The sequence below is a fragment of the Flavobacterium foetidum genome (assembly GCF_004634245.1).
Lineage (GTDB): Bacteria > Bacteroidota > Bacteroidia > Flavobacteriales > Flavobacteriaceae > Flavobacterium > Flavobacterium foetidum.
This window is the reverse complement of record NZ_SJTF01000005.1, coordinates 1-57671: the sequence shown is the minus strand read 5'-3', so window position 1 is coordinate 57671 and position 57671 is coordinate 1. Positions and strand designations below refer to the sequence as shown.

Genomic DNA, 57671 nt, shown 5'->3' with positions numbered 1-57671 from the left:
AAGCTCGTCTTCGTTCGGGAGCAGCTTTAAATCCTGTAGCATTGTATCGTTCTCTTCAGGTGAGACAAAATCTTATCGAAGAAAGAGGCTTGAAAACAATGGCCACAGGATTATAATTTGATATTAAGTTATTAGTTACGAGTTATTCGTTAGGAGTTTTAAGTATAGAATATTGAACTTTTTAGCATACCGAACGAATAACTCTCAACGAATAACCCATAACTCCTAACTTCTAACTAAAAAAATGAATGTAGTTGCGATTTTTGATATTGGTAAAACAAACAAAAAGGTTTTTTTATTTAATGAAAATTATAAAATTGTCTGGGAAAAATCAGTTAATCTGGAGGAGACAAAAGACGAAGACGGTTTTCCCTGCGAAGATATAGAGGTTCTTCAAAAATGGGTTTTAGACCGATTAGAAGAAATTAAAAAACTGACCGATTATGTTTTAAAAGCAATCAATTTCAGCACTTACGGAGCCAGTTTTGTTTATGTAGACGAAAACGGAAAAGTTTTAACTCCTTTGTATAATTATCTGAAAGATTATCCAGAGGAATTAAAATCTGATTTTTATAAAAAATATAAGGGAGAAGAAAAGTTTGCTGTAAAAACTGCTTCGCCTGTTTTAGGAAGTCTGAATTCTGGAATGCAGATTTACCGATTAAAAGAAGAAAAGCCTGAATTATTTCAAAAAGTAAAATACTGTCTGCATTTGCCACAGTTTTTGAGTTTTCTTTTGACTAATGAAGCTTACGCTGATATTACAAGTATTGGCTGTCATACCAATTTGTGGAATTTCAAAAAAATGAAATATCATAAATGGTTAAAAAGCGAGGGAATTGACACTAAATTGCCTCCGATTTATTATGGTAAAGATGTTATAAAAACAAAAGAAGGATTATCTATTGGTACGGGACTTCACGATAGTTCTTCGGCAATAATTCCGTATACCATAAACTTTACAGAACCTTTCGTATTATTATCGACTGGAACTTGGAGTATTTCTCTCAATCCTTTTAATAATAAGCCGTTGACTTTTGAAGAGTTACAGCACGATTGTTTGTGTTACATGCAATACACAAACAAACCCGTTAAAGCGGCACGTTTGTTTGCTGGAAACGAACATGAAGTACAAACCAAAAGATTAGCAGAACACTTTAAAGTGCCTGTTGATACTTACAAAGAGGTTTATTTTGATAAAAAAATCACCTCTAATCTTCGTTCACTTAATTATCAGATTTTTTATCCGAAGAAGTATGATTTTGATATTTTAAACGAGTGTCCGTTTCAGAAAAGAGACCTTTCGCAGTTTAAAGATTATGAAACAGCTTATCATCAATTGATGCTCGATTTGGTAGAGCAGCAAGTTTTCTCTACTAATCTGGTTATCCACAACAGTCCTGTAAAAAAGATTTTTGTAGATGGCGGATTCAGCAAAAATTCAATTTATATGAATTTATTAGCGGAGGCTTTTCCAGATGTGGAAGTTTACGCAGCTTCTATGGCTCAGGCGAGTGCTTTGGGAGCGGCGCTTGCGATTCATGAAAACTGGAATCCAAAACCAATTCAGAACGATTTAATTGACTTGAAATTCTATAAACATTAGGCTAAAACGGTTTGTATGTCGTAAATTTGCAGAAAACAAATTTTCACGATTTCCTATTATACGCCGAATGAACAACACACTAAATACTACAATATGAAAATTGGACTTTTTATACCTTGTTATGTCGACCAATTTTACCCAAAAGTAGGAATTGCAACCTACGAATTACTACAGAAATTAGGCTGTGAAGTGCATTTTCCGATGGGACAAACCTGCTGTGGACAACCAATGGCAAACAGTGGTTATGCTCATTTAACAAAAGGATGTGATGCCAATTTTATTGCTAATTTCTCAGGTTTTGATTATATCGTTTGCCCTTCTGGAAGCTGTGTTTTGCATGTAAAAGACCATCTACACGACGAAAAACAGGAAGAGAAAGCAACGGCAATTCGAAATACAGTTTACGAACTTACCGAGTTCATTACAGATGTTTTAAAAATTGACCATATCAACGGAAGATTTCCGTTTAGGGTAGGAATGCATGTGAGCTGTCACGGTCAGCGTGGATTGAAGCTTTCGCAGATGTCAGAGTTGAATGCACCATTTTTCTCTAAGCCTGAACAATTATTACACAGTATAAGAGATCTAGATCTAGTTGCTTTAACCAGAAAAGACGAATGCTGTGGTTTTGGAGGTACATTTTGTGTGACCGAAGAAGCCGTTTCTGTAAAAATGGGACAAGATCGTATCAAAGATCACGAAAGTCACGATGTGGATTATATTACAGGTGGAGATATGTCTTGCTTAATGCATTTGGACGGAATTCTGAAAAGACAGAAAAGTAGGATCAAAACCATCCATATTGCCGAAATATTAAATTCACTCGAAAACTAAGAACAGATGTTGAGTATAAAGTTTAACCGCAAAGTTCGCAAAGTTTTACGCAAGGTTCGCAAAGTTAATTTTCATCTTTGCGAACTTTGCGCTTTTTCCTTTGCGAACTTTGCGGTTAAATAAAGCATACCAATGATACACATTTCAAAATTGACTTTTAAATAGTAGAAAATGTCATCAGAAAAAATAATACAGCACAGCGAAGCGGCGGCAAAGTTTAATAAAGATGTAGAACGCGTCAACTGGCACGATGAAACGCTTTGGTTTGTTCGTGCCAAAAGAGATCGATCTGCTCACCAAATAGCAGACTGGGAATTGCTTCGCGAAACGGCTTCTCAAATAAAGTTTAATGTACTTTCTAATATTCACGATTATTTAGTTGAATTCGAAGCCAATGCGCAACGAAACGGAATAATTGTACACTGGGCAGCCGATGCCAAAGAACATAATGAAATTGTACATTCAATCATGGCGAAACATGATGTAAAGCAAATGGTAAAATCCAAATCGATGCTTACAGAAGAATGCCATTTGAATGATTATTTAGCCGAAAAAGGAATTGAAGTAATCGATTCTGATTTAGGAGAATATATTGTACAGCTTCGTAAAGAACCGCCTAGCCATATTGTGCTTCCAGCGATTCACCTTAAAAAAGAAGACGTAAGTGAAACTTTTCATGAACATTTAGGTACAGAAAAAGGAAATTTTAATCCGCAGTATTTAACCGAATCTGCGCGTCAGAGTTTGCGAAACACTTTTTTAACTAGAAAAGTAGCTTTAACAGGAGTCAATTTTGCTGTTGCAGAAACAGGAGAATTTGTGGTTTGCACCAATGAAGGAAATGCCGATATGGGTGCGCACTTAGCAGACGTTCACATTGCCTGTATGGGATTTGAGAAACTGATTCCGAAAAGAGAACATTTAGGTGTCTTTCTGAGATTATTGGCAAGAAGCGCAACAGGACAGCCGATTACCACTTTTTCAAGTCATTTCAAGAAACCAAGAGACGGTCAGGAAATGCACATTGTAGTTGTAGACAACGGAAGAAGTACACAATTAGGAAGAGAAGAGTTTAGAAATTCTTTGAAATGTATTCGTTGCGGTGCTTGTATGAACACTTGCCCAGTTTACAGACGAAGCGGTGGACACAGTTACCATAATGCGGTTGCAGGACCAATTGGTTCTATTTTAGCTCCCAATTTAGATATGAGCAAGAATGCCGATCTGCCTTTTGCCAGTACGCTTTGTGGTTCTTGTACCAATGTTTGTCCAGTAAAAATTGATATTCACGATCAGTTATACAAATGGCGTCAGGTTTTGGTAAAAGAAGGGCATACACCAACAGCAAAAACTGTTGCAATGAAAACCATGGCAACCGTTTTAGCTAATCCTACAGTTTTTAATATTGCTGGAAAATCAGGACGATTTGTAATGAAGAATATTCCGGGAATGGTCAATAATAAAATGAACAAATGGTACGACCAGCGTGAAATGCCAGATGTTCCGGAAGAATCATTTAGAGAATGGTACAAGAAAAAATCAAGGGAATCTAAAGAAAAAGGAAATGAGTAGTAAAGGCGAAATTTTAAAAAGAATAAAAGCAAATCAGCCTGATTTGGTTTCAGAATTACCTGATCTTAAAGTTTTAGGTTCAGAACAATTTGATGTTTTAGAAACCTACAAAACGGTTTTAAAAGGTATTGGAGGAGATCCTGTAGAAGTTGCCGATTATAATGAAATCATCAATTATATCAAATCGAATTACAATCAGGATAAAAGACTAATAACAACACTTCCTGAACTTTCTGAAATTGCTTCTTTAGACTGGAAAACAGTGGATCCGCATTCCCTTCAGGATGTTGAATTAACAGTTATAAAAGCACATTTTGGAGTCGCAGAAAATAGCGGACTTTGGGTTACCGATGATATTTTAGGGCAGCGTGTTGCGCCTTTTATTGCGCAATATCTAGCAATTGTTGTTCATAAAAAAGACCTTGTCCCAACAATGCAACAGGCGTATGAAAGAATTGGAAGTATGGAATATGGTTTTGGAACTTTTATCGCAGGTCCGTCGAAAACAGCTGATATTGAGCAGTCTTTGGTTTTGGGAGCACATGGCGCGAGAGGATTAATTGTTTTTATATTAGATTAGAAAATTTTAAGCGATAATAGAATAGGAGGATTTGAAAAAGTCCTCCTTTTTTTATATAATTAACCTGTTGGGAGAAATAGAATAAAATAGTTTCAGTCAACTCATGAAATCAAATTTGATCTGCTGAATCTTTTAATCCCGATAGCTATCGGGAGCGTGAAATACTCTTTACGCATTAATTTTCACGCAGATTTATGCAGATTAAAGCTAGTCTACAGAGATATTAATCTAAATGGTAAAAAAAAATAATTTCACCCAACGGGTTAACAGTATAAAAGAGCCGTTGGGCTCGGATTATTTTGTAGGACCGGATTTCAATCCGGTTAAAGAAATCACGTTCCAATTAGAGAGCCGTAGGTTCGATTCATGTTTCACAAAGAAATGCGCCGTTCCTATGGAACTCATTTGGTTGTGGTATTTTTTTCAACGGATTAAAATCCGTTTCTACAATATTTTTCATTCCTACGGAATTCATCTTATGTAAGATAATATAACTGTAGTTTTAGAGAAATGGAGATTTGAAATATAGAAAGGACTTTAATTATTGTTGAAATTATTGAAGATTTCATTTTACAAGAAATACTGTATTAAAAATAACTTTGGAGAATAAAATCTTATAACCAAAGGAGTTCAAGAGGTTTTTTGTGTGCTTAATTTTGTGTAAAATAACTAAAATTAGCTTATAATTGTAACTTGTTACACAACGCGAAAAACCAAATTACCTTGAAGCATTTTCTTCTACACTTCCTAGTTTTTCTAGGTTTCAACTCTATACTATTCGCACAGGATTATCCAGTAAAATTTCTTGATTTATCAGATGGTTTGTCTAACAATTCAATTATCTCTATTTATCAGGATAATGAAGGTTTTATGTGGTTTGGAACTTATGATGGCTTAAACCGATATGACGGTTATAATTTTAAAGTTTTCCGAAACCGAATCAATGATAAAAAATCACTTTCATTCAATACGATTTATAATATTGAAGGTGATTCTAAAAACAATATTTGGATTGGCGGTACAAACGGAATCTGTATTTACGACAAGAAGAAAGCTGTTTTTCATACCGTTAGATACAAATCCGGTAATGCTAAAACAGAAGTACTTCAGGATATTATTCATCAAATGCGCTGCGTTTCAGAAAAACTGGTTCTGGTAGCTTCACAAAAACAAGGATTATTAGCTTTTGAAAATGGTTCTTTTATAGGAAATCATATTCCGCTGATTTCTTTAGGAAACAGAATGAGCATCAATAATTATGATGCGGTGGCGATTCAAGAAAACAGAGAAAAAACAGGATGTTATGTTTATGTTCGCAATATAGGTGTCTGCACTTACGATTATAAAGCAAAAGATTTAAAATTGGTTTTTCCGCTTTCTATAGGAGTAAAAGCAATGAAGCTTACTGCTGATGGAAATCTTTTACTAGGAACCGATGAAGGATTATTTTCATTGAATACCAAAACAGGTTCTGTTTCTGATAATTATTTTACCAATAAATGCAGTGTTACAGATATTTTAATAGATAAAAAAGGGAAAACGTGGCTGACAACCGATGGATGCGGTATTTTTTATATCAATCAAAATAATAAGCCACTTCCTTACAACGAGCAATTAGCAAAGAGTAATTCGGTTTGGAGTTTATACGAAGACAAATCGGGTAACAAATGGTTTGGCTCGCTTCGTGGCGGAATCAGTATGTTGAGCGATACACCTAAGTATTTTAAAAGCATCCGATACCATGCTAAAGAGCCTGCAGATAACTTTATTTTATCTTTTTGCGAAGACGAAAAAAAGAATGTTTGGGTGGGTACAGATGGTGCAGGTTTGAAATATTGGGATCGAAAAAATAATACGTATACCAATTACGGAACGTCGCTTTCAAGCCCTTTTATAACTGGGATAATTCGAGATAATAACGATATATGGATTTCTACTTGGGCGGGTGGAATCAATAAGATAAGTAAAAAGACCAACAATGTAAAACATTATAACTGTTACAATACTTACACAAAACAAATAGAAAAAAATATCTGGTTTGTATTTAAAGATTCAAAAGCCAATATTTGGGCGAGTGCTACAAATGAGGGTTCGCTTTATCTTTTAGACCGAAGTACAGACAGCTTTGTTCTTTTCGATAAAAATATTGACAATCTGCAATGTATGACGGAAACTTCAGACGGAAAATTGTGGGCTGGAAATTATAGTACGCTTTTATCTATCGAAAAAGAAACCCGAAAAATTACTAAAAAAGTGATTGGAAATCCAATTCGATGTATTTATGAAGACAAAGACAAAAACCTCTGGATTGGAACACAAGAAGGTGGTTTGCTATTGTTTAATCGAAAAAAAAATACTTTTAAAAGATTGACCATTGATGATGGTTTGCCATCGAATACGGTGTTAAGACTGCTGGAAGATAAATATGGCAATTTGTGGATGAGTACTTATCACGGAATTTGCCGTTACGATAAAAAGAGCAAAACATTCCGTAATTTCTCTGTAAACGACGGACTTCAGAGTAATCAGTTTAGTTTTAATGCAGGAATCAAACTTTCTTCTGGAGAATTTCTTTTTGGCGGAATCAATGGCTTTAATATTTTTTATCCTGAAACTATAAAAGGATTTAGTCAAAAGAACAATGTCTTACTGACTGATTTTTACGTCAACAATCAATTGATAGAAGAAAGTAAAGCAGAAATTGATATTGATTCAGATAAAATAAAAGATGTTAGTTTAGAATACGATCAGACGACACTGTCTTTAGAATTTGTCGCATTGGATTACAACAATTCAGACAAAATAAATTATGCCTATTTTCTGGAAGGCTGGGACGAACAATGGAATTATGTCGGACAAACCCGTAAAGCAAATTATTCCAGACTTCCAGAAGGTAAGTATACTTTTAAGGTAAAAACAACCAATTTTCAGGGTGGATGGAACAAAGAAGTGAGTTTGGTTTCTATAACCGTCTTACCACCTTGGTATAGAACCTGGTGGGCTTATACGTTTTATTTGGCAGCAATTGTCGGAATTTTATTTCTGTATTTAAATTATAATAAAAATAAAGAAAAATTAAAGTACAAGGTAAAAATCGCCGAACTGGAAAGTAAAAAAGAAAAAGAGATAGCCGAAAAACAGGCGTCGATGTTTACTTATATTTCGCATGAATTCAGAACACCGCTTTCGCTGATTATTAATCCGTTGAAAAAAGCGGTTCAGAAAGAAAATGTCGAAAATGGTTCTTCTGGAAGCGATTTGGCTATTGCGCACCGAAATGCTAGAAGACTTTTAAGTTTGGTCGATCAGTTGCTTTTGTTGAGAAAAGCAGAAAACGATGCCGATTCCCTGCGCTTGTCTCCAATCGATGTTAATAATCTTTCTAACGAAGTGTATCAATGTTTTGTCAATCAGGCGAAAGAAAAACAGATTAGCTATAATCTCGTTATGCCGGAGCATGAAATTACCATTATCGGTGATTATGAAAAAATCGAGATTTCGTTGTTCAATCTAATGTCAAATGCTTTTAAATACACGCCATTTGGAGGCGAAATCAATTTGACTGTAACCGAAAACGATGACGAGGTTTTTCTCGAAATTACTGACAGCGGTGACGGAATCGACAAAAAAGATATCGATGTTATTTTCGAAAAATTCAAACAAATCAATTCGAAGGTTTCTGTTGGAACTGGTTTTGGTATCGGACTTTATATTGTGAAATATTTTGTGGACAAACACAAAGGATCTGTAACCTGCAGCAGCGAAACAGGCAAGGGAAGCACCTTTAAACTAACCTTCTTAAAAGGAAACAGTCATTTTGAAGCTGCTGAAATAACAAACGAAAAACCGCAAAGGAGTCAGTTGTTTGATGAATTAATTCCGGATGAAATTGAAGAACCTACTGTAATAAATTCAGTTTCTGAAAGTGATTTTAAAAAAATCATGTTAACCGAAAAACGTACTGTATTAGTTATTGATGATAATGCTGAAATTCGCGCCTATCTAATTAAATTATTTTCAGATAATTATATTGTGTATAGTGCCGAAAATGGAGAAGAAGGACTAAAACTGACCAAAAAACATATGCCGGATCTTGTAATCAGTGACATTACAATGGAAGAAATGGACGGTCTGGAATTATGCCGAAAAATTAAGGAAGATAATGCTTTATCTCATATACCAGTTATTTTATTGACAGCATCCAAAAATCCTGAAACTCATTTGCAGGGAATTAATGAAGGCGCCGATGATTATATTACAAAACCATTCGACGATGATATTCTCACAGCCAGAGTAGAATCGTTATTGCGAAACAGACATAATTTACGTGCTTATTTCCTAGACAGCATTACATTAAAAGAAAACACTCAGAAAGTTCCTGTCGAATATCAGCAAATGCTCAAAAAATGTATTGACATTGTAGAAGCTAATATTCATAAAAAAGACTTTACGATTCGAACTTTTGCGCTCGAAATGGGAATGAGCCACAGAACGCTTTACACTAAAATCAAGATTATTTCTGGACAGACTTTGAATGCTTTTATTCGTTCCTTGCGAATTCGTAGAGCTGCCATGTTGATGTTAACCGAAGAAATGAATATTGCACAAGCAAGTGCCGAGGTAGGTTTTGAAGACCCTAAATATTTCAGACAGCAATTTGTAAAACTTTTTGGAATGACTCCGTCAGAATATATCAAAAAGTATAAAAGTTCTTTTAATTCCGATTTAAATATTATTAATTAACTTTTAAATGAATACTGTTTTCTGCATAATTTTCTTGTTTTCTAAGGAAGATTTAAAAATGCTCTACAAAGCTTAAACGTTTTAGCTAAAAAAAAGCTCAATTTTTACCATTGCGAAATCATTAAAATTACAGCGTGGTTTTTTGATACTATGTAAAATTTATTTATAAATAATGTATTATTGCAATTTTACCCTCCTTTTTTTTCGAATTTACCCCTCATTGAAAGTGTGAAATAAACATTTCTTTGCACTTGTAGCATTCAATTAAATGAAAATTGGTGTTAGTTATAAATGTTAGTTTCAAGATAATTTTTTATCTGTTTTAAAGAGTCAGCACTCTTTAAATTTCTAAAAGTAATGGTTGGTTACATTACTTTTTAAATCCGCAGCTTAACAATAAGCTGCGGATTAATTTCATAACATTCTGGTAAATCGTCGACGAAAAAAATATAAAAATAACAACCCTTAACCAAATTCAGTTCAATATGAAAGTAACCACATAATACATTAAACTTTTTCCTTTTTCAGGAAAGAAAAACAAAAGCTCAAATAACCTACGAGTCAAAACAGCTTTCGCTTTCGAAAGACACCTTACTAACTAAACCTTAAATTTAAAGAAATGAAAAAAAATGTATTTTTATTTTTTCTTGCTCTTTTTGGCATTTTAATATCCGGATGTCAAAATGATGAATCAGGATTTCCTAGTTCTGATAACCCTACGGTGGTGGTTTCTACAAAAGAAATTTATGGAGCGCCAAGTAGAAAATTTGAAATCAAAGCGACTCTTGCCGATGATTTAGGATTAAAAAGCGTACAGATTCAAATTCCAGAATTATCATTGGATAAAGTAATCGATTTTAAAACAGATCCGCTTTTAGAAACCTATGATTTGAGTTACTTTTTTGAAGTTCCGGCAAACAGAGGAACATCAGAAGCCTTCAAAATAAAATTAATTGTAACAGACGTTTCGGGAAATGTAGTCAATGAAGAAATTAACCTTCGACTTGACGGAGAATTTGCAGCGCCAAGCATTTCTATGATAACGCCAAAAGAAGGAGCGGTAATTTTATTGTCAACCAGCAATAAAATGCCCGTAAACTTTGTTGTAAACGACGATTCAGGAATTGATTATATTCAGATAAAATGCGAAGAATTGGGTATTGATGAAACCGTACAATTAGATGGTGCTCCTCAATCTTATACTTTTACTAAAACCTATACTTTACCTGTCACGGCTGCGAATTATGTTTTAACGATTACGGCTAAAGATAAATTTACGATTCCAAATACAGGATCAATCAATATAAATATTGTGGCTACAAATGAGTATCCAGCAATCTATTTATGTGATCAGCCAAAAGGAACTAATTTAACAACAGATGCAGTTGGTGTTCCAATGTATTTCCATGAGAAAACGGGTCAGGATTTCGAATTCAAATATTACGCTGACAAAGACAATAAAGAAATTTACTTCTTAGGTCAGGAATCTGATTTTGCTCCACATTGTTTTGGTTTAAATGCATCAGGCGAATTGGTTGATGATGTTGCTTCTACAGCCATTATTTTACCAACAAAAGGATACTATAAAATTAAAGTGAATCCGAATACTTTAAAATACACAGCAGAAAAATACACGCCTTCAAGTAAAGTTTGGGCAGATGTAGCCAACGGCTTATGGCATGATGATGCTGCACAGAGAAAACCTTTCGTAAGTGTTTGCGGTGGAGGTATTCAAGGAGCCACTTGGGATACTTGGGATGCATGGATGCAAAAAGGTTTACACTTAGCTAATAATGCTTCAAATCCATATCAATTGGTTGGAGAATATACTTTAACCGGAACTATGGAAGCTACTTTCACAGGTCAATGGTGGGATCCGTCGTGGAGATTGATTAAAAACGGAATTGCAACAATGTCTCCGGGAGAAAATGGGAACGCTAAATACCCAGCGGCCCCAGGAGTTTACAAAGTAGTTTTAGATACCGAACTAGAAAGAGTATTTATAACCAAAAAATAATCGGTTATAACATTTAATTAATAAAACAACTTCATATGAAATTTAAATATATAGGTTTTTTTATGGCCCTTTTGTGTACTGCTGTATCCTTTGGGCAAATAAAAATAAAAGGTACTGTAAAGGATAAAGCCAATGTGCCGATTCCAGGAGTGAATGTAATGGTAAAAGGAACTTCATCATCTGCAGCAACAGATTTTGATGGAAATTATGTTCTTAATGTTCCAAATAAAAATGCACAGATTGAATTCACTTTTGTTGGTTTTACAACCAAAGTAGAAACGATTGGAGACAGAACAGAAATTAATGTCATTCTGGAAGAATCAAGTCAGGCATTAGACGAGATAGTCGTAGTAGGTTATGCCGCAGTTAAAAAAAGTGATGTAACGAGTTCTATTTCTTCTGTAAAAGGAAAAGAATTACAGACTATGACAGTTGGTAACGTAAGCGAATCGCTTCAGGGAAAAGTAGCAGGAGTTCAGGTTACGGGACAAGGTGGACCGGGTGCACAGCCAAGAGTTTTAATTCGTGGTATTTCGACTTTAAACTTAAATACAGATCCGCTTTATGTGGTTGATGGAATCCCGATGGGAACCAGCATCAATTTCTTAAGTAATAATGAAATTGAATCTATGGAAGTTTTAAAAGACGCCTCTGCAAGTGCGATTTACGGTTCACGTGCTTCAAACGGAGTTATCTTAATTACCACTAAAAAAGGCAAGGAAGGTAAAACCAGATTCACTTTTGATTTGAGTTCTGGTATGCAGATTATGAATAATCCCTACAATATGGCTGATGCCGAAGGTTACGCAACTATTATGAATAAGGCATATAACAATTCAGGTTATTCAGATTATCTTCCAAATCCTTCTCAATACAGAGGAAAAACAACAGACTGGTGGAAAGCTGGAATTAGAACAGGAACACCTGTTACCAATGCATCTTTAGGAATCTCAGGAGGCTCTGACAAACACACTTTTGGTATCAGTCTAAATTACTATAATTCTGAGTCTATGTACGGTATAGGTGGATGGGAGAGAGTAACAATGAGGATTTCGAATGATTTTAAATTTTCAGATAAATTTAAAGCAGGAATTACTTTAAACCCACGTTATGAAACTTGGGGAGCACCAGGTAACTGGGCAGATTTTGATAAAATTGATCCGATTACGCCAATTTATAAACCTGCAGATCAATTGAATGGAACAGAAAACGAATATAGCATTTATGCCAGATCTCCTTCGTATGTATGGAATCCGGTTGCAGCAGTAAAGAGATATGACGATTATACCGATAAATACAATTTAAACACCAATGGATATTTACAATACGAACCAATTAAAGGCTTAGTGATTCGTACACAGGCATCTGTTGAGGTAGGTGATGAAGTTAGAAATTCATTTACGCCTGATTTTGTAATCGATGCAGCGCACGAAAAACAAGAAATTAATAATGTTCAGAAATGGAATACTACAAACGTAGATTGGACCTGGCAAAATACCATTACTTACTCTAAAACATTTGCTGAGAAACATAATGCTTCTTTAATGGTGGGTAATACGATGGAAGAATACAATGGAAATAATCTTTGGGGGTATGGAGAAGGAGTGCCAAACAATTCTGATTCGATGAGAGAATTAAACGCTGCTACTAAAAACAAAGACAGTAAAGGAAATAGCTGGTCGAGTTCATTGATGTCTTATATTTCTCGTTTTTCTTATAACTACGACGGTAAATATTATTTCACTGGAACATTCAGACGTGATGGTTCTTCAAAATTTATGACCAATAACAAATGGGCGAATTTCCCTTCGGCATCGGTTTCCTGGAGAATTTTAAACGAAGGTTTTATGGAATCTGCTAAAGATGTAGTAAGCGATCTTAGATTAAGAGCAGGTTGGGGTAAAGTAGGTAATCAAGGTCTTCCGGATGCGGTTTACCAATCTAATATCGGACAAAATTATTATGTAATTGGTGGTGAAGTAGTAGATACTTCTTATCCTTCGTCAATGGCAAACAAAGATATTAAATGGGAAACGGTAGAAGATATGAGTTTTGGACTTGATTTTGGTTTTCTCAAAAATAGAATTTCGGGATCATTAGAATACTATAAAAAACAAACACACGATATGTTGTTCTTAAAACAGTTTCCAACTTACAGCGGATTCCCAGGTTATTCAACTATGTGGACAAATGTTGGTTCTATGCAGTCAAGCGGTATCGATTTGTTGCTTTCTTATAAAGACAAAAAAGGCGATTTCTCGTATGGTGTAGACTTGACTTTTACAACCGTGAATGTTGAAATGCTGACGCTTTCTGCTGATGGTGAGAAACTATACGGATCTGGAAACAGAACATTGACAGTTAAAGGAGATGAACCAGGTTATTTCTACGGATATGTTGCAGATGGATTATTCCAAAACCAAACCGAATTAAACTCACATACAGATGAACACGGAACCAAATTACAACCGTATGCACAAGTAGGAGACGTTCGCTTTAAAGATGTAAACGGCGACGGAAAAATTGATGAAAAAGATAGAACAAAAATTGGTTCTCCATGGGCTGATTACAACGTAGGTTTGAATTTAAACTTTGGTTATAAAAACTTTGATTTAATAGCGAATTTTTATTCAAGTATCGGAAATGATATCGTAAATCAGAATATTTCAGATTTATATAATGGAGCTAGTTTAACAAACAAAGTTAGCGGATTAGAGCAAATGGCTTGGCATGGCGAAGGTACTTCTAATTCCATTCCGCGTTTGTCTAAAGATGACAACAATGAAAACTTTACGAAATTCTCATCTCTGTATGTTGAGGATGGTTCTTTTGTCCGCATGAAAAACTTACAGTTAGGATATACTTTCAATAACAAATTCGGATTGGATAAATTAAGAGTTTCATTGTCAGGACAAAACTTATGGACATGGACAAAGTACACAGGAGTTGATCCAGAAGTAGCAGGAGGAGATCCTGATAAAGGAGACAGAGTAAAAGGATCAGGTTTTGGAGGATGGAACTATCCGGTACAGCCAACTATCCTGATGGGACTTAATGTTGCATTTTAATCAAAACGATCATGAAAAAAATTATAGTATCAATCATAGCTTTCTCTTTGTTTTCAGCTTCTTGCAGTGATTTCATTGAAAAAGAACAAAGAGGAACACAGACTTTAGAGAACTATTTTCAAACAGCACAAGAGTGCGAAAATTATACTAACGAATTAACAAAAAGGTTATTGCTTCCTAACGATTGGTGGACCTTAACAGCACCAAGAGTAACGAACGAAATGTCAACTGATGACGCCTGGATGGGAAACACAGGACAAGACAGTGGTGCACATAGACCTTGTTCTCAATATTTAATTACTCCTGATAATATGGGAGATATGAACAGTATTTATACCGCTCATTTTTACACCATTCAATCCGCTAATATTGGTTTAGAGAGAATGGTTTTATCACCCATTACAGAGGCTCAGAAAAACCAATATATGGGAGAATCCTTATTCGTGCGTGCTTATTGCTACTACGAATTAGTAAATCTTTTTGGGGGAGTTCCATTGTATACAAAATCATTAGGAACATCAGATTTAACTTTGGGAAGAAGTTCTGTAGCAGATGTCTATGCCCAGATTGAAGCTGATCTTAAAGATGCAGCAGCAAAATTAGAAAGTGCTCCGGTTGCAAGAGATGGTAGAATAAACAAATGGGCTGCTTACGCTTTATTAGCTCGTGTATCATTGTTTCAGGAAAAATGGGCAGAAGCTAAAACCTATTCTAATAAAGTTATCACAGAAGGTCCTTTTCAGTTAGAAGCTGATTTCTTAAACATCTGGAATGTGAATAATCATAACGGAGTAGAATCTATTTTAGAGGCACAATCCTCTTCTGTTCAAAACAGAAATTTAGGAGCGGCTTTACCAACTTTATCAGGAGCCAGAGGAGAAGACAAAAAGAATTTTCCAAGTAATGATGCTGCAGACGTTTTGGACGGCTGGGGATGGTGTATGCCAACTAGTGACTTAGAAAATGCTTATCTTTCTGAAAATGACGAAATCCGTCGTAGAAGTACGATTACAAAATGGGGTGAAGCAGCTTATGGAGATGAGGTTTTAAATCCGACGCATAAATTCAGTTTAAACGATAATAAATCAGGGCGTATCTGCCGTAAATATTACATTCGAATTGCAACACGTCGCTCATTAGATAAAAAAGACGGTCACTTGCCGTTAAACATTCCGTTGATTCGTTTGGCTGAAATGTATTTAACAAGAGCAGAAGCTAATTATCATACTGGCGGAGATGCTTTAGCAGATATTAATGTTATCAGAGCACGTGTAAAACTAGATCCAAAAACAGGAATTTCTGGCCCAACACTTTTAAGACAAATCTACAAAGAGCGTCGTTTAGAATTGGCTTTTGAAGGATTGCGATTATTTGATATTCGTCGTGAGAAAGACCCAACAACAGGAAGACCAGTTATCGAATCTTTAATGGGACCAAACGGAACTTTCGTTAAATATAACTTGAGTTCTACAGATCCATACGAAACCACAAACTTGAGAGAACCTCAGGATAAAGGAATCAATTTTAACCCTGCTAAACACTTATTGTGGCCAATTCCACAATTAGAAATCGATTTGAGCGGAGGTGTAATAAAACAAAACCCTGGATACTAAGATGAAGTTTAATAATCATAATAAAGTAGGTCTGCTATGTGCAGGCTTACTTTTCGCAAGTTCTCTTTTTTTAAGCTGTGATGCTGAGAAATCTGAAAATTCAGGCTCAGAAAATGCGGTAACAGAATTGAAAGTTAGTTTGGATATGAATCTTCAGACGATGGAAAGTTTTGGAGCTTCGGATGCTTGGCAGTGTAATTTTATTGGAAAAAACTGGCCAACAGATAAAAGAAATAAAATAGCCGATTTATTGTTCAGCCAAGGTTTAGATGCTGATGGAAATCCAAAAGGAATCGGATTATCGTTATGGCGTTTTAACTTAGGAGCAGGAAGCGCAGAACAAGGAGAGGCGAGTGATATTACAGATGAATGGAGAAGAACAGAATCTTTTACCACTAACGGAGTTACGTATGATATGACAAAACAAGCCGGACAGGTTTGGTTTATGAAAGCGGCAAGAGAACGTGGTGTAGATAAATTATTAGCATTCGCTAACAGTGCTCCGGTTTATCTAACACAAAACGGAAAAGCGCATGCTTCTATCAAAGAATTCTACAATTTAAAAGATGGAAAAATGCCTGATTTAGCTGATTTTTGGGTTACGTCTTTAGATAAATTAAAAACAGAACATGGTTTAACAATCGATTATGTGAGTCCTTTTAATGAACCGCAATACGAATGGGATGGTTCAGGACAGGAAGGTTCTCCTGCAACGAATACTAATATTTACAGTTTTGTAAACATTTTATCTCCAAAATTGCAGGGTAAAAATTTAGAAGCAAAAATTGTGGTAGGTGAAGCAGGAGCTTACGAGCCTTTATATAAAACAGTTTCAGGAAAAGAAAGCAGATCAAACCAGATTGATTATTTCTTTGCTGCGAATTCGACTAAAAATATTGGAGGTTTGAGTAATGTAAAAAAGACGATTTCTGGACACAGTTATTGGCAGGCTTGGCCGTTAAGCACTCTTATTTCGTCAAGACAGGAAGCGGCATCAAGAATCCAGTCAGTTGGTGGAATTAGTCTTTGGTCATCAGAATATTGTGTTTTAGAAAGTCCAGGAACTGCCGAACTTCCAAGTGGAGCAGGAGCAGGAAGAGATTTGGGAATGTCTTTGGCACTTTGGACAGCTCGTATTATCAGTACTGATATTGCGGTTGGAGGTGTTACTTCTTGGCAATGGTGGACAGCAATCAGCCGTGGTGATTACAAAGACGGATTAATTCACGTAGACGATGGCGCAAGCAACGGAGCGGGAAATGCAGATTACTGTAAAAATGATGGATACATCAGAGATTCTAAAACACTTTGGGCTTTAGGAAACTTTTCATTCTTTGTAAAACCAGGAATGGTTAGAGTTCAAATTCCAAGTGTTGATAATACAATGGAACTTAATAATGTAATGGTTACCGCTTATAAAGATGCAGCAAACAAAAAACTAGTTGTGGTTGCGGTTAACATCAGTAAATCGGCGAAAGCCTATAAATTGAATCTTGCAGGAGGAACAGTAACCGATAATAAATTAACGCCTTACATTACCTCCGAAACATTAAGTTTGAAAAAAGGAACAGCGGTTGATGTTTCCGGTTTTGAAATTCCAGCCAGATCGGTAGTAACTTATGTGGGTACTTATAAATAAAGATGCTAAGGTTCTGACATACTAAGGTACTAAGGTTTTTGAAAAGCATAAATAACATTAAAAATTAACCGCAAAGTCGCAAAGACAAACCGCAAAGTTCGCAAAGTTTAAAATCAACTTTGCGAGCATTGCGTAAAAACCTAGCGTTCCTTGCGGTTAAAAAAACAAAAATAAATGAGAAAAATATATCTCTCGCTTTTATTGGTAATCAGTTCGCTGTCATTTGCACAGCGAACCGTTACCATCAGCACAGATAATGTAGTGCAAATCATGGACGGTTTTGGAGGTTCGGATGCCTGGAGAACGCAGTTTGTGGGCAAAAACTGGCCGGAACAGAAAAAAAATGCTATAGCAGATTTATTGTTCAGCAAAGAAATCGATGCAAACGGAAATCCAAAAGGAATCGGACTTTCGATCTGGCGCTTTAATCTGGGCGCCGGAAGCACAGAACAAGGAGAAAACAGCAAAGTTTCTGACGAATGGAGAAGAAGCGAATGTTTTCTAAATGCCGATGGTACGTATGATTTTTCTAAACAAGAAGGACAAAGATGGTTCTTGCAGGCCGCTAAGAAACGTGGTGTCGAAAAATTTCTTATTTTCACGAACAGTCCGCCAGTTCATATGACAAACAACGGATTGTCTTTTGCTTCTCAAAAGAATAAACTGAATCTAAAAGATGGTGCAATTCCACAATTTGCCGATTTCTTAGTTCAAAGTATTCAGGGATTGGAGAAAAAAGAGGGAATCAAATTCGATTATGTTAGTCCGATAAACGAGCCACAGTGGGAATGGATGCCGAAACATGGTGATACCAACAGTCAGGAAGGAACGCCGGCAACGAATCAGGAAATTTATGATTTGACCAAATCACTTTCGGAAAAATTGAAAGCAAAAAAAATGAGCACTGAGATTGTGATTGCAGAAGCAGCGCAAATCGATTATTTATATGAAAATGTAAATGCCGAAAACCGCGACAATCAGATTGATTTTTTCTTTGGAAAAACGAAAACCAATGTGACTAAATTCTCGAATGTAAAAAATGTAATACTTGGGCATAGTTATTTTACAACTTGGCCAATTGAAAGACAAGTTTTAAGCCGTAAATTAATCGCCGCTGAAGTAAAACAAAAACCGGGATTAAAATACTGGCAGTCGGAATACTGTATATTAGAAAATCCGGGAGAAGCAGAAATTCCGGGTGGTGCTGGCGGAGGAAGAGATTTAGGAATGCAGACCGCTTTATTCGTAGCAAGATTAATTCATAATGATATTGCAGTGGCCAATGCCGCTTCATGGCAGTGGTGGACATCTATCACAAGAGTAGATTACAAAGACGGATTAATTTATCTGGATGACGGAAAAAGCAATGGTGGAACTGAGTCAAATTATGTAAAAAATGATGGAGATTTTCACGATTCAAAATTACTTTGGGCATTAGGAAATTATTCGCTTTTTGTTCGTCCGGGAATGCAGAGAATTGATATTCCAAACCAAAAAGAATTAGACGCAGCAAATGATGTAATGCTGACCGCTTATAAAGACATTCAAAATAAAAAGCTGATTGTAGTAGCCGTAAACTGTGGAAAAGAAGCTCAGAAATATAAATTCGATTTATCAAAAGGAACTCTGAAAAATAACGAGTTAACTCCTTATGTAACTTCTGATACTTCAAATTTAAAAAGGACCAATTCACAGAAAATTAATAATTTAGAAATTCCTGCAAAATCTGTAGTGACATTTGTAGGAGAATTTGAGTAAGTGAGCAGTGAGCAGGTTTTTAGTGTTCAGTTTTAAGTTGAGGATTTGTAAAGACTAAAAACTAAGCCAAGGACTGAACACTAAAAATCTGAACACTGAATACTAATCTAAATTTTGAAACCAAAAATTAACTAAAAAATAAAAATATAGTGTTAAGCAAGAAAACCTTAATCCCTGTTTTACTCTTTTCATGTCTGTCTGCAAGCAGTCAGATTTCGTTTGGAGATTCGAAGAAAATAAATGACAATTGGAAATTTGATCTTCATGATGTTTCCGATGCTAAAAATGCTGCTTTTGATGATACTAAATGGCAGAATGTAAATGTACCGCACGACTGGAGTGTAAAAGGACAATTGAGTCCAACCTTGGCAAGTTGTCAGGGATATTTACCGGGAGGAATTGCATGGTATAGAAAATCAATCAATATTCCGCAGAGCAAATCGGGCGAAAAAGTGTACTTGTACTTTGAAGGCGTTTACAATAGAAGCGAAGTCTTTATCAATGGAAAATCATTAGGGAAACGTCCAAACGGTTATATTTCTTTTGCTTATGATGCAACTCCTTTTGTGAAATTTGGTGGAGAAAATACGATTTCAGTTCGCGTTGACCACAGCCAGAGTGCCGATTCACGATGGTATACCGGTTCCGGAATTTACAGAAATGTATGGTTGGTTTATGCTAATCCGGTCCATATTGCACAATGGGGCGTTTATGCGTATCCAGAAGTTAAAAAAGGAGGAGGAACTTTAAATGTTGAGGTCGATGTAGAAAATGGTTCTTCTTCTAAATCAGCTTTAACTGTTATAAACGAATTGTTTTCAAAAGATGGAAAATCAGTTGGGAAAACAACTTCTAAAGTTGAAGTTGCATCAAATCAAAACGGAAAGGTTTTAGCTAAAATCAACATTAAGAATCCACAATTATGGGATTTAGACAATCCAAATTTATACGAACTGAAAACAACGGTTTTACAAGACGGAAAAGAAATCGATAAAACGATAACAAAAACTGGTTTTAGAAACTTTACATTCGACCCGAACAATGGTTTTGCCCTTAACGGAAAATGGATGAAAATGAAAGGAGTTTGTTTACATCACGATGCCGGAGTTTTAGGATCAGCGGTTCCAAGAGAAGTTTGGAAAACAAGATTGCAAACCTTGAAGGAAATTGGTGTAAATGCCATCAGAACAAGTCATAATCCGCAGGCACCAGATTTTTATGAGCTTTGCGACGAATTAGGATTATTAGTTTTAAACGAAGCTTATGACGAATGGGAATTCCCAAAACGTAAATGGCTGGAAGGCTGGAATTACGGAACTCCGGGATTTGAAGGTTCGTTTGATATTTTTGCAGAGTATGCCGAAAAAGACCTTGAAGATTTTGTACGTCGTGATAGAAACCATCTTTCTGTATTTGCATGGAGTATTGGTAACGAAGTAGATTATCCAAATGACCCTTATTCTCACCCGGTTTTAGACCAAGGAAAAAACGGCTTCGGACAAGCGGCTTACGGCGGTTATAAAAAAGATGCGCCAGATGCTATGAGACTTGGAGCAATCGCAAAACGTTTGGTCGCAGCAGTAAAAAAATATGATAAATCACGTCCAACAACGGCAGGTTTAGCAGGTGTCGCAATGTCTAATGAAACAGAATATCCAGGGGCTTTAGATATTACAGGTTATAATTACACCGAAAGTAAATATCAGTCAGACCATGCCAAATATCCTAAAAGAGTAATCTACGGAAGTGAAAATGTTCATGATATGGAACCTTGGTTAGCGGTAAAAAACAACAAGCATATTTTCGGGCAATTCCTTTGGACTGGTATCGACTATCTAGGAGAATCAGGAAGGTGGCCTTCAAGAGGATTTTATTCTGGATTGGTTGATTTTGCTGGAGTTATCAAACCAAGAGGTTATTTCCGTCAGTCTTTATGGTCAGGTAAGCCAATGGCTTATTTAGGAACTTATCCTTTAGTAAATGAAAAAGATGTTTCTAAAGATGCATGGGCAATCTGGAATTACGAAAACGGACAAAAAATCCGTGTGGTTTGTTATACCAATGCTACAAAAGCACGTTTGGAATTGAACGGAAAAGTAGTTGGCGAAACCAAATTATACGACGAAAAAACTGGAATCATTTATTGGGATATTCCATTTGCTTCAGGAAAATTAGAAGCAGTTGGTTTAGACAAAAACGATAAAGAAGTGAGCCGTTATGCAATCAATTCCACGCAACAGCCAGTTGAATTAACGATTGCAGAGAAAAACATCACAATCAGCAAAGACAAAGGTGTAGCCAAAATCATGGTTCAGGTGAAAGACCAAAACGGACTTCCAGTAATGCTTTCTGATAATGAAGTTACTTGTACGATTACAGGACCAGGGACATTATTAGGTCTAGAAGCAGGAAACAACAGCGATATGACCGATTATACAGATAATGTACAGCGAGTATTTCACGGTCATATTGCGGCTTATATTCAATCAAAAGGAGATTCTACTGAACCTATCAAGGTTAAATTTACAAGCCAATGGCTAAAACCAGTTGAGGTTACGATTAATGTAAAATAAAATGTTCCATCGGAACATCTCATCGGTATAAAATGTCCCATTGGAATATATCATTTATAATAGATAAATGTCCCAATTGGGACATTTTGTCTAAAAAAACGTTTATAATGAAAGCAACAAGAAATATCCTGATTTGTAGTTTTATATTAAATTTTTTTCTTCTAAAAGCGCAAGATCTAGTGTCTCCAAATGAGAAAATTAAAATAGAATTAATAACTGCCAAAGACAGAGCGGATAAGGTTTATTTTAAGGTATTCTATAAAAACAAAGAAACCTATCACGAAGTTTTGCCACAATCCCGACTAGGTATTGTACAGAAAAAAGAACGTTTTGATGATCTTGCATTCGTAGGGGAATCCAAAATTGTCGAGATTCACGACGATTATCAAATGATTTGTGGAAAACGTAAACATTGTGAGAATTTCGGAAATGAAAAGAAATTTAGTTTTAAGAATAAAAATAATCAAAAGCTTGAAATAGTCTTTCGGGCTTATAATAACGGAGTGGCTTTTCAATATGTATTTCCTAATTCATCAGAAAAGAATATTAATATTACTCAAGAAATTACGACGTACGTAATACCAGATGGTACCTCTAGATGGATACAGCCTTTTGAAGTTTCTTACGAAAAATTTTATCCTCAAAGTCAAACAGGAGTAAATGAGGATAAAAATAATAATTGGGGTTTTCCTGCTCTTTACAAGGTAAACGAAGCTCCAATTTGGGTGCTTATATCCGAAGCTGGAATTACAGAAAACCACTGCGCTTCAATGCTGAGTAACAGTGCAAAACAATCGGAATATAAAGTAACTTATCCCGCAGTAAGAGATAATTTTCAGCAGATAGGAGTTGTTGCCAAAGCGCCTTGGAGTTCTCCTTGGCATACAATTGCGATTGGAAGTTTATCTGATATAACAGAATCAAATTTAACTACAGATGTTAGTCAGGCAAATCAATTAAAAGACACGAATTGGATAAAACCAGGAGCTGTTTCATGGATTTATTGGGCTTATAATCATGGTTCAAAAGATTATCAAAAAGTGGTGGAATATATTGATTTAGCTGTAGAAATGAACTGGCCTTACGTATTGATTGATTGGGAATGGGATGTTATGGCGAATGGAGGAAATTTAGAAGATGCGGCTAAATATGCTAAGAGCAAAGGAATCAAACCGCTTATTTGGTACAATTCAGGAACGAGCTGGTTGGAACCGACACCAGTTGATAGATTACTAACAGAAGAAAAAAGAAAGGAAGAATTTACATGGCTGAACAAAATTGGAATTCACGGAATAAAAGTTGATTTTTTTGCCGGAGACCAACAGGATATGATGCAATATTATATTGATATTTTAAAAGACGCAGCAAAATATCATCTAATAGTTAACTTTCATGGCGCTACAATTCCACGTGGCTGGGCAAGAACGTATCCAAATCTAATGACCACAGAAGCTGTTTATGGCGCTGAATGGTATAATAACAAACCAATTTTAACAGATAAAGCGGCAGTTCATAATACCACGCTTCCGTTTACACGTAACGTAGTAGGTTCAATGGATTACACGCCTGTTACATTTTCGGATAGTCAGCATCCTCATATTACTACTTATGGACATGAATTGGCTTTATCAGTAGTTTTTGAATCGGGCTTACAGCATTTTGCAGACCGCCCTTCGGCTTATTATAATTTAACAAAACAACCAAAAGAATTTCTGAAAAATTTCCCAACCGCTTGGGATGATACCAAATTGATTGATGGCTATCCAGGAGAAAAAGTAGTTATGGCGAGAAAGAAAAAGGATGTTTGGTACATTGCTGGGTTAAACGGAAAAGATATTGCTCAGACTTTGACCGTCGATTTTAATTTTTTGGATAATGGAATTTATACTTTGGAATTAATTACGGATGGAAAAGACGATAAATCTTTTGCGGTCAAAACTCTTGAAATCAAAAAAGACCATAAAATCACTGTTGATTGCCTGCCTAGAGGAGGATTTGCTGGTGTGATTAAATTGGCAAAGTAAACTTGTAATAAAAAATCAAATTGGAAGAATTTCACAAGTAAATCGCTAATTGACAGAAAACTATAATCGTTATTAGAAAAAGTTCATTACTTTTAAAGTGTAAAACTTACACATAAAACCACAAACAATGAAAAAAACTAACTTACTAGCCATGTTGATAGGAACATTTTTCCTGTCAGTTGTATCTACCGCACAAACCAAACCATTTCAAAAAGAAGAATTTAAACAATGGGCTCAAACGCCGCCAATGGGCTGGAACAGCTGGGATTGTTACGGGCCGACCGTTGAAGAACATGAAGTAAAAGCCAATGCCGATTATATGGCAAAAGAGCTGAAGAAATTTGGCTGGGAATATGTCGTAGTCGATATTCGCTGGTTTGTCGAAAATGACAAAGCAGGTGGCTACAATCAAACCGATCCACGTTATGTAATCGATCAATACGGAAGATATCTTCCTGCTGTAAACCGATTTCCTTCTGCAAAAGACGGACAAGGTTTTAAGCCTTTAGCCGATTATATTCATAGAAAAGGATTGAAATTCGGAATTCACATCATGCGTGGTATTCCAAAAAAAGCGGTTGAAGAGAAAATGCCCATTAAAGGTGCAAACGGAATTACAGCAGATCAAGTTTATTCCACAGCATTGCAGTGCGAATGGTTGAGAGACAATTATACAGTTGTAGCAGACAAACCGGGAGCACAGGAATATTATAATTCTATTTTCGAACTGTACGCACAATGGGGAGTAGATTTTATTAAAATTGATGATTTATCCAGACCGTATCACGAAGGCGAAATCAATTTAATTCGAAATGCGATTGACCATTGCGGACGCAAGATTGTATTAAGTACTTCACCTGGAGAAACACCAATTTCTGCTGCACAACACGTAACAACACACGCTAATATGTGGCGTATGGTAGATGATGTTTGGGATACTTGGCCGCACATCACACATTTAATGGATGTAGCACAAAAATGGTATCCGTACATCTCACCGGGAACATGGCCAGATTGCGATATGATTCCGTTAGGACGTATTTCGATTAGAGGCGAACGCGGCAACGATAGAATGACTCGTTTAACAAAAGACGAACAATATACTTTAATTACATTTTTCAACATCTTCAAATCGCCTTTGTTTTTTGGCGGAGATCTACCAAGTAACGATGCCTTTACTTTATCCTTACTAACGAATAAAGAGGTAGTGAAAATGCATAACGAAAGCACAGCAGTAAAACAGCTTTTCCAAAAAGACGGAAAAATTGCAGTGACTTCAAAAAATGCGAAAGACGGAAGTGTTTATTTGGCACTATTCAATATTTCAGATAAAGAGTCACAAAAAGTATCTGTAAATCTTTCAGAGCTTGGAATTTCTGGTGCTGCGGAAGTTTTAAATATGTGGACAGGCAAAAAATCTAAAATAGCTTCAAAAGAAATTGGAGCCGATTTAAAACCGCATAGTTCAGTTCTGTATCAATTAAAAAGCAAAAACTAATGAAAAGTTTTTTGCTTAAAAGCACTATTAAGCTGCTTTTGCTTTTTGTCATTATTTTTGGGATGTCTGGATTTACAATCAAAACAAAAGATGAAAATCCAGACAAAGTGTATTTGTTTGCGTATTCTACTTTAAAAAATAATGGAAAGAACGGACTTCATTTTGCATGGAGTACAGATCAGAAAAACTGGTTTGCAATTGGTCCGGAATTCAGTTTTCTAAAATCAGATTTTGGAAGTTGGGGGCCAACGGGAAAAAGCATGTCACAAGCTTTCGTGATTCGTGATAATGCTGGAATTTTTCACTGTTTCTGGAGTGTAAGAGATAATGTTTTTGCACATTCAGAAAGTAAAGATTTAGTCAATTGGGGAAGACAAAATTATATTCAGGGAATGAAAAATTTTGTTGGAAAAAGCCAAGATAAATCGGTTATCCTAAATGTTCAGGTTAGTCAGAAAGAAGGACAATATGTAGTTCACTTCAGCGAAAGCGGCAAAAATTATTATACCACTACAAAAGACTTTCAAAATTATACGGCAACTGTAATTGATGCTAATGATGCTGCACTAAAATTGAGAAGTGAAGTCAAAATTCAAGGCGAAGTTTTACTAGGAACAATACATCAGGTTAATTGGAGTTTGGTTGACAACATGATTAAAAACATGGAATCGGTTAAGTTTAGAGATAAACAGAATAATACTTCTCCTAAAAGTGATAGTTTATTGTTTGCAGGTTTGAAACCAGTAAAAGCCGAAATCAAAATAAACGGTCAGGAATCTAAAAAAATCAGCAATATGCTGACAGGTGTTTTCTTTGAAGACATCAATTATGCAGCAGATGGTGGTTTATACGGAGAACTGATTCAGAATCGAGATTTCGAATATTCGCTTCATGATAAAAAAGGAAGAGACGAAAAATGGAATGCTTCAATGGCTTGGAGCGGTGATTTTAAAATTGAAAAAGAGAACCCAATTCATGCCAATAATCCCAATTATGCCATAATTTCAAAAGGAAGTATAAGTAATTCTGGCTTTGACGGAATTGCGCTTAAAGCGAATGAAAAATATGATTTTAGTGTTTTTGCTAAAGGGACAAAAGCAGTTGTTCGTCTGAAAACGGCAAGCGGAGAAACTTTAGCGGAAGCGGCATTTACACCGTCAAATTCATGGAAGAAATTTAATCTAGTTTTAAAACCGACAAAAACGGTTAATGATGCTCATTTAGAAATCAGTACCAACGGAGAAACGGCTGTGGATATGGTTTCGCTTTTTCCACAGAAAACCTTCAAAAATCGCAAAAATGGACTTCGTGCGGATTTAGCAGAAACGATTGCAGCCATGCACCCAAAATTTGTTCGTTTTCCGGGCGGCTGTGTAGCACACGGAGACGGATTGCATAACATTTACAAATGGAAAAATACCATTGGACCTCTAGAAAGCCGAATTGGGATGCGCAATATATGGAATTACCATCAATCAATGGGATTAGGATATTTTGAGTATTTTCAGTTTTGTGAAGATTTAGGAGCCGAGCCAGTTCCGGTTTTAGCGGCAGGAGTTCCGTGTCAAAATTCATCTGATGGAGGTTCGGGACAGCAATTCGGAATTCCGATAGAAGACATGGACGAATATGTTCAGGATGTGTTGGATTTGATTGAATATGCTAACGGAAGTGTCAACACAAAATGGGGTAAAAAACGTGCCGAAGCCGGTCATCCAAAACCTTTCAATTTAAAATATGTCGGCATAGGAAATGAAGATTTAATAAGCGATGTTTTTGAAGAACGTTATCGAATGATTGTAAAAGCCGTACAGCAAAAATATCCAGAGATTATGATTATCGGTACAGTCGGGCCATTTTTTGAAGGAACAGATTACAGAGAAGGCTGGAAAATTGCTGATGATTTAAAACTGCCTCTTGTAGATGAACATTATTATCAATCGCCGGGCTGGTTTATTAATAATCAAGATTTTTATGATAGCTATGACCGCTCGAAATCTAAAGTCTATCTTGGAGAATATGCATCGTGGGGCAATAAGTTTTATAATGCTCTAGCTGAGGCATTGTATCTTACCGGAGTTGAACGAAACGGAGATGTGGTTTCAATGGCTTCATATGCTCCTTTATTGGCAAGAGAAAAACATACACAATGGAATCCTGATTTGATTTATTTTAATGGAAATGCAGTAAAACCGACGGTAAATTATTTTGTTCAAAAACTATACGGTCAGAATCCTGGGGATATTTATATCGAGAGAAGCATTAAAGCTTCCGATAATGCTGAGGTTAATAAACGAATTGGAGTATCTGTTGTAAAAGAAAGCACTTCAGGAGATTTGATTGTCAAATTAGTTAACGTACTTCCCGTTGCGGTTCTGCCATCAATAGAGATAGCGAATTTGAACATAAATGAAAACGCAAGTTATACAGTATTAGCTGGAAATCCAGAAAAAACAGATGCCAGACCAGTAACTCAATATATCACAGTTAAAGATGCATTTTCGAAAGAATTACCGCCCTATTCTTTTACTGTTATCCGTATTAAAACCAAAAAATAAACTGTTGTATTAGTTTCGAAAATAGAACAGCATTAAACTTATTACAAAATGAAAAAATTTAAAATCAGCATTGTATTCTTGTTATTGATTTCAACTTTTTTACAAGCGCAAGATAAAGCACAAGGAGTACCACCAGTAGTTGCAGAGAAAGATTTAACTGCCTATTTATTTGTGTATTTTATTGGAAACAAAGTCGAAGAAGAGGCAGTTAATTATGCTGTAAGTCAGGATGGTTATCACTATTACAGTATTAACGGGAACAAACCAGTAATTGATAGCAAAGCAATCAGTTCAACAGGCGGAGTGCGTGACCCGCATATCTTACGCGGCGAAGACGGCAAAACATTTTATATGGTTTTGACCGACATGACTTCTTCAAAAGGCTGGGACAGCAATAGAGCGATGGTTCTACTAAAAAGTAGCGACTTAGTTAACTGGAAAAGCAGTATTGTGAATATACAAACCACATTTCCAGGAAACGAAAAACTAAAAAGAGTTTGGGCACCGCAGACCATTTATGATGCGAAAGCCGGAAAGTATATGATTTATTTCAGCATGCAGCACGGAAATGAGCCAGATAAAATTTACTACGCTTACGCAAATAAAGATTTTACGGGTTTAGAAGGCGAGCCGAAATTATTGTTTGTGCCAAAATCTGGAAGAGCTTGTATTGACGGCGATATTATCGAAAAAGACGGTATTTATCATCTTTTTTATAAAACCGAAACAGAAAATCCAGGTATAAAAGTAGCGACAACGACAGATTTAACATCTGGAAAATGGACAGAAAACGACAATTATCTGCAACAGACAAAAGAATCTGTAGAAGGTTCTAGTATTTTTAAGATTAACCATTCTGACGAATATATTCTGATGTATGATGTCTATAAAAAAGGCCAATATCAGTTCACCAAAAGCACCGATTTAGAGAATTTTAAAGTAATCGATAATGAGATTTCAATGGACTTTAAACCGCGTCACGGAACTATTCTTCCCATCACACGTTCTGAATTAAAAAGAATTACAGACAAATGGGGAACGCCTGAAAAATTTCCAAAAGTAAATCACAACCCAGTTCTAGAAGGTTATTATGCCGATCCTGAAATTTTGTATTCAAACAAAACAAAGAAATATTACATCTATCCAACAAGCGACGGTTTTGACAGCTGGTCAGGATATTATTTTAAAACATTCTCTTCTGATAATTTAGTGGATTGGAAGGATGAAGGCGTAATTCTGAATCTTAAAAAAGATGTGCCTTGGGGAAATAGAAATGCTTGGGCACCATGTATTGTGGAGAAAAAGATAAAAGGAAAATATAAGTATTTCTATTACTTTACAGCAGCTCAAAAAATAGGAGTAGCGGCTTCAGATAATCCTACAGGCCCGTTTATAGACAGCGGTAAAGCTCTTGTAGCAGTAAAACCAGAAGGAATAACGGGAGGACAGGAAATTGATCCGGATGTTTTTACAGATCCTAAAACGGGTAAAAGTTATTTTTATTGGGGCAACGGTTATATGGGAGCTTTTGAACTTAATGAAGACATGATTTCTGCGAAAAAAGGAACTGAAACAGTAATAAAAGTAGATAAAACTTTTCGCGAAGGGACGTATGTCATTTACAGAAAAGGAACTTATTATTTTATGTGGAGTGAAGACGATACCAGAAGCCCTAATTATAAAGTACGTTACGGAATGTCAAAATCGCCTCTGGGTCCAATCGAAATTCCAGAAAATAATATTGTAATTCAGGGAATTCCAGAGCAAGGAATTTATGCGACTGGTCATAATTCGGTATTGCAAATTCCAAACAAAGACGAATGGTATATTGTGTATCACAGATTCTCGTATCCAACCGGAATAAAAATGGGAAGAGCAGGAGGTTTTCATCGTGAAGTCTGTATAGATAAATTAGAATTCAACGCAGACGGAACTATTAAACAGGTTGTTCCAACTCACAAAGGAATAGAAAGTATAAAATAAGCTTTTAGTAATTTAGAATTTAAAGCCAATTTCTCATACGAGGAATTGGCTTTTTTTGTTTAAATATTTAAGTATAAGTTTTTTAGTAATAATAAATTTTTAAATATTTGATTATTAGTACTTTATTTTTCTTAAATTTACTTATGCTATTGATAACGATTATTAATAATCGAATTTTTATAAGCACGTATTTCCTTTCTATCTGCCATTTTAAACTTCAAGTATAAGGAATATAATTTGCACTTTACCAGATTGGTTCCTTATTTATTATTACACTGACAATTTAGGTTTAGGATTGGTAATCACTTTGCAGTATCTAACCCAAAGAGTCAGATTTGCTTTTTTGTTTTTTATCTCTGTTGTAATTTAAAATTGTTAATGCTAATAATTCAATCTTATGAAGAATAAAATACTTTGCATATTTATATTTTTTGGAAGTTTTATTACCTATTCTCAAGTCGGAATAGGAACACCAACGCCCAGTATTTCTTCACAGTTGGAAGTTACGGCAACCAATCGTGGGGTGTTGATTCCTCGAATAAATTTGACCAGTTCGACAGATACATTAACTATTTCAGGCGGAAATGTCAATAGCTTATTGGTATTCAATACAGCGACAATTTCTGATATAAAGCCAGGATATTACTATTGGTTTGATAGCAAGTGGAATCGCATTTTAGTTTCAGGGGAAACGGCTTCCACAGCTGGAACAGTTCTTTACAATTCGGTTACACAAACATTTTCTTATATTGACAATTCGGGAAATTCTCAGGTAATCGATTTTAGCTCTATTGTGAAGCTAATGAAACTGTTACGAGTCAGATTCAGAATACAGGAACGGGAGTTATAACTTATACAAATGAAGCTGGTATTTCAACTACTGCTCAAGTGGTCAGTTCAAATGGAGGAAATTTATTAAAGGTTGGAAGCGATGGAGGAGCAATGTTAGAGGTTTCTGCTATTCCAGTAAGTACTACGACGGTTTCAAATGCATCCAACATCAATACATCGACCATTACGGTAAACGGAATCACAAGTTCAGGCGCGCCGATTATCAACAGCAATGAAACGGCATTGTCGGGAACAAGTTTAACGACAACGATAAACGGAGTTTCAAGTACGGCTCTAGATTTGGCTCCGATTATTTCAGCTGGAACAACCAATAATTTAAGCCTTTCAGGAAATACGCTGACTTCAAACGTTAACGGAATTTCCTCGACTTCGGATGCCGTGAGCGGGGTTTCAAATGCATCCAACATCAATACATCGACCATTACGGTAAACGGAATCACAAGTTCGGGAGCACCGATTATCAATAGCAATGAAACGGCATTATCAGGAACGACTTTAACAACAACAGTCAACGGAGTTTCAAGTACAGCTTTGGATTTGGCTCCGATTATTTCAGCAGGAACAACCAATAATTTAAGTCTTTCAGGAAATACGCTGACCTCAAACGTTAACGGAATTTCCTCGACTTCGGATGCCGTGAGCGGGGTTTCGAATGCATCAAACATCAATACATCGACCATTACAGTAAACGGAATCACAAGTTCGGGTGCACCGATTATCAACAGCAATGAAACGGCATTGTCGGGAACGAGTTTAACGACAACAGTCAACGGGGTTTCAAGCACGGCTTTGGACTTGTCTCCGATTATCTCAGCTGGAACTACCAATAATTTAAGCCTTTCAGGAAACACGCTGACATCAAACGTTAACGGAATTTCCTCGACTTCGGATGCCGTGAGCGGGGTTTCAAATGCATCCAACATCAATACATCGACCATTACGGTAAACGGAATTACCAGTTCAGGCGCACCGATTATCAACAGCAATGAAACGGCATTGTCGGGAACGAATTTAACAACAACAGTCAACGGGGTTTCAAGCACGGCTTTGGACTTGGCTCCGATTATCTCAGCTGGAACTACCAATAATTTAAGCCTTTCAGGAAACACGCTGACATCAAACGTTAACGGAATTTCCTCGACTTCGGATGCCGTGAGCGGGGTTTCGAATGCATCAAACATCAATACTTCAACCATTACAGTAAACGGAATAACAAGTTCGGGTGCACCAATTATCAACAGCAATGAAACGGCATTGTCGGGAACGAGTTTAACGACAACAGTCAACGGGGTTTCAAGCACGGCTCTAGATTTGGCTCCGATTATTTCAGCAGGAACAACCAATAATTTAAGCCTTTCAGGAAATACGCTGACATCAAACGTTAACGGAATTTCCTCGACTTCGGATGCCGTGAGCAGTGTTTCGAATGCATCAAACATCAATACTTCGACGGTTACAGTAAACGGAATAACAAGTTCGGGCGCACCGATTATCAATACAAATGAAACGGCATTGTCGGGAACAAGTTTAACGACAACAGTCAACGGGGTTTCAAGCACGGCTCTAGATTTGGCTCCGATTATCTCAGCTGGAACCACCAATAATTTAAGCCTTTCAGGAAACACGCTGACATCAAACGTTAACGGAATTTCCTCGACTTCGGATGCCGTGAGCGGGGTTTCAAACGCCTCAAACATAAATACATCAACTGTTACGGTAAACGGAATTACAAGTTCAGGCGCACCAATTATCAACACCAATGAAACGGCATTGTCGGGAACAAGTTTAACGACAACGGTAAACGGAGTTTCAAGCACGGCTTTGGATTTGGCTCCGATTATCTCTGCTGGAACAACCAATAATTTGAGCCTTTCAGGAAATACGCTGACATCAAACGTTAACGGAATTTCCTCGACTTCGGATGCAGTGAGCAGTGTTTCGAATGCAATTTCGACTAATTCTTTAACAACCACCGTGAATGGAGTAACAGGAACAGCTGTCAATATTATTACTAGTAATAATTTAAATGCTACAAATGGAAATTTGGTATCAACAGTAAATGGTGTAGCAACAACTCCAGCAGTTCCTGTTCTGATTTCTGCAAATAACGGTTTAACAGCGACTAATGGTAATGTACAATTAGAGGGAAGTCTCGTAAAACCGACAACAATAACTACTGACGCTGTTAATACATTAGCGTTTGCCGGCTTACAGCCCAGTATTTCAGGAACTGATGTAGTTGTTGTAGCTGATAATACAGGAGTTTTAAAAACTAAAACTTTAGCGTCTTTAAATGCAAATAACTGGAGTTTACTGGGTAATACAGGTACAGACCCCTTAACTAATTTTTTAGGCACAACTGATGATGTTGATTTAATTTTTAGAAGAAATTCTATTCAGGCTGGTAAAATTCAAGCAACAAATACCTCTTTTGGAGTGAATTCATTTAATGATTATTCGCCAGGACTTAATAATGTTGCAATTGGTACTTCTTCACTTTTTGAAAATTCAACAGGAAATAATAATACCGCAGTGGGTTACAATGCGTTAACAGCAAGTCGGACAGGAAACAATAATGCTTCGTTGGGTTCAAGCGCAGGATCACTTAATACGCAGGGCTCTCAAAATACATTTATCGGAACCAATTCAAATCCGACTGGTGGTGCTTTTATAAATAATGCTACCGCTATAGGATATAATGCACAAGTTGCAACCAGCAATAGTTTAGTACTTGGAGCTATAGGAGCTGATGCTGTAAAAGTAGGAATAGGTACGGATTCGCCAGACAATACGCTGCATGTAAAACCTATGGTAACGTTAGATCCAGTTCGTTTCGAGGGATTACAGCCAAGTGTTTCCGGAACCGATTTAGTTGTTGTAGCAGATAATACAGGGATTTTAAGAACTGTAACTCCAAGCTCGCTAATTCCTGCAACCACAGTTTCAAATACTTCAACAGCAAATACATTAAGTACCACTGTGAATGGGGTGACGGGAGCAGGAGTAAATATTATCAACAGTAATGCTTTAACAGCCTTAAATGGAAATTTAGTATCAACTATAAACGGTGTGGCAACAATACCTGCAGTTCCTGTATTAATTACCGCAGATAATGGTTTAACAGCGACTAATGGTAATGTACAATTAGGCGGAAGCTTAGTTAAACCAACTACTATCGCTACGGGTACCACCAATACTTTGGCTATTTCAGGTCTGCAAACTGTAGTTGCTCCAACAACAGATAATCTTGTAACAGTAGACGGAACTGGTACTTTACACCAGAGAACAGTTTCAGATGCAGTTGGTACTATTGGATGGCTAACTACCGGAAATACAGGAACAAGCCCAGCAAGTAACTTTTTAGGCACTATAGATGACAGGTCTTTGATTTTCAGAGTTAATAATGTAAAGTCTGGTATCATTTCTCCACCTTCGGCATTTAATAATACTGCTTTAGGCTATCAAGCACTACAGTCCATTGTCACTACATCTTCACAATCTACAAGCGCTGTAGATAACACAGCAATTGGTTCGGGTGCATTAAGTTCTTTAAACATTCCTGGTAACGGAAACAATACCGCTGTTGGGGTAAACGCTTTGAGTAGATCAGTAATTGGTGTTGCAAATACAGCCGTTGGCTCATGGGCTTTAGGAAATTATACCGGTACTAGTGGGGGCACAGCTTCAAGAAATACAGCTGTAGGTTATCTTTCTATGATAGGTTCAGGAAGCAATGTGATTAATAATAATGGTAGTAACAATACGGCTTTAGGTGTTAGTGCCATGAACAATTCTACTACTAATATTAGCGGGAGCTATAATGTTGCAGTCGGTGCTAATGCTCTTACAGTCAGTGCTGCTGGAAGCTATAATACCGCAATAGGTCCTAACGCAGGAAATACTCTTAATGGTAGTAACAATATCATGATTGGTGGCTCCGCTATTAGTAATATGAATCCTTCTGGAACGGGAGTAAGCAATGAAATGAACATTGGCAACACTTTATACGGTAGGAATGTAAATGGTGCATTAAATGGAACAACTGGGGTAATTGGTATTAATACAAATAATCCAAGCAATACTTTAGAAATCAAATCAGCGGTTGCAAATACCTCTGGATTGCGTTTTACAAATTTGAATTCTGCCAGTACTACATCAACAGGTGCTACACTTGGTGTAAATGCAACGGGTGATGTGGTAGTTCTTGCAGGAAGTGGTGCTACTGCATGGAGTCTTACGGGTAATGCGGGCACAAATCCAGCAATTAATTTTCTAGGCACTATAGATGATCAGTCGATACAGTTCAGGGTAAATAGTATCAATGGAGGTATCTTATCTAAAGTAAATACAGCATTTGGTTTTGAAACATTGAATGCAATATCTACAGGTGTATATAATACAGCTATAGGAGACCAGGCGCTTAAGAGTAATGCAACCGGCTCATACAATGCTGCAGTTGGTACAGGAGCGCTTCAGAACAATACAGGAAGTAGTAATAGTGCTTTTGGTTATAAAGCTCTTACTTCAAATATCAATGGAGGATTTAACAGCGCCTTTGGTATTAATGCTTTATATAATGTAATCTCAGGAAGCAGTAATAGTGCTTTTGGAGGGGATGCTCTTACAAGTTTGGTAACTGGAGAAGAAAACAGTGCTTTTGGATATCAAGCACTAAATAAAGTTACTTCATCAGGTAACAGTGCATTTGGGCAGCGGGCTCTTGTAAATGCAACAACTGGAGGCCGTAATACAGCGGTTGGTGATAATTCATTTCAGTTTTTACAAAGTGGAAGCAGCAATACTGCATTAGGTTATTATGCTGGAAGAAACTTATTAGGAAGCAATAACATTGCCATAGGTTACAATGTTGCTTTCGATGCTTTTAATGATTATTCAGGGAATAAAAACATCTTGATAGGAGATGAGATAAACCTGTCTGATCCTGTCGCTTCTAATGAGTTAAATATAGGCAATACCATATTCGGTACAGGTATAAATGGCGTCGCAGGTGGAACTGTAGGAAGAATTGGTATTAATACAAATGCACCAACAGCCACATTAGATATTAACGGAGCCTCCCGTATACGTACTTTGCCAGCAGGTGCGCCAACAGACAATATCGTTACTGCGGATGCAAGTGGCAATTTAAGAATCGTTGCTCCAGTAAGCAGTATTGCAAGCACGATGAATTTAGTGCGAAGTACAGCTGATTATACTGTAGATCCTGCAACAGATAATGTGATATTAATAGATGCAGCTTCGAATAATGTTACCGTTACACTGCCTTCTGGTGTAACTTTGGGAAGAGTATTTATTATTAAACGTGTCGACAGCACTTCAGCCAACACGGTTACGATCACATTTGCTGGTGCCACTGCCACGGTTAACGAAACAGATACGTCTATTTTAGTCGATATCAGAACAGCTTACCAGATTATTACTGATGGAAGCGATAAATGGCAAACTATTGCAAAGTTCCAGTAGCCAAATAGTGTCTCGTGACAAGATATTCGGAAATATTTACTGTTTGAAATACGTGCCTATGATAAATTTTCAAATTAAATCAAGGTATCGCAAATTATTTTTATTTAATGTAAGATAAATGTTATGTTTTTTTATCTTTATTTTGTAATTCATTGTTTTTCAGTGAATTTATGATTGGTGAATCTACTGGTTTAATAATTTCATTCTTCTACGCCTTTTACTGTTTTTTGCAATTCTGATAGCAGAAAACACATTTCTTCATTTAAATATTTTTTAGAATATTATTTTGTTTACCTAATTATTTCTCAGAAAAAAGCGGTGTTTTTTTTATTTTAAGTGATTGATAATTAGGTGTTTGTGTTATAAAATGTCTTATTGTGTTACTTTAAAAACGTTTAATGGTAAAAAAAAAATTATCCTAAACGGAAATTTGCACTCTCTAAAACCCTAATTGCAAAAACAAACAAACATTAGATTTTAAGAATTAAATTAAATTTACATGAACTTAAAACTACCTAAGAAGTCACTATTTATTCTTATAATTTTTATTGTAAGTTTTGTAGGCCATGCGCAAGTAGGAGTTGGAACACTGACTCCTGCCAGTTCAGCACAATTGGATGTAACGGCTACCAATAAGGGTATGCTTATTCCAAGACTATCTTTAATACAAACCACAAATCAAAGTCCGGTTACTGGTGTTATTGAAAATAGCTTACTGGTCTATAATACCGCTACAGTAAATGATGTGACTCCGGGTTTCTATTATTGGCAGACCGATAAGTGGGTTAGATTAATAGGAAAAAGCGATCCTGTTATATTTAATGAAACACTCACTACTCTGACTTACGATGCCAATACCAATAGATTAACCTACAAAGATGAAAACGGCACTTCCAATGTTTTGCAGTTGGTTGGACAAGTAGGGCCAGTAGGTCCAGCTGGACCGCAGGGTCCTCAAGGAATTGCTGGTGCAAAAGGCGACAAGGGAGATAAAGGAGACACAGGACCGCAAGGTATTCCAGGAAACGACGGACCAGCTGGCCCACAAGGAGGCATTGGTTTAATTGTTGACGGCACTAATACAACCGTAACCGGATCTGGAACAACGGCAGACCCTTACAAAATCAACACGACTTCAATGCCTGCAGCAACGGTATCTAACACTTCTGCCGGCAACCTTTTAAACACTACTGTAAATGGCGTCACTGGACCAGATGTAACTATAATCAACAGCAACACTTTAACAGCTGTCGATGGCAATTTAGTATCTACTGTAAACGGCGTAGCAACCACAGCTGTTCCTGTGCTAATTGCTGCAGACAATGGTTTGACCGCAGCTAACGGCAAGGCACAATTAGGAGGAAATCTAACCCAACCTACTACTATAACTACTGATGCCACCAATACTTTGGCTCTTAAAGGCCTGCAGCAGGGAAGTGCAACAGGTGAATTACTTACGGTTGAACCCAATACAGGTGTCATCAAAAAAATAAGTATCAACCAGTTGACAGGGGTTATAAAACAGGAGTTGACTGCTGTCGGTGGACAAAAGGATTTTCCTACTCCACTGCCCATAACCTCTTTGGATAAAATACAGGTTTTTAGAAACGGAGTCGAAATAAATTTTACTGCAACCACAGGAACTTCCCAATTAACACTACAGCTTTATGCTGATACCAATGGAGCATGTTTGGAAGGTGATGAAATAAAAATTTACCAATGGAAATAAAAAAATAAACTAGCATTAAAATAAAAAATAATTTTTAGCCAATTAAAAATATATGAAATGAAACAAAAAAAATAAAAAAAAAAGAAAAAATAGAATGTTTTTTAAATACTCAGAATAAACAACAGTAACCATAAAATATTAACAAATTTCAATCATGAAAAATAATACAATTAAAAAAAGCAACATGAAAACAATTAAAAAAGGCATATTTGCCTTAATGGCAGTTCTAGGGATCGGCTTAAGCGCACAGGCGCAAGAAGTAACTAATAACGTGACAAAACAAGGGGCTGTAGGTGCACCGGGAGCAGATCCATTACTAGGTGGCTCTGTTAGGGTAATTGACAACAAGGGTACCATTAAGTATTTGCAAGTACAAAATGGTATCACTCAAATTACGAACTCTAATGCCGGTGGCAATATTGTGACCACATGGCAATTAGGAGGTACATTAACTAATGAGACCTATATTGACGTAGCAGGAAAAGCATTTGCTTTAGATGGTCTTAAGTTGGCTACAAACCAAACTGCTTCTACTGATGCTAAAGACTTATCTACACATACTACATCAGATAGAGGAACAGGTCTAACGCTTTTGGTTCGTGATGAAGCCACAGGTGAAACTATGAAAATGAAATTTGAAGATTTGGTAAATGGAGGACAATCACTACAAACAGCTACTGCTGGTTCAGATATCGTTTTTAGCGACCCTACTCTTCCTACAACTGTGGAAAAAGTATGGGTATATCGTAATGGTGCAAAATTAGTGGCAGGTCAAGATTATACCTGGGCAGCAGCAACTGGTGTAACTGTTAAGAATGTAGGTGGAGGAACAGATCCTGACGACTATGCTTTTATGACTGGGGATAAGATAGAAATTCATTGGATTAAATAATTAAGCACTCAAAAAGCAATAATTAAATTAGTATTCAATCACTTTTATCTCTCTGCCTATTGTAAGGCAAGAGAGGTAAAAGTGATTATAAAAAGTAATACTAAATTGATTTCCAATTATAACGTTAACTGTTCAGTTTGCCTTATAAATGATTTTTTTTGAATGCGTCTAGCTTTTTTTCGATAGAATATCATCGGGTGTTTTCAGTGTTGTTAGTGTAAATAGAAATAGGGGTGGTCTAAAAAATAATACTCCAATTAAATGATTAAAAAAATGAATAAGTATTTAGTAATATTGTTGTCTCTTTTATTCCCTTGTATGCTTTTGGCTCAGAACAAGGGCATAAGAGCGGTTGATAATAAGGGTACAATTATTTATGTAGATCCAAGCAAATGGTTTGAGTTTAAATCTAATCTATTTAATAAAAACACCAACGGAAATGTAGCCATAGGGCTTGATACAACAAATGTGTCGTTCAATTCCCGCTTGTATATCTATAATGATAACAGCACCACTACACCTGCATTAAAATTGGATAAACCTTTTGACGGAGAATTGACTGACGATGTGCTTACATGGGATCCAAGTGACTTTTCAGTTAGAAAAATAGCTATTAGTACATTATCGCCAAACGACTGGCATTTATTGGGTAATGCTGGAACCGATCCTGCAACGAACTTCTTGGGTACTACAGATGATCAGCCTCTTATATTTAAGATAAATAATCAGCAATCAGGTGCTTTAACCAGTGTTTTTAGTGGAGCAAACACTTCCTTCGGCCATTATTCATTGCAAAATCCTAACGTAGCAGGTGGCGGAATAAACAACTCAGCATTTGGCGCAGGCGCATTGATACTTACTTCAACAGGTGCGAACAATACAGCTATGGGAGTTACGGCACTTCAGAATAACACCACAGGTGGAAATAATACTGCTGTAGGAATGAATAGTATGACAAATAGCATCACAGGAAGTGATAATGTGGCTATGGGGATGTCGGCACTATTCGGAAATGCTGCTGGCTCTGGCAATACTGCCATTGGCGCATCTGCAGGATATAATGTTGTAGGGAACTACAATACGCTAATTGGTTTAAAATCTGGTCTCAGTATTAGGTCTGGTACAAACAATACTGTAATAGGAGGAAGCTCAACCGGAGACATCACTGTTTCTGCAGATAACGCTAGTAACGAACTAAACATCGGAAATGCCTTATATGGTACTGGAATAAATAATGCAGCCGGGGCAAATACAGGGAAAATAGGTATTAATACCAATGATCCGCAAGCACAATTAGACGTAAATGGACAGGCTAGGGTACGTACTTTGCCAACTGGTTTGGTAGCAACAGATAAAATCGTAACTGCTGATACAGACGGAAACTTAAGAACCCTTTTGCCTGCAGATTTAGTTCCTGCTACAACGGTGTCGAACACTTCATCAGTAAATACTTTGACAACAACAGTAAACGATGTGACTGGAACTGGTGTTAATATCATCAACAGCAATACTCTTACAGCTACGGATGGTAATTTAGTTTCAAGAGTAAATGGTGTAGAAACAACCCCAGCAGTTCCTGTACTTGTTTCAGCAGACAATGGCTTAACTGCCACTAATGGGAAAGTGCAATTAGGAGGAGGATTAACAAAACCTACTACAATTGCTACTACTGCCACCAATACTTTGGCTATTTCTGGCCTGCAGACTGTCACTGCACCTACTACAAATGATAATTTAGTAACAACAGACGCTAGCGGCGTCTTACATCAAAGAACCGTTGCAGACGCAGTTGGCTCCGTAGGATGGCTAATAACAGGTAATGGAAATACCAGCGGGGCTTCTAATTTCATAGGCACTACCAATGATCAGTATTTATCGTTTAAGGTAAATGGTACGGTAGCTGGAATGATCAGTACTGGTACTTCTACTGTTGGTAAGTACAATACTGCTTTTGGATATAGAACACTTTCTAATTGGCAAACTACGTCAGTGGCACAACAAGGTTCTGACAATACAGCTTTTGGAAACGAAGCTTTGGCGCTTGGTGGCACTGCCAGTGATAATACTGCTTTCGGTTATGGGGCTTTAAGGGCGGCAACAAGCAATATTTTCGCTGGTAACACGGCGGTTGGCTCCTTGGCGCTCTATGCTGCTAATGGCAATACTTTAGGCCGAAATACCGCTGTAGGTTACCTTGCGCTTAGAACTAATACCACTGGTAGTTACAACACGGCAGTAGGTACCTCCTCTTTGAATTTTAACACTACAGGAAACAATAATACGGCGTTGGGCAACCTTGCGCTTCAAAACCTCAACGGAGGAAGTTACAATGTGGCTGTTGGTAATGCTGCAGGTATCCTTACTGGTATGGCCGGGAGTAGCAATATCCTGATTGGTTGCGGCTTCTCGGCACCCAATCCTATTTATGTTAACCCATCTAGCACTTCTGCCAGCAACGAATTAAATATAGGTAACACCTTGTTTGGTACGGGTGTAAATGATGTTGCAGGAAATACGACAGGCAGAATTGGTATCAATACCAATGCGCCTGCCACAACATTAGATGTCAACGGACAAGCAACTGTTCGTAATCTAACAACTGGTTCTGGAACAGATAATATTGTAGTTGCAGATCCAACAACTGGTCTTTTGAAAAAAATAGCCCAAACACCATATTCAGAACCCTGGCAGGTTGCAAGCTCTACAACACCGGCAACAACAAACACTCAAAATATTTACCAGAATGCAACAGTAGGTATTGGTGATTTTAGTGCTGCTGTTCCTTTGACAAATTTAGATGTTCGTGGTTCGGTAAGAACGGGATCTCCAAACACTGGTGCTACTATTGGCGCTACCTCTTTTGCAGGGGGAACTAACACTCAGGCAACAAATACAAATTCATTTGCTTTTGGTAATGGTGCAGTGGCTTCTGGTACAAACTCTTTTGCAGGTGGAAATAATACCAATGCATATAATATTAATACGTTTGCTTTTGGGAATGGTGCGATAGCGGGGGTTAGCGGGGCAAGTGATACGACTAATTATGGCGCAGTAGCATTTGGAAGCTCTACTGCGGCTGGTAATTATTCTTTTGCAGCAGGTCCTGGAAATAAAGCATTAGCTAATTATTCAGCCTCTTTTGGACAGAATAATACCATTAACTCTACCGCAACCGTTTCATTCGCCGCTGGTTATAAAAACGAAGTCAATTCTTCAAATTCAGCTGCATTTGGCGCAAATAATTTTATTTATAATACTTACAATACTCCAACTAGTGCCCAAAACTCTGTAGTAATGGGATCAGGAAATAAAACCGATGCTAATTCTTCTGTAGCGCTAGGAGCTAACAATACTAATTATGCTTCCTACTCTGTAGCTATGGGAAATACCAACACAATTACAAATGGAAGCAGTTATAGTGTAGCTATGGGACAAAATAATAGACTGGATAACAATAGTACTGGTGCTTTCATTTCTGGTCAAATGAATGTTATTAATAATGGAGTATATTCTGCAGCAATTGGGCAAAACAACACCATTAATTCAGCAAATGGAACCATCATTGGAGCATATGCCACAATACCAACTTCAACTGTTGGCTCAACTATTCTAGCTGATGTTTACAATGGCAGTTCCACAACTGTTTCTGCAACAGCAGCAAACCAATTCACAGGAATGTTTAATGGTGGCTACCGTTTTTTGACCAATCGCAGTAATCAAGTCGATAGAGGAATGTTTATTGTTGATGACAATAACACGCCTACTAGGGCGAAAGTAGGTATTAATAACCCTACTCCTAATGCCGATTTGGATGTACAAGGATCACAAGTAGTAAAAGTTACTATAGTTCCTATGGGTTCTTATACGGTAAAAGCCAATGATTATTTGTTGATTGTTAACACTGGTACAATCGCAACAAATACGATCACTTTACCAGCTGCAAATCTAAACAAAGGACGTGTGCTGGTGATTAAAACAAGCTTAGTGGCTGGTAGTGGAGTTACCATTAAAACCACAGGAACAGATGTTTGTGATGGAACCTTGCCAACAGCTAGTTTGATGGGATTAACTACCGTGCCTTTGGGCGCAGGAGGCATATCTGTTGGGAATCAAATTACATTAGTTTCTGACGGAATTTCTTCCTGGTATGGTAATTAAAAAATTTGATGTGATAAAATTGAATAGAACTAATATTTGTTTTTGAGTAGCACAAACAGAACTTATAATAGCTAATAGCACGTAACAAACGTTTTTGATGGAACTTTTTGGTATGTGAGTAACTAGAAAAACGAGAAAGGAATAAAACGGTAAGGACAACAAATTTAAAAAACGTTGTCAGCAACATTTGAGACGGATCTGACCTATTGGCTCAGAAAAATTAGAGACGAAAATCTCTCATAAAGAATAATTTTAAATACCACTTAAAAAATTGATTCTATGAAGATGCAAATAAAATTTGGTGTTCTTTCACTATTTTGTTTTGGGAAAGTTTTTACACAAACTATTAATACAGGAGTATTAACAATTGAACCCAATACCGATTTTTCGACTCTTTTTGCTTTTGATAATAAAGCTAATGGAGATGTTTTACACAATGGGAATTTATATCTCTACGCCGATTTTAAAAATGATGGTTTGTTTACGTATACTGACTTATCAAACGGAAAAACTTTTTTTATAGGTAATTCCAATCAAATAATAGAAGGGACCTCAATTTCGGAATTTCAGAACATAGAATTCAATAACTCCTCCAATAACGCTCCTTTTTTCTTAAAGACAACTATTGTTGTCAATAAACAGGCTTCATTTAGGAACGGAATTGTAGACGGTTCTAATGATGCGGGTAAAATGATTTTTAATGAAAATGCATTCCATTCAGAAACCAGTAATTTGAGTTTTGTTGATGGAAGGGTAGAAAAAAAAGGTACTGCTAAATTTGAGTTCCCTGTCGGAGATGATGTTTTTTACAGACCATCTATAAATGAGCTAAATAATGCTCCAAACAATATTTATACAACCGAATACTTCTTTGAAACCATCGGCAACATTCACCCTTATGCCAGCAAAGAGGATAGCATTCTTACCATAGACGAAGCTGAATATTGGAATTTAACCCAACAACAAGGAAGCGACAAAGCAGTTTTGAGTCTTACGCTTGATAAAAATACTACACCGCAGATTTTCTTTCAGGACAGTGATGTTACGCAACTTGCAATAGTGCGATGGGATGCTGCAACCTCTAAGTGGATTAATGAAAAAGGCATCACAACAGATCTTCTTACAGGAGCCGATTATACAAAATTAGTAACCACTCAGGTAAGCGGTTATGGCATTTTTACAATTGCACTAGTCAAGAAAGAAAATCCAGAACCTCCAACAGATGGAGTTACAATCTACAACGCTCTCTCACCAAATGGAGACGGTATAAATGACACTTTTCATATTAAAGGAATAAATCAATTTCCAGACAACAGGGTCGAAATTTATAATCGCTGGGGAGTAAAAGTCTACGATGCGAAATCTTACAATGAAAGCGATAAAATGTTTGACGGCTATTCTGATGGGCGCGCAACAATCAACAGAGGCGAAAAACTTCCAACAGGAACTTATTTCTATATTTTAAATTATACAAAAGGCAATAATATAATTAAAAAATCAGGTTACTTATACATCAACAATCAATAAAATTGGCTTATGGAAAAATGTTTTTACATCATGACAATATGTTTATTGGCAAGTTTTGATGCTCTGGCACAACAAGAGTCGCAATATACGCAATACATGTACAATACCATGACTTTTAATCCTGGATATACGGGTTCGAGAGAAGTAGTAAGTGCGATGGGACTATACAGGACACAATGGGTGGGACTAGATGGCGCTCCAAAAACAATCAACTTTTCAATACAAAGTCCGCTTGGTTATCATGCTAATGGCATCGGATTAGATGTAGTAAGCGAAGAAATTGGACCAACAAATAACATTGGTTTAATGATAAATTATGCTTACACGATTATTGGCAATAATGATTTACGGTTTTCTTTTGGTATTTCTGCTGGTTTCAACAATTACGAAGTTAATTACAATGAATTGAACGTCGAAAATCCAGATCAATTTCTGTACGGACAGCAATCTGAATTTTTGCCCAATATCGGAGCAGGATTCTATCTGCACACCTACAAATGGTATTTGGGAGTATCTGTGCCAAAATTGCTTAAAACTAATTATTACGACGATGTGGCCTCGACAGTATATTCTTCTAATGCACATTTTTATGGCATAGCTGGATATGTATTTGATCTTAATCCAAATCTGAAGTTTAAGCCTGCTGTTTTAGTCAAAGTAGTAGAGGGCGCTCCTATAGCGGTAGATTTGTCGGCTAATTTGCTAATAAATAGCAAATTTACTTTAGGAGCAGCTTATAGATGGAGTGCCAGTATAAGTGCTTTGGCAGGTTTTCAGGCTACCGATAATATCCAGATTGGTTATGCTTATGATTATGAGACTACGAACTTGGGGAATTATAACTCAGGAACACATGAAATCTTCTTAAGATTTGATTTTTTCAATAAGTCAAGCAAGCGAATGATTAATCCAAGATTCTTTTAGATAATTATTAAAAAGGTTATTTATGAATAAGCATTTTCTGTTTTGGATTTTTTGGTTTAGTGTAAGTGCCCTTGCGCAAGATAGATTGGTCAATAAGGCCGAAAGGAATTATGAGCAGAAGGCCTATGCGTATGTGAGCTCTAATGATTTGCTTGATAAATTAATTCAGAAAAAATTTAATTCGTCAGGAATATATGCAAAGCTTGGAGATTCGTATTACTTTAATGCAGATTATAAAAATGCATTAAAGGCGTACAATCAAATAAATAACTTAAAGGACGATTATGTTTTGACGAACGAGCAATTATTTCGTTATGCACAATGCCTGAAATCTAACGGTCAGTTTGAGGAAGCTTCAAAAGTCATAAAGATGCTAAATGATAAAGCAGGACAGGAAGCCATAAATGCAGGAACAGAGTATTTAAAAGAGATAGAAAAGCAATCTAATCGATTTACTATAAAACTGGTTAGTGTTAATTCAGATATGCCAGATTATGGAGTAACTTTTTATAAAGATAACCAAGCTTTTTTTACATCTGCACGCGATATAAATGTTTCGGAACGATTAAAAGACAGATGGAACAACAAACCTTATTTTAAGCTATATCAAGCTGTGATTACGGATGACGGAGATTTAACTGATGCTAAAATGGTCAAGGGAAAAATTAAAGCTGTTTTTCATCAATCTACTCCCGCTGTTACAAAAAACGGTAATCAGATGTATTATACCAGCAGCAATTTCCTTCAAAATAAATTTGGTGTAGATGATACGAATACCAATCGTTTAAGAATCTATCGAGCAACTTTGGTTAATGGCAAATGGACGAATATTGAAGATTTGCCATTTAACGATGATTCATTTTCTAATGCACATCCAGCTTTGCGGCCAGACGAAAAAAGCTTAATTTTTGCATCTGACAGACCCGGCACTTTTGGTCAGACAGATTTGTACGAAATTCCCATAAATGATGACGGAACTTTTGGTGAAGCCAGAAATTTAGGTGCTTCAATAAATACTATCGGTAGAGAAACATTTCCGTCAGTCTCAGCTACTGGGGAACTTTATTTTGCTTCTGATGGACATTCAGGATTAGGAGGACTAGACATTTTTGAGGCCATTGGAAATTCGTTAGATAAGGATTACAAAGTTCTTAATGTCGGCAAACCGATTAATTCTCCAGCAGATGATTTTTGTTATGTCATCAATACCAAGACGCATAAAGGCTTTTTTACCTCAAACAGAACCAATGATGATCAAATTTATAGTTTTACCGAATTGGAACCCCTGAAAGTAATTTATGAAATCACTGTGATTGGAAAAGTTTACGACAAAAAGAACAATCAATTGCTTCCCAAAACTAGAATATCATTAGTTGATGCAAATCGAGAAAAAAGGGATGAATATTATACGGACGATGCAGGTGAATATCTCATAAAAGTTCCTGTTGGAGATTATTTCTTAACTTACAATAAAATCGGATATCAGCAAGGATTTGAGAATGTTAGAATTAGCAATACGCAAAAAGACCAGATTATTGAAATTGACAAATACCTCGAAACAGATTCAGATGCAAATAAAATCCAAACACAAGGTGATAAAATAATTACAGATGGGTCTGATTTAACAAACAAGTTAGATTTAGAGCCTATTTATTTCGATTTTACTGATTCTAGGATAAAAAGAAGCTCTAAAAACGAGCTAAATAAAGTTTTTGAGGTTTTAGAATTTTATCCATCAATGACAGTCGATGTCAGGTCTCACACAGACAGCCGAGGAAGTAAAGAATTTAATTTAAAATTATCTGAAAGAAGAGCAAAAGCAACTATTGAGTATCTTGTAAATAAAGGTATAAAACCAAGCAGAATTACGGGCAGAGGCTATGGCGAAACACAGTTGATAAACAAATGCAAAGATGGCATAAAGTGCTCTAGTCAAGAACATCAGCTAAATAGGCGTTCAGAGTTTGTTATAAGCTTGAATAACAAATAACATTTAGCAACGTCATGATTGTTAAAATAAAATGAGGTATTACTTTTATAATAATACCTCATTTTGATAAAACATAAGATTGTTTTTATACCGTTTGGTCATCTATAGTTGCTTCTGGAGCATTTTTCTTGACAGATTCGATTCCGTTTTCTCTTGCCGACACACTTTCGTACATTTCGCTTGAACCTATAATCTGGCCGTTTCCAGCCTTTAAATTGAAGTACGGTTTTCCACTTTTAGACTCTAATCTATCATAACGATCATCGTCTGGAGCATTTTTCTTTACAGATTCGATACCATTATTGCATGCTGCTTTTGTAGTGTAGCCTTCGCTTGTTAAAATCGTCTGACCATTACCAGCTTTTAAATTGAATTGAAACTCACCGTTTGCTCTGGTAGTAATTACAAATTTTCCCATGTAGTTTGTTGTTTAAGTTAGGTACTATTATTTTGCTATAGATAAAAATACAAAACTTGGTAATACAAATCAGACATCTATTTAAAAAAATGATTATCTTAATGCTAAAAAAGAGCGTCCTAAAAAATATAAAACAGCCTTTTAGAATACAAATTAGATTCCTAAGCGGAAATCAGAAACGCTTTTTTCTTCCAGATTAATTTCCTCAAAAATACTTTGTGTGCCTTTATCCACTGGACATTGTGTGCTGATTCCCATCCAGATTTCTTTTGGGTAATTGTTTTTGTACAAACGAACCATCTGCCAATTCTTTTTATCGGTCGAATAGTAACTGGCTACTGTTTTAGTATCAGAAGAGATTTTCATGTAAACAGAAGGTATTTTGACTACATCGTGGTTGTTGTCGTCAGAGGTGCCCATGGTGCGAACGGTTACAATTCTGTGATTGCCTCTTTCGTCTTGTTCAAAACAGAATTTCTGGTAAAAACTGTCATTCACATAAATGTATAGAACACCAGCGTTATAGAGACCTTTTTCAGTAAATTCAGGAGTTACTTTTGCAGTAAGCGTAAAAGGTTTGGTGTTGTCAACTTTAGATAAAAGCATCGGCGCTGTAGTATTTGATAGTTTTCCGTCTGGATCCGAAAAGTAATCTGATTTTTCGCCAGCCTTAAAGATGATTTTCTCATCAGCTTCTTTTTTAATCAAAGTATCAGCAACATTTACAGCTTTCGTAAAATGTATGTTGGATAACTTTATATCGCATGGCTGACCATTAACAATTGCGGAGTCTTTTGAGATTTCTTCCTTCTTCATGGTTTGTGCGGTTTCATTTTTATTATTACAGCTTGATAGTACAGAAAGACCTAGAAGAATGATGGCATTGCAAAAAAATGTTTTCATAAATTGTTTTTTTTGAGATAGAATGTAATATTTTTAATTTTCCAAAAGTAAAATTGCTGCGCAAAAACAGCAATACGTAAAATTAACCAATTCTTTAAATTGCAAAACCAAACTTCAAATGTCTCAGATGCCTTCAATCGAAATCCAATTAATGACTACATTTTTAGAGCAAAAGTTTGAGGTTGACGAATCAAATGACATCGAAATGTATAAGGAATTCGTTTCCAACTATGTCAAGATTGAGCAATGTGTCGCGGTTTTGTCAGATTACCGATCCGATTGCAGTTATATTTATTCGGGTAGTTTCGGTTCTGTTTTTGGGTTGCCTAACGAAAATTCTGTTATCGATTCTGCCTTTGAAGAATGTATTTTCACTAAAATTAATGAGAATGATTTAATCGAAAGACATGTTTTGGAACTTAATTTTTATCAGTTTTTAAAAGGAATTCCGCAAGAAGAGTATAATAATTACAGCACATCGAGCCGACTTAGAATGAAAGATTCGGTCGAGAAATGCTCTTATATCAATCACAGAACTATTTATCTTAAAACTTTTAACAACGGTAGCATTTCTCTGGCTTTGTGCTTGTATTTGCCTGCAACAGATTTGCAGCCTAGAAACGGAATTGACGGAAAGATTTTCAATATTAAAACTGGAGAAGTAATCGAGGCTGAAAAATATAAAAACAACGCAGGAAATATACTTTCAAAAAGAGAAATTGAGGTTTTATCAAGCGTTGCAAAAGGCAACAAAAGCGAACAGATTGCTTCTGAAATGAATATTTCAGTGTACACCGTACGACGTCACAGACAAAATATTATCGAAAAATTGAAAGTGACCAATACGGCAGAAGCGGTTCAGACTGCTTTTGTTATGGGCATTATTGCTTCTTAAATAGACTCGTTGCGTGAAATAGCATACGATAGCTTCATTCAAGAATTAAAATCTAATTTTGAATCTGCTAAAATCCTTTTGCTTATAAATTTTTCACGCAGATTCAAACAGATTTATATCCAAGCTGATTTGATAGAATTGGAAAAAATAATTTCACCCAAGAGGTTAAGTAAGTATTTGTGCAAAGCAGTGGGTGAATAGTTTCTTCTATTTGTCGATTTGTACAGCGCATTTCTTAAATAAATTGTATTTTTATATTTCTATTAAATCGTCAGGGCACTTTGCTGGCGAAGCATTATTTTATGAAAGAAATCAGTGAAATTTTAAAATCTTATACACAGGCGAGAACATCAGGAAAAAAAACAGCTTTAGCTACCGTAGTCAAAGTTGAAGGCTCTTCTTACCGTCAACCTGGAGCGAGAATGCTGGTTACTGAAGATGGAATCCTAACTGGTGCGATTAGTGGTGGCTGTCTTGAAGGCGATGCATTGCGAAAAGCGCTTCTTTCCATAAATCAGCAACAAAACAAATTGGTCACCTATAATACCAGCAACGAAGACGATGCCGAAATTGGTTTACAGTTGGGCTGTAATGGAATTGTTCATATTTTGTTCGAATATATTGACTACGAAGCCGCTAACAATCCGATTCAGCTTTTGCGGCAATTAGAATTAGAAAGAAAAGAAGCTGTTGTAGTTACTGTTTTTTCATTAAAAAGAAATGCTTCACAGACAGGAACAAGCTTATTTTATAGAAATGATAGCCAGATTTTAAATCTCCGCAACGATGATTTTGGTTTACTTCAAGATATAAAAGAGGTTCTACAGACAAAAACTTCAATTGTAAAAAAACTTCAAGAAAAAAACGAGGACGAGGCTTTAATCGAATACATAAAACCTGCTATTTCGCTTGTAATTGCCGGAGCGGGAAATGATATTCAGCCATTAGTAAAAATAGTTGCAGTATTAGGCTGGAAAATTACCATTCAAGAAGGTCGTGCGATGCATACAACAAAAAAACGCTTTCCTAAAGCAGATAACATTTTTACGGTAAAACCAGAAGAGTTTTTAGAAAATATCGTAATTGATGATCAAACTTATTTTCTTTTGATGACTCACAATTATAAATACGATTTGGCAGTCTTAAAAGCATTAGTACAAACAAATTGTCATTATATCGGAATTCTTGGGCCAAAATCAAAATTCGATAGAATGTTAGATGATCTTTTGATGGAAGGGATTGCCGTAAACGAAGGACAATTAAAAAAAATCCATAGTCCTGTAGGATTAGATATTGGTGCTGAAACTGCAGAAGAAATTGCTTTATCGATTATTTCTGAAATCAAAGCTTTCGAATCAGAACGAACGGGGACTTCTTTAAAATTCAAGACAGGAAAAATTCATACCGAAATTCACTATGACTAAATTCCGAAATAAAACGGGTATTATAATTCTAGCGGCTGGAAATTCTTCCAGATTAGGAAGGCCAAAACAATTGCTTGAATATAAAGAATCAACTTTACTGAAAAACACCATTTCAGAAGCTTTAAAGGTCGAAAATTGCTTTGTAATAGTAGTTACAGGTTTTAATCATTATTTTATTGAAAAGAAGCATGATTTACCCGAAATAACATTTTCTTTCAATTCTGATTGGGAAAGCGGAATGTCGTCTTCAATTATAAAAGGCATTTATGAATTACTGCTTATAAATCCAGACTGTGAACAATGTATTTTGGCAGTTTGTGACCAGCCTTTTGTTACAAGTTCTGTGTTTGAAAGTTTAATTCTTGAGGCAAGTCAAACCAATAAAGGAATCGCAGCATCGGCGTATTCTGAAACTCTAGGTACGCCAGTATTGTTTCAGAAAAAATATTTTCAAGAACTTCAAGAATTAAAAGGACATGAAGGAGCCAAAAAACTCCTTAATAAATATGCAAATGATGTAGTTTCAGTTCCTTTCGAAAGAGGGAATATTGATATTGATACCGAAGAGGATTACTTTAAGTTGATTTCTTGAAAGAAGGGTAAAGTGACAAAGTAGCAGAGACACAAAGGTTTTTAAGTCTCGAAATCCTGATAAATATTGGAATCGCAAGATAAAAAAACCATAAAAAATTAGTGCCTTTGAGTCTTTGTGGCAAATACATCGTAATCGCGAGATAGAGAAAGCATAAAAAAATTAGTGCCTTTGAGTCTTTGTGGCAAATTCAGCAGCTAATTCCAAAACCCGCTCAACAGCCGTGTCAATTTCCTCAGCAGTAGTAAATCTTCCCAGACTGAAACGAATTGAACTCAAAGCCAATTCATCAGACAATCCCATGGCTTTTAAAACATGTGAAGGCTCAGAAGTCACAGCCGAACACGAGGCGCCATTTGAAACAGAAATATCTCCCAAAGCCAAAATCAGTTGTTCTGAATTTACCCCCGGAAAACAAATATTTGAAGTATTGTAAATTCGGTTTGCTGTGTTTCCATTTATGAAAGAACCTTCAAACTTCAAAAGACCTTTTTCGAGCTTTTCACGTAATAGATAAATTCTATTTTTGTCTTTTTCTAATTCATTTACAGCGATTTCTGATGCTTTACCTAAACCGATAATTCCGGGAACATTTAGGGTTCCGCTTCGTAATTTCCGTTGTTGTCCGCCTCCTACAATTTGTGGAGACAATTTTATTTTGGACTTTGCCGAAACATATAAAGCACCAATACCTTTTGGGCCATAATATTTGTGTGCCGAAAGGGTCAAAAAATCAATTCCGAGTTCTTTGACATCGACCTGAATTTTGCCTACAGCCTGAGTCGCATCACACATAAAAAGCACATTTTTGTTTTTCAGAATTTTAGAAATGGCACGACTATTTTGTATGACACCGGTTTCATTGTTAGAAAACATTCCAATAAAAACCAGAGTTTTATCTGTAATTATTTCTTCTAAAAGTTGAATGTCTAATAGTCCGTCAGCACCAATGGGCAGATAAGTGACTTCATAACCATTACTTTCCATAAAGCGGCAAGTTTCAAGAACTGCCTTATGTTCTGTTTGAATGGTGACAATATGTTTGCGATTCTGATCAGTCAGACCTTTTATTGCTAAGTTGATGGCTTCAGTAGCGCCAGAAGTAAAGACGATTTCTTTTGCATCAGCATTTATCAAATCTGCAACTTGCCAAGCGGCATTTTCAACAGCTTCTTTTACTGTCAATCCAGCCAGATGTGCTCCTGTTGAATTCGCATAGAAATCAGTAAAATAAGGAAGCATGGCATTCAAAACGCGTTCATCAACACGGGTTGTGGCATTATTATCAAGATAAATGTTTTTTAACTCTGACATAAATTGGACTTAATATTGTAAAAATACAATTTTTAAATCTCGCAAAGTCGAAGAAACGCAAAGTTTTAATTTTAAAAAATAATCCTAGTAAGTTCAATTAAGAGAAAACTAGCAAAAAACTTACATTACTTAATATGCTTTTTGTTTCCCGCAGATTTTGCAGATTGAGCAGATTTATTTGTGTCGTTAAAGATCTGAGCAGATTTTTCACCAAATCTAAAATCTGCATTATCTGCTAAATCTGCGGGAGAAAATAACAAAGCTCTGCGTACTTCACGCAACCATTGCACCTTTGAGGTGAAAGAAAAGAAAAATGTAATTATTCTAAATAAGAGTAATGTTTGAATTTCATAACTTTTTGTGATATAAGATGATTAAATTTGTTAGAATGACAAAAGTGAATTTGCTAATTTAACAAATAGACTGAATGGCTTCTAAAAAAACAAATCAGAATAAAGTAACGCCAGAAGATGTTAATTCTCGTCGCGACTTTATAAAGAAATCAGGACTTTTTACCGCTCTCGCTCTGGCACCGCCTTCATTGGTGATGGCATCAGAAAAGAAATGGGATGAAAAAATCGCAGAGTATCTAGAAACAGTGCCGCTTTCTATTGAAGTAAATGGCACAAAACACAATTTAAGTATCGAGCCGAGAACCACGCTGCTTGATTTACTTCGTGAACAATTACAGCTTACGGGAACCAAAAAAGGCTGCGATCATGGACAATGTGGAGCTTGTACCGTTCATGTAAACGGAACCCGAATTTTGTCTTGCCTATCTTTGGCAACTATGCAGCAAAATGCTCAGGTTACCACAATCGAAGGACTTTCGAAAGGCAAAAAACTGCATCCAATGCAGGAAACTTTTATCAAACACGACGGCTTTCAGTGCGGGTATTGCACTCCTGGTCAGATTATGTCCGGAATTGCCTGTATAAAAGAAGGCCACGCCAACAGCAGAGAAGAAATCAGCGAATATATGAGCGGAAATATCTGTAGATGTGGTGCTTATCATAATATTGTAGATGCTATAATCGAAGTGAAGGAAGGAGGGAAGGAAATATGAAAAACTTTCAGATAATAAAAGCCTTGTCATCTACGACGGCAGTCAACGGAAAAGCCAAAGATAATTCTTCTATGTTTATTGCAGGAGGCACCAATTTGGTCGATTTGATGAAAAAGAACATCGTGGCACCAGACAAACTAGTCGACATCAACGGGCTGGATTTAAAGAAAATAGAATTCTTAAAAGGGAAAGTTTCTATTGGTGCATTGGCCAAAAACAGTCAAGTTGCCGAAGATGCTTCTATAAAAGAAAAACATCCTTTGCTTGCATTAGCTTTAGCGGCCGGAGCTTCTCAGCAGATTCGTCATATGGCGACTGTTGGTGGCAATATGTTGCAGCGTACAAGATGTTCTTATTTTTACAATACTGATATGCCGTGCAACAAACGTGTGCCCAAAAGTGGTTGTGGTGCCATTGGCGGTTCCAACAGAATGAATGCTGTTTTTGGAGCTTCAGACAGTTGTATCGCTGTTCACCCAAGTGATATGTGTGTAGCTTTGGCTGCACTCGATGCCACAGTTTGGGTAGAAGGTCCAAAAGGAAAGCGAGAAATCGATTTTACAGATTTTCATCGACTTCCTGGAAATACGCCAGAAAAAGACAATAACTTAGAAAACAGAGAATTAATCACTTCAGTTGAAATTCCTGACAATAATTTTACTAAAAATGTTCATTATCTAAAGGTTAGAGACAGAACAAGTTATGCTTTTGCATTAGTGTCTGTGGCAGTTGCTTTGGATATTAAAAATAACACGATAAATGATGTCAGACTGGCAATGGGCGGCGTGGCACATAAACCTTGGAGATTGACCGAAACCGAAAAATTCCTAAAAGGAAAAACAATTTCAGAAGGGCTATTTAAACAAGCAGGCGATTTGTCTATGAAAGGTGCTAGAGGATATGGCGACAATGATTTTAAACTAACGCTTGGAAGAAATGCAGTAACAGAAGCACTTACAATAGCAGCATCAAAATAATTAAATTATGAGCAAGACAAGTAATATTAATAGAGTTGACGGCTTGGCTAAGGTAACAGGTTCTGCAACTTATTCAGCCGAATATAAAACTCCAGGTGTGGTGTATGCCTGCCTAGTGGGAAGTACAATTGCCAAAGGAAGAATTAAAACCATTGATACTAAAAAAGCAGAATGGGCACCAGGCGTTCTCGCTGTCATTACGCATTTGAATGTAGATAAGCCATCTGGTTACCAAAAAGCAAAAGACAAACGAAATTTCGGTCAGCCGCTTCAGATATTTAAAGATGATTCGATTTTGTATTATGACCAGCCGATTGCTTTAGTGATTGCCGATACTTTTGAACGTATGCGGTATGCTGCAAGTCTCATTAAAGCGGATTATTTTAAGGAAGAACATTCGACAGAACTTCATAAAGCTGCTGATAAAGAAAGAAAAATCGATACTGAAAAAGGAAACGACTATCATCGTGGCGTGCAGGACGGTTATAAGAATGCCGAAGTTATTTTGGAAACCGAGTATACTATTCCAACGGAAGTTCATAATCCAATGGAATTGGCCAATATTATTGCAAAATGGAATGGCAACAAACCTGTTCTATACACAAAAAGTCAAGGTGTTGAAGGCACGCGTAAAAGCGTAGCTGGAGTTTTTGGCGTTCCTGTAGAAGATGTTGAGGTACACGCAGAATATATTGGTGGTGCTTTCGGAATGGGATTGCATACTTGGCCATATGAAATTGCAGCCTTGATTGGCGCTAAAAAGTTAAATCGTCCTGTAAAATTGGTTTTGCATCGTGAACAGATGTTTACTAATGTTGGTTTTAGGCCTTATACTATTCAAAAAATGGGATTGGGTGCCACGAAAGATGGAAAACTAACAGGACTAACGCATGAAGCGGTTGCTATGACTTCGAGCTACGAAGATTTTATGGAAGGAACAGTAAACATGTCTAGATTTATTTATGATTGTGCTAATGTTTCGACACGTTATCGAATTGTGCCACTGGATACCTGCACGCCAATTTGGATGCGCGGTCCGGGAGAGGCGACGGGTTCTTTTGCTTTAGAAAGCGCAATGGATGAAATGGCATATAAACTAAATTTGGATCCGATTGAATTCAGAAAACTTAATTATGCAGAAAAAGACCAAGAACAAAACAAGCCGTGGAGCAGTAAACATCTATTAGAATGTTACGAAGCAGGAATGGAGCGTATCGGGTGGAATAATCGAAAAAATGAACCGGGTTCTCTAAAAGAAGGCAACTGGTTAGTAGGTTACGGAATGGGAACGGGTACTTTTGGAAGTTATAGAAATGCAACTTCTGTTAAAGCAAAATTTTTGGCAGACGGAAATTTAGTTTTGCAATGCAGTGTCAACGATATGGGGCCTGGTACAGCAACTATGATGACGGCTATTGGTGCTGAAATAACTGGACTTCCGACAGAGAACGTCATTATCGAAATGGGGAAAAGCGGTCTGCCAAAGGGACCAACCCAAGGAGGTTCTGCTACGACTTCATCTGTGGGTTCTGCAGTACACGATGCCTGCAATTTGCTAATAAGCAAAGTTATTGGGTTGGCAAGTCAGAATTCGACTCTTAAAGGGATTCCGATTACTGATCTGACTTTTGAAAACGGAATAATTTTTTCTAAAAAGAACAAGTCAAAATCTGTTGCTTTAGCAGCACTTTTAAGCAGCAATTCATTAGAGAATTTTGAAGCTGAAACTCTTTCGAAGGGAGCAGAGGAGGCAAAAAAATATTCAATCTATTCGTTTTCGGTTCATTTTGTAAAAGTTTTAGTGAACCCTAATTTGGGTAAAATAAGATTGGCGCACGTGGTTTCTTGCGCTGATATCGGAACTGTTATTAGTCAAAAAACTTCTGCGGGACAAATGTTTGGCGGAGCTGTTGGCGGTATCGGAATGGGATTGATGGAGGCTTTGGAAATTGACCATCGTTTTGGCCGTCCAATCAATAATAATTTTGCCGACTATCATGTTCCTGTAAATGCAGATATTGAAAAGCAGGAAGTGTTTTTTGTAAACAAAAAAGATCCAATCAGCAACCCAATGGGAACAAAAGGACTTGGCGAAACGGCTTTGGTCGGAATGGCGCCTGCAATTGCAAATGCTGTTTTTAACGCCACAGGAAAACGTGTGAGAGACTTACCAATTACTTTGGATAAGATTATAGAAACTATCGCTTAATATTTAGCCACAGATTTACGGATTAAAAAAGATTTTTTTAGCCCCGAATTGCACCAATTGACACGAATTATAAGAAAAAAAATTAGTGGAAATTTGTGTAATTCTAGGCTTCTTATTTAGCCACAGATTTACGAGATTAAATGATTTTCTTAGCCACGAATTACACCAATTGGTACGAATTTATAGGAAAAATTAGTGGAAATTAGTGTAATTCGTGGCTTACTATTTACCACAGATTTACGAGATTAAAA

33 protein-coding genes (1 of these 33 running past the window's edge) are annotated in these 57671 nt (G+C 36.5%); 30 read left to right on the top strand and 3 right to left on the bottom strand.

Features of this window, described 5'->3' with window-relative positions; genetic code table 11:
• From E0W73_RS08230 to E0W73_RS08115, 24 genes are all read left to right on the top strand, one after another.
• Positions 1–116, top strand: partial view of a TIM barrel protein gene (locus E0W73_RS08230; protein WP_135221607.1) — the end only. 1159 nt of this gene lie to the left of the window's left edge; the window shows 116 of its 1275 coding nt (coding positions 1160–1275); its start codon lies beyond the left edge, outside the window; the stop codon is at positions 114–116.
• Positions 117–244: 128 nt separating this feature from the next.
• Positions 245–1606, top strand: a complete 1362-nt coding sequence (locus E0W73_RS08225) for an FGGY-family carbohydrate kinase (RefSeq protein ID WP_135221606.1) — start codon at positions 245–247, stop codon at positions 1604–1606.
• A 93-nt stretch (positions 1607–1699) separates the two neighbouring features.
• Complete coding sequence (locus tag E0W73_RS08220) at positions 1700–2440, top strand: (Fe-S)-binding protein (RefSeq protein WP_135221605.1); 741 nt, start codon at positions 1700–1702, stop codon at positions 2438–2440.
• Positions 2441–2611: 171 nt separating this feature from the next.
• Positions 2612–4012 carry a lactate utilization protein B gene (locus E0W73_RS08215; RefSeq protein WP_135221604.1) on the top strand — a complete coding sequence of 467 codons (1401 nt, stop codon included), beginning with the start codon at positions 2612–2614 and terminating at the stop codon, positions 4010–4012.
• A complete protein-coding gene (locus E0W73_RS08210) occupies positions 4005–4592 on the top strand; it encodes a LutC/YkgG family protein (protein ID WP_135221603.1) in 588 nt (195 codons plus the stop codon). Before E0W73_RS08215 ends, E0W73_RS08210 begins: the two co-directional genes overlap by 8 nt.
• A 723-nt stretch (positions 4593–5315) precedes the next feature.
• Complete coding sequence (locus E0W73_RS08205) at positions 5316–9335, top strand: two-component regulator propeller domain-containing protein (RefSeq protein WP_135221602.1); 4020 nt, start codon at positions 5316–5318, stop codon at positions 9333–9335.
• A gap of 619 nt (positions 9336–9954) precedes the next feature.
• Complete coding sequence (locus E0W73_RS08200) at positions 9955–11352, top strand: hypothetical protein (RefSeq protein WP_135221601.1); 1398 nt, start codon at positions 9955–9957, stop codon at positions 11350–11352.
• 35 nt (positions 11353–11387) lie between these two features.
• Positions 11388–14420, top strand: a complete 3033-nt coding sequence (locus E0W73_RS08195) for a SusC/RagA family TonB-linked outer membrane protein (protein WP_135221600.1) — start codon at positions 11388–11390, stop codon at positions 14418–14420.
• An 11-nt stretch (positions 14421–14431) separates the two neighbouring features.
• A complete protein-coding gene (locus E0W73_RS08190) occupies positions 14432–16033 on the top strand; it encodes a RagB/SusD family nutrient uptake outer membrane protein (RefSeq protein WP_135221599.1) in 1602 nt (533 codons plus the stop codon).
• A gap of 1 nt (position 16034) precedes the next feature.
• Positions 16035–17672, top strand: coding sequence for a glycoside hydrolase (locus tag E0W73_RS08185; protein WP_135221598.1), 1638 nt, complete (start codon positions 16035–16037; stop codon positions 17670–17672).
• 174 nt (positions 17673–17846) lie between these two features.
• Positions 17847–19430: a glycoside hydrolase gene (locus tag E0W73_RS08180; protein ID WP_135221597.1), complete on the top strand. Its 1584-nt coding sequence runs from the start codon at positions 17847–17849 to the stop codon at positions 19428–19430.
• A 149-nt stretch (positions 19431–19579) separates the two neighbouring features.
• Positions 19580–22003: a sugar-binding domain-containing protein gene (locus tag E0W73_RS08175; protein WP_135221596.1), complete on the top strand. Its 2424-nt coding sequence runs from the start codon at positions 19580–19582 to the stop codon at positions 22001–22003.
• A 107-nt stretch (positions 22004–22110) separates the two neighbouring features.
• Positions 22111–24027 (top strand): glycoside hydrolase family 97 protein, encoded by a 1917-nt coding sequence (locus E0W73_RS08170; protein ID WP_135221595.1) that lies wholly within the window; start codon positions 22111–22113, stop codon positions 24025–24027.
• Positions 24028–24154: 127 nt separating this feature from the next.
• Entirely contained in the window at positions 24155–25525 is a 1371-nt protein-coding gene (locus E0W73_RS08165; protein ID WP_135221594.1) for a glycoside hydrolase family 27 protein, read from the top strand.
• On the top strand, positions 25525–28083 hold the full coding sequence (locus E0W73_RS08160; RefSeq protein ID WP_135221593.1) for an alpha-L-arabinofuranosidase C-terminal domain-containing protein: 2559 nt from the start codon (positions 25525–25527) through the stop codon (positions 28081–28083). The genes E0W73_RS08165 and E0W73_RS08160 overlap by 1 nt, the downstream gene beginning before the upstream one ends.
• Positions 28084–28131: 48 nt before the next feature.
• Positions 28132–30066, top strand: a complete 1935-nt coding sequence (locus E0W73_RS08155) for a family 43 glycosylhydrolase (RefSeq protein WP_135221592.1) — start codon at positions 28132–28134, stop codon at positions 30064–30066.
• Positions 30067–30463: 397 nt separating this feature from the next.
• Positions 30464–30916 (top strand): hypothetical protein, encoded by a 453-nt coding sequence (locus E0W73_RS08150; RefSeq protein ID WP_135221591.1) that lies wholly within the window; start codon positions 30464–30466, stop codon positions 30914–30916.
• A gap of 38 nt (positions 30917–30954) precedes the next feature.
• Positions 30955–36402 (top strand): beta strand repeat-containing protein, encoded by a 5448-nt coding sequence (locus tag E0W73_RS08145; RefSeq protein ID WP_135221590.1) that lies wholly within the window; start codon positions 30955–30957, stop codon positions 36400–36402.
• A gap of 499 nt (positions 36403–36901) precedes the next feature.
• Entirely contained in the window at positions 36902–38131 is a 1230-nt protein-coding gene (locus E0W73_RS21390; RefSeq protein WP_162847678.1) for a collagen-like triple helix repeat-containing protein, read from the top strand.
• A 154-nt stretch (positions 38132–38285) separates the two neighbouring features.
• The gene (locus tag E0W73_RS08135; protein WP_135221588.1) at positions 38286–39023 is read left to right on the top strand and encodes a hypothetical protein; all 738 of its coding nucleotides are present in this window, start codon (positions 38286–38288) and stop codon (positions 39021–39023) included.
• A gap of 273 nt (positions 39024–39296) precedes the next feature.
• Entirely contained in the window at positions 39297–43181 is a 3885-nt protein-coding gene (locus tag E0W73_RS08130) for a beta strand repeat-containing protein (protein WP_135221587.1), read from the top strand.
• A 279-nt stretch (positions 43182–43460) separates the two neighbouring features.
• Positions 43461–44708 (top strand): gliding motility-associated C-terminal domain-containing protein, encoded by a 1248-nt coding sequence (locus tag E0W73_RS08125; RefSeq protein WP_135221586.1) that lies wholly within the window; start codon positions 43461–43463, stop codon positions 44706–44708.
• 9 nt (positions 44709–44717) lie between these two features.
• Positions 44718–45632: a PorP/SprF family type IX secretion system membrane protein gene (locus tag E0W73_RS08120; protein WP_135221585.1), complete on the top strand. Its 915-nt coding sequence runs from the start codon at positions 44718–44720 to the stop codon at positions 45630–45632.
• A 22-nt stretch (positions 45633–45654) separates the two neighbouring features.
• On the top strand, positions 45655–47622 hold the full coding sequence (locus E0W73_RS08115) for an OmpA family protein (RefSeq protein WP_135221584.1): 1968 nt from the start codon (positions 45655–45657) through the stop codon (positions 47620–47622).
• Positions 47623–47707: 85 nt separating this feature from the next.
• On the opposite strand, the gene E0W73_RS08110 is transcribed toward E0W73_RS08115, so the two are convergent.
• Together E0W73_RS08110 and E0W73_RS08105 are read right to left on the bottom strand one after the other, a co-directional pair.
• Entirely contained in the window at positions 47708–48040 is a 333-nt protein-coding gene (locus E0W73_RS08110; RefSeq protein WP_135221583.1) for a YegP family protein, read from the bottom strand.
• Between the two features lie 153 nt (positions 48041–48193).
• The gene (locus E0W73_RS08105) at positions 48194–48943 is read right to left on the bottom strand and encodes a DUF1349 domain-containing protein (RefSeq protein WP_135221582.1); all 750 of its coding nucleotides are present in this window, start codon (positions 48941–48943) and stop codon (positions 48194–48196) included.
• Between the two features lie 118 nt (positions 48944–49061).
• On the opposite strand from E0W73_RS08105, the gene E0W73_RS08100 reads away from it, so the two are divergent.
• The 3 genes from E0W73_RS08100 to E0W73_RS08090 all read left to right on the top strand — a co-directional run bounded on the left by E0W73_RS08100 (position 49062) and on the right by E0W73_RS08090 (position 51854).
• Positions 49062–49838 carry a response regulator transcription factor gene (locus E0W73_RS08100; RefSeq protein ID WP_135221581.1) on the top strand — a complete coding sequence of 259 codons (777 nt, stop codon included), beginning with the start codon at positions 49062–49064 and terminating at the stop codon, positions 49836–49838.
• Between the two features lie 302 nt (positions 49839–50140).
• Positions 50141–51262, top strand: coding sequence for an XdhC family protein (locus E0W73_RS08095; protein WP_135221580.1), 1122 nt, complete (start codon positions 50141–50143; stop codon positions 51260–51262).
• A complete protein-coding gene (locus E0W73_RS08090) occupies positions 51255–51854 on the top strand; it encodes a nucleotidyltransferase family protein (protein WP_135221579.1) in 600 nt (199 codons plus the stop codon). The genes E0W73_RS08095 and E0W73_RS08090 overlap by 8 nt, the downstream gene beginning before the upstream one ends.
• 162 nt (positions 51855–52016) lie before the next feature.
• Here E0W73_RS08090 and E0W73_RS08085 read toward each other — a convergent pair whose 3' ends face one another.
• Positions 52017–53168, bottom strand: a complete 1152-nt coding sequence (locus tag E0W73_RS08085; protein ID WP_135221578.1) for a cysteine desulfurase family protein — start codon at positions 53166–53168, stop codon at positions 52017–52019.
• A 427-nt stretch (positions 53169–53595) separates the two neighbouring features.
• On the opposite strand from E0W73_RS08085, the gene E0W73_RS08080 reads away from it, so the two are divergent.
• From E0W73_RS08080 to E0W73_RS08070, 3 genes are read left to right on the top strand one after another with little or no spacing between them, the layout of a single operon-like run.
• On the top strand, positions 53596–54234 hold the full coding sequence (locus tag E0W73_RS08080) for a 2Fe-2S iron-sulfur cluster-binding protein (protein ID WP_135221577.1): 639 nt from the start codon (positions 53596–53598) through the stop codon (positions 54232–54234).
• Entirely contained in the window at positions 54231–55211 is a 981-nt protein-coding gene (locus E0W73_RS08075; RefSeq protein WP_135221576.1) for an FAD binding domain-containing protein, read from the top strand. Before E0W73_RS08080 ends, E0W73_RS08075 begins: the two co-directional genes overlap by 4 nt.
• Before the next feature lie 7 nt (positions 55212–55218).
• Positions 55219–57420 carry a xanthine dehydrogenase family protein molybdopterin-binding subunit gene (locus tag E0W73_RS08070; protein ID WP_135221575.1) on the top strand — a complete coding sequence of 734 codons (2202 nt, stop codon included), beginning with the start codon at positions 55219–55221 and terminating at the stop codon, positions 57418–57420.
• Positions 57421–57671 lie beyond the last annotated feature (251 nt).

Bases quoted from the DNA above. Each gene is read 5' to 3' on its own strand.
- E0W73_RS08225 (WP_135221606.1), top strand. From the start codon at position 245: ATGAATGTAGTTGCGATTTTTGATATTGGTAAAACAAACAAAAAGGTT.
- E0W73_RS08220 (WP_135221605.1), top strand. From the start codon at position 1,700: ATGAAAATTGGACTTTTTATACCTTGTTATGTCGACCAATTTTACCCA.
- E0W73_RS08215 (WP_135221604.1), top strand. From the start codon at position 2,612: ATGTCATCAGAAAAAATAATACAGCACAGCGAAGCGGCGGCAAAGTTT.
- E0W73_RS08210 (WP_135221603.1), top strand. From the start codon at position 4,005: ATGAGTAGTAAAGGCGAAATTTTAAAAAGAATAAAAGCAAATCAGCCT.
- E0W73_RS08200 (WP_135221601.1), top strand. From the start codon at position 9,955: ATGAAAAAAAATGTATTTTTATTTTTTCTTGCTCTTTTTGGCATTTTA.
- E0W73_RS08195 (WP_135221600.1), top strand. From the start codon at position 11,388: ATGAAATTTAAATATATAGGTTTTTTTATGGCCCTTTTGTGTACTGCT.
- E0W73_RS08190 (WP_135221599.1), top strand. From the start codon at position 14,432: ATGAAAAAAATTATAGTATCAATCATAGCTTTCTCTTTGTTTTCAGCT.
- E0W73_RS08185 (WP_135221598.1), top strand. From the start codon at position 16,035: ATGAAGTTTAATAATCATAATAAAGTAGGTCTGCTATGTGCAGGCTTA.
- E0W73_RS08180 (WP_135221597.1), top strand. From the start codon at position 17,847: ATGAGAAAAATATATCTCTCGCTTTTATTGGTAATCAGTTCGCTGTCA.
- E0W73_RS08170 (WP_135221595.1), top strand. From the start codon at position 22,111: ATGAAAGCAACAAGAAATATCCTGATTTGTAGTTTTATATTAAATTTT.
- E0W73_RS08165 (WP_135221594.1), top strand. From the start codon at position 24,155: ATGAAAAAAACTAACTTACTAGCCATGTTGATAGGAACATTTTTCCTG.
- E0W73_RS08160 (WP_135221593.1), top strand. From the start codon at position 25,525: ATGAAAAGTTTTTTGCTTAAAAGCACTATTAAGCTGCTTTTGCTTTTT.
- E0W73_RS08155 (WP_135221592.1), top strand. From the start codon at position 28,132: ATGAAAAAATTTAAAATCAGCATTGTATTCTTGTTATTGATTTCAACT.
- E0W73_RS08150 (WP_135221591.1), top strand. From the start codon at position 30,464: ATGAAGAATAAAATACTTTGCATATTTATATTTTTTGGAAGTTTTATT.
- E0W73_RS21390 (WP_162847678.1), top strand. From the start codon at position 36,902: ATGAACTTAAAACTACCTAAGAAGTCACTATTTATTCTTATAATTTTT.
- E0W73_RS08135 (WP_135221588.1), top strand. From the start codon at position 38,286: ATGAAAAATAATACAATTAAAAAAAGCAACATGAAAACAATTAAAAAA.
- E0W73_RS08130 (WP_135221587.1), top strand. From the start codon at position 39,297: ATGAATAAGTATTTAGTAATATTGTTGTCTCTTTTATTCCCTTGTATG.
- E0W73_RS08125 (WP_135221586.1), top strand. From the start codon at position 43,461: ATGAAGATGCAAATAAAATTTGGTGTTCTTTCACTATTTTGTTTTGGG.
- E0W73_RS08120 (WP_135221585.1), top strand. From the start codon at position 44,718: ATGGAAAAATGTTTTTACATCATGACAATATGTTTATTGGCAAGTTTT.
- E0W73_RS08115 (WP_135221584.1), top strand. From the start codon at position 45,655: ATGAATAAGCATTTTCTGTTTTGGATTTTTTGGTTTAGTGTAAGTGCC.
- E0W73_RS08110 (WP_135221583.1), bottom strand. From the start codon at position 48,040: ATGGGAAAATTTGTAATTACTACCAGAGCAAACGGTGAGTTTCAATTC.
- E0W73_RS08105 (WP_135221582.1), bottom strand. From the start codon at position 48,943: ATGAAAACATTTTTTTGCAATGCCATCATTCTTCTAGGTCTTTCTGTA.
- E0W73_RS08100 (WP_135221581.1), top strand. From the start codon at position 49,062: ATGTCTCAGATGCCTTCAATCGAAATCCAATTAATGACTACATTTTTA.
- E0W73_RS08095 (WP_135221580.1), top strand. From the start codon at position 50,141: ATGAAAGAAATCAGTGAAATTTTAAAATCTTATACACAGGCGAGAACA.
- E0W73_RS08090 (WP_135221579.1), top strand. From the start codon at position 51,255: ATGACTAAATTCCGAAATAAAACGGGTATTATAATTCTAGCGGCTGGA.
- E0W73_RS08085 (WP_135221578.1), bottom strand. From the start codon at position 53,168: ATGTCAGAGTTAAAAAACATTTATCTTGATAATAATGCCACAACCCGT.
- E0W73_RS08080 (WP_135221577.1), top strand. From the start codon at position 53,596: ATGGCTTCTAAAAAAACAAATCAGAATAAAGTAACGCCAGAAGATGTT.
- E0W73_RS08075 (WP_135221576.1), top strand. From the start codon at position 54,231: ATGAAAAACTTTCAGATAATAAAAGCCTTGTCATCTACGACGGCAGTC.
- E0W73_RS08070 (WP_135221575.1), top strand. From the start codon at position 55,219: ATGAGCAAGACAAGTAATATTAATAGAGTTGACGGCTTGGCTAAGGTA.